The organism is Brumicola pallidula DSM 14239 = ACAM 615, assembly GCF_000428905.1.
GTDB lineage: Bacteria > Pseudomonadota > Gammaproteobacteria > Enterobacterales > Alteromonadaceae > Glaciecola > Glaciecola pallidula.
Genome location: NZ_KE386816.1, coordinates 29,385 through 87,055 on the forward strand (window position 1 = coordinate 29,385; position 57,671 = coordinate 87,055).

Below are 57,671 nucleotides of genomic sequence, written 5' to 3' on the forward strand. Positions count from 1 at the left end.
TCGGTCTCTGCAATTTCAATTTCTACAATTTCAATGTCTGCAACGTCGGTTTCTGCAATTTCCGTTATCATAACCGCACTTTCAACCGCAGTGCTTGTATTAATATTATCGCTTGCAGCAAGTTCAATCTCTTTGTTTAGCTCTTCTAAAATCGGTGATGGTAAAGCTGGAATGGCATCTTTTGATGCTTCGGTAATGTTGCTAGAAACCTGCTTGCTTAACTGACTAGATGAGTCAACTGTTTCTTCAATGGGTCTAAATTCTGACGTATCGACATTTAATGCAGTTGATTCTTCAGATGCATCTCCCTCTGCTACAGCTTCAACTAATACAGCTTCGACTAATACAGCTTCAACTAATACATTGTCTTCTGCAACCATAGCTTCAACCGCTACTTCAACCCCGGCGAATAGGGTTTCTTGTATATCAGAGTTAATTGGTTCTGCGTTTTCAATGATGCTATTCATATCGTCGTTAGTTGCTCTATCTAATTCTTCTACACTGACAATATCTGCCACAGCATAATCTCGAGGAGGCGGTGTTGGCTCGCTTACTGTAACTGGCGATGACAACTCGTCTTTGACTGAGTTAGTTATCGCTAAGCCGGCGAGCACAAGCTCAGCAATGGATTTTTGTGAATGGTCTACCGTCTTAGTAGGTATTTGTGTAACAACTAAATTATTGATGTTATTTGATGGCTGCGTCCCTGTGTATGATGCTAATTGAATGTTAGTGTCCCTAGAATTTAATAGGGCGGCCAACGCTTGCTCGACTTGAGCTGGCGTTTTTGATTTTGGGTTAATTTGATTGGCGATCGCAGAGGCAGATAGAGACGCAATAACGACACATGCCACTAAGCTTGGTATTAGTTTAGTTAATGGTGTGTTCGGATAATTTACCGCTTTCATTGAATTTTTCACTATGTTGACCTGCCTTTAATGCTGACTTTCGCTAAATTGCTGCTTTGCGCTATCATGACTGACTGCCGGTATTAATTTTTATTGCTTTCGCGCCTTGCAGTAAGTTGTTCTAGTCACTTTGCAACCGGCAATGCTATGCAATCGGAAGTGACGTTTTTTTTCTTCAGAGTAGATAAGTTACATCGGCAGGATACTCGCTGTACTAAAGGTTTGTAGTCTGCTAGATAATAGCTAGGTATGGTAAGTAATAACCTAATAAGGCATATTGATGGATTTTAAGGACCTTTAATTTCGATTTTAAGCTACTTTTATGATCATTTTAAATGACGTTAAAAGACACAAAAAAGGCGAGCGTGTAGCAAAGTAACTCCGTTTCTTTGCTACACGCTCGCCTAAACACTGTGGCGTTTTTCTATTTGAACGTAATTAAACTTCCATGTAGTCAAGTATACCTTCTGCCGCTTTGCGACCTTCATCTATCGCTGTCACGACAAGATCTGAACCTCGCACCATGTCACCACCTGAAAATATTTTAGGGTTAGATGTTTGGAATGCAAAGCGACCTTTTGCGGGCGCTCTTACTCTACCTCTCTCATCCAGCATAATACCGTACTCACCAAACCAAGGGGCAGGACTCGGCTGAAAACCAAAAGCAATAATGACTGCATCAGCTTCCAAAATATGCTCTGAGCCAGGTATTTCGACTGGGCGACGACGCCCTGCGGAATCTGGGTCGCCCATCTCGGTTCTAACTACACGAACGCCAATAGTATTGCCTTTCTCATCCACGGCAATATCTAGTGGTTGCAGGTTAAACTGAAATTGGACACCTTCTTCTTTGGCATTCACCACCTCACGTCTTGAACCAGGCATACTTTCTTCATCTCGACGATAAGCACACGTCACCGATTCAGCATTTTGTCGAATGGAGCTCCTGACGCAATCCATCGTGGTGTCACCACCGCCAAGTACCACCACTTTTTTACCTTTCATATCAATAAAGTCAGCGGCAGATTTTTCTATGCCCATTACTCGGTTAATATTAGCAATAAGAAAGGGCAGTGCTTCATAAACGCCAGGGGCAGTCTCATTATCAAATCCTCCTTTCATTGACTTATACGTACCCATCCCTAAGAAAACGGCATCGTAACTATCAATTAAGTCTTGGAATTGGAGATCTTTTCCAACTTCGGTGTTTAAAACGAATTCAATACCCATATCTAAAAATATCTGATGACGTAGTTTAATCACTTCTTTTTCTAGTTTAAAGGATGGAATACCAAAAGTGAGTAATCCACCGATCTCCTGATACTTATCAAACACAACAGGTTTAACCCCATTTCGCACTAGAACATCTGCACAAGCCAGACCGGCGGGTCCTGCACCAACGATAGCCACTTTTTTATCAGTCCAAACAACATCAGACATGTCAGGGCGCCAACCCATCTTAAATGCGGTGTCGGTAATATATTTTTCAATACTGCCAATTGTTACTGCACCAAAATCGTCGTTTAGGGTGCAAGCCCCTTCGCACAAGCGGTCTTGCGGACAAACACGACCACATACTTCAGGCAGGCTGTTGGTTTTATGTGAAAGCTCTGCAGCTTCAATGATCTTGCCTTCATTAGCTAGCGCCAGCCACTGTGGAATGAAGTTATGAACTGGACATTTCCATTCGCAATAAGGATTGCCGCAGTCCAAACAGCGGTCAGCTTGTCCTTCTGTTTGTGATTTAGATAAAGGTTGGTAGATTTCGCCAAAATCCTCTTTTCTAATCATAATCGGTTTTTTTGCGGGATCGATGCGTTCAACGTCTACAAATTGATATACATTTTTAGCCATAATATTTCTCCCTTCCTATTGTGCTTGTACGCGCAGTTCTGCGGTTGAACGGCTGATATGACCAAGCAAATTTTTGACGTCGCTGGTTTTCGGCTTAATGAGCCTAAAGTTTTTACTTTCCTCAGCATAATTAGTCAGAAGGTGTAGTGAGTGTTCACTACCTGTTTCTTCATAATGACGATTGATAAGTCCACGTAAATGTTCAGATAAAATAACTTTATCATCGACGCTCATAATATCAACGAGGTCCTCATTTACTCTATTATCCATGTCATTAAACTCATCATACAAATAAGCAAAACCACCGGTCATACCAGCACCGAAGTTAATCCCGATGCCACCAAGACAAGCCACAATACCACCTGTCATATACTCGCAACCGTTGTCACCCATACCTTCTATAACCGCCACTGCGCCTGAATTACGCACAGCAAAACGTTCACCAGCACGACCCGCAGCGTAAAGCTTTCCGCCGGTTGCGCCATATAAACAGGTATTGCCCATAATTGTGCTGTTGTGAGTATCAAATGTTACATTACGCGGTGGGTGAATGACCAACTTTCCGCCTGCCATGCCTTTACCTACGTAATCGTTAGCATCGCCAATTAAGCGCATGTTCAAGCCGCCTGCGTTCCAAACACCAAAGCTTTGGCCAACCGTGCCGGTCAATGTAAGTTGAATAGGACTATCTATCATACCTTGGTTACCATGTTTGCTGGCAATGTAGCCCGATAAGGTTGCGCCAATACTGCGGTCTGTATTCCGAACCTTGTAAGCTGACTGCGCGCCTTTTAAACTTTCAACAGCATGCTTGTTTTCTTCTAAGATCCGTTTGTTTAATACGCCTTTATCAATAGGCTCATTGGTCGCTCCAGCGCTAAACAAACGTGTGTGTTTGCCTGCTTCTGGTTTAACCAATAAGGGTGATAAATCAAGCCGTTGTTGTTTTGCAGTTTGTCCTTCCAATAAGGTCAATAACTCCGTTCTACCGACCAAATCTTCAAAGTTAGTAACACCGATACTGGCCATAATTTCGCGTACTTCTTCGGCGAGAAACTTAAAGTAGTTCATGACCATTTCAGGTAAACCGATGAAGTAATTGTCACGCAAAAATCTGTCTTGGGTTGCAACACCTGTTGCACAATTATTCAAGTGACAAATACGTAAGTATTTGCAGCCTAGAGCAACCATAGGACCAGTGCCAAAGGCAAAGCTTTCAGCACCTAAAATACCAGCTTTAACTACATCCAAGCCTGTTTTTAAACCACCATCAGTTTGTAATCGAACTTTGTGGCGTAATCCGTTTTCAACCAGTGCTTGCTGTGTCTCGGCTAAACCCAATTCAAAGGGGCTGCCTGCATATTTAACTGATGTTAATGGACTGGCTCCGGTGCCGCCATCATATCCAGAAATTGTAATTAAGTCGGCATAAGCTTTAGCCACACCGGTAGCAATTGTACCGACACCAGGTTCAGAGACCAATTTTACTGAGATCAGCGCTTTTGGGTTAACCTGTTTAAGATCAAATATAAGCTGCGCTAAATCCTCAATTGAATAAATATCGTGATGCGGTGGCGGCGAAATTAGCGTGACGCCGGGTACGGAAAAGCGTAAATCAGCAATGTATTTATTAACTTTATCGCCTGGTAACTGCCCACCTTCACCGGGTTTAGCACCTTGAGCTACTTTAATTTGAATAACGCTTGCATTCATCAGGTAGTGTGGTGTTACGCCAAAGCGACCTGAGGCAACTTGTTTGATTTTACTGTTTTTCTCAGTATTAAAACGCGCTGGATCCTCACCACCTTCGCCTGAATTTGACTGTCCGCCCAAACGATTCATTGCTATTGCTAGCGCTTCATGTGCCTCTGGACTAAGCGAACCCATTGACATGGCGGCTGTATCAAAGCGCGGATATAGCTTTTCTGCGGGCTCGACTTGATCAATATGAATGGCTTCTTTAAAGCTCTTTATTTCCATTAGGTCGCGCAAGTGCGAAGGAGCTCTGTCATTCACTAAACTGCTATACATTTTATAATCGGCGTAGTTTCCGCTAACAACCGCCTTTTGAAGTGAAGTCACTACATCAGGATTATAAGCATGGTATTCGCCACCGTGTACATATTTCAACAAACCACCGTGGGAAATTGTTTTGCGTTTTAGCCAGGCAATTCTTGAAAGATTTGTAAGGTCTTGCTCAAAGTCGATAAACGAAGCACCTTGAATACGGCTCGGTACGCCTTTAAAGCAAAGTGCGACGACTTCACTATTAATGCCTACAGCTTCAAATAATTTAGAACTTCTGTAACTCGCAATCGTACTAATGCCCATTTTAGACATTATCTTATACAAACCTTTATTAATTCCTTTGCGGTAATTCAACAAAGCCTGCATAGGGCTAATATCTAATTCTTTCTTTTCAACCATTTGCTCAATAGTTTCATATGCTAAAAAAGGATAAATGGCGGTCGCGCCAAGGCCAATTAGTACCGCAAAATGATGAGGGTCTCTGGTTGAGCCTGTCTCTACAACGATATTTGCATCGCAACGAAGGGCTTTATCAATTAATCTACGTTGAACTGCGCCAACGGCCATGGCTGCAGGTATAGGTAATGTGTCTGGGCTAATATCTCGGTCTGTAAGCACCACAAAAACAGCGCCTCGTTCTCGAACCGCTTCTTCTACCTCATCGCAAATGCGGGTAATTGCTGCGGCAAGACCTTCTTCAAGGCGATAGTTAAGTTGAATTTTTTCGTTGTAATAATGCTTTGCATCGAGTTCGCGCAACTGTTTTAAGTCTGTATACATAAGTATAGGAGACTCAAACAGCACTCGGTTTGCATAGCCACTGGTTTCGTTAAATACGTTTTGTTCACGACCTATGCAGGTAGCTAACGACATAACGTGGTTTTCACGCAACGAATCAATCGGCGGGTTGGTAACTTGCGCAAATTGCTGTCTAAAGTAATCATAAAGGGTACGGCTATTAGACGACATAACCGCCATAGGGGTGTCGTCACCCATCGAGCCTACCGCCTCTTGACCATCCTTTGCCAGTACTTTGATTATTTGCTGCATTTCTTCGTAACTGTAGCCGTGCAGCTTATGGTAGGTCGCCATCTTGCTGTCATCAAATGCGCGTATCCCAATTTTACTGTGGTCAGCACTCTCAACCGGAACAAGATGTTTGATATGGCTGTCTAGCCATTCTTTATATGGATGGCGAGACTGTAAGTCCTCATCAATTTCATTGGTACGCCAAATTTTACCTGTATAGGTATCTACCGCCAGCATCTCACCGGGGCCTACACGGCCTTTTTCAATCACATCTTCTTGCTTATAATCCCAAATGCCAATTTCAGAAGCGAGAGTAATAAGACCATCTTTTGTAATGACATATCTAGCGGGGCGTAATCCGTTTCTATCTAGGTTGCACGCGACATGGCGACCATTGGTTAATACGATACCCGCTGGGCCATCCCATGGCTCCATATGCATGGAGTTAAACTCATAAAATGAACGTAATTCTTCACCCATGGTTTTGTTGTTTTGATAAGCAGGTGGCACCAATAAACGCATCGCGCGAAATAGATCCATCCCGCCGGCTAAGAATAGTTCGAGCATGTTATCAAGCGAACTTGAGTCAGAACCGTCGGTATTTACAAACGGTGCTGCTTGCATTAAATCCGGTATTAGTGGTGTCGCAAACTTACCTTCACGAGCAGCGGCCCAATCGCGGTTGGCCTTGATTGTGTTAATTTCACCGTTGTGTGCTAAGTATCTAAAAGGTTGTGCAAGCGGCCATTTAGGTAATGTGTTAGTTGAAAACCGCTGGTGGAATACGCAAATACTTGATTGTAGGTTTTCGTCGGCGAGATCAAGATAAAAGGCAGGTAGGTCCTTTGGCATGACTAAGCCTTTATATATCGTTACCAACGCAGATAAACAGGCAACATAAAAGTCAGGATCATCTTCTAAACGCTTCTCTGCGCGGCGTCTTGCCATGTATAAACGACGCTCAAGATCATCTGTTCGCCAGCCGTTTGGGCAGTTAACAAAGACTTGTTCAATTTGTGGAACGCCGGTCAACGCTAAGTCGCCAAGGACAGTCTTATCAACAGGAACGACTCGCCAGCCTAAAATTGGCAGCATTTCTCGTTCCATTTCTTCATTAAGAATTTGGCGAGACTGCTCGGCTAATGTTGGGTTTTGACTCAAGAAAATCATACCCACGCCGTAGTCTTTGGTTAATTTCCAACCTTTGTCTTGGGCAATTTTTTGATAAAAAGCGTCGGGTTTCTGTAATAAGAGTCCGCAACCATCTCCTGTTTTACCGTCGGCGGCTACGCCTCCACGGTGCTGCATGCGGTCTAAGCCTTCAATTGCCGTTTTGACTAACTGGTGACTTGCTTCACCTGTTGTATGTGCAATTAGTCCAAAACCACAATTGTCTTTAGAATCATTTTGATGATACAAACTCATGTTTTCTCCTTCCACGGCAAATTTTACCGAGGCACGTTGTCCTTGAACAAGCGTGATACTTGTTAAAAAAACGACACTGTCGCTGTATTTCATTTTATTGTTATTATTATTTGAGTTTTTTTGCTGTCGGCTTTGACCGAAATGTTGGGCCGTTTTGATACTCAGTTATTTAGAATCTTTATGCATTCAAAAGCGGGTTAGACAAAATACCTATTCTTAACAAAGAAATCAATTATAAATACAAATAATATCAATATTTATTTAGTGAATGTACCTTTACATCAAGCTTAATACGGGTGATGAGGACTTACTAAATTTGATTTAAACCAGATATTTACGGTTTTTAAAAAAATAAAATTAAATTTTAACCTATAAATTGTGGCATGAATGTTGACTATCGTGTTGGTTGAAGTCGATTTTTTTGAATGAAAATGTAAAATTAGCTACATAAGTATTAAACCAAATTGTATTAACAAGGTTTGAATTTATTTCTTTATTGTCACTTATTTTACATTTTTGTTAGCATGCGCGTTACTTCTTGTCTAAGACGATCTCTTTTTATGTATTTAAAACCACCAAACGATTCTTGGGCGATCAAATTTGCAAAATTTGTTGACCGCTTCGGCACCCTAAAAATCAGTATTTTGTTTGTCATATTTACACTTCTGTTTACATTGATTGGATCCTATATAGTAAGGACTAGCTTGGGTAGTCAAATTGAAACTGTGGACTTCATTAGTCCTCTGGTACTAACCCTGTTGAGTGCCCCTTGGTTGTTATACTTTTTCAGTAAATTAATTAAACAGCTTGAGCATAGTCGAATTAATTTAGAGGAAGCGGTGAGTCAGTTAGAGCGCTTACGCAAACACGATGTCATTTTAAATCGTGAATTACAGAATAATATTCGTCAATTGAATCATGAAATAGAACAACGTAGAAACGCGCAGTTAGAGCGCGAGCTGGTTTTTGAAGAGCTAGAGCGAGAAATAAAAGAAAAATCTGAACAGGAAATCCAGGCAAGAAGGTTATCGACTCTTACTCGTTCTATTATTGATGCGTCTCCTGACTTAATATATTACCGTAACGAAGAAGGACGTTTTGCAGGTTGTAACCGGGTTGCTGAGGAAGTTACCGGTAAGACAGAAGCTGAACTATTAGGCCTAACGCCGCATCAAGTCTACGATGAACAACTTGCTAGGCAAGTCGCAGCGAGTGACCATGAAGTATTAGAGACAAATGCTAGCTTGACCGAAGAGTTGTGGTTACAGTATGCAGATGGCCGTAGGCGCTATTTCGAAATGCGTAAAGTGCCGTTTTTTGATCAAGATGGACATCGCTTGGGTTTGTTAGCGTTTGGTCGTGATATGACCGATCGCAAACAAGCGGAAAGCGCGATAGCTCAAGCGAGCAAAGACAAAACTAAGTTCATTGCCACTATTAGCCATGAATTGCGCACACCATTAAATGGCATTGTTGGTTTGAGCCGAATGCTGCGGGATACGCAATTAACTAAAGAGCAATTTGATTGGGTAAGCACTATCTATGCGAGTTCGATTACTTTGGGTAATATTTTCAACGATATTGTTGACCTCGATAAGCTTGATAGGGACAAAGTTGAAATCGATTTAAAAACAGTCAACATGCGCGAGTTTACCAACGAAATTAGTAGTATTGTTAGCCTGCTAGCACAAGAAAAAAGTCTAAGATTTAAATCTGAAATTATAGAACCGATTCCTATTGCCATTGAAGCTGATGGAACAAGGTTGCGGCAAGTGCTTTGGAACCTTTTGTTTAACGCGATCAAATTCACTCAAAAAGGAGAGGTGAATCTTACGGTAGAAGCGGTTGATCAAGGTGCAGGTAATGCAAAAGTTACCTTCAGAATTACGGATACTGGAGTGGGTATTCCTCAGGGGGAGTTGGATAAAATATTTGCGATGTATTATCAAGTTGATCACCCTGATCATAAATCGGCTACTGGAACTGGTATTGGGCTTGCGATTTGTAAGCAGATGGTCGACAAGATGGGCGGTGAAATTCTTTTGCACAGTGTCGTGGGTCAGGGTACGTGCTTTGAAATCGTCTTACCAGTGGCAATTAGCCAAAAACAAGCCAAATTGATTGAATTACAAGTCAGCAACTTAAATATTTTGTTAGTTGAAGATATAGAATTAAATGTGTTGGTGGCTAAAGCGTTATTAGAAAAATTAGGACAACGAGTTGATGTTGCGATGACCGGCACCGCAGCAATTGAGATGGCCCGAAAAACTGAATATGACTTAATCTTACTTGATATCCAACTTCCGGATATGACCGGCTTTGACGTCGCAAAAGTACTCCATGAAGAAGAATTAGTGTTACAAACTCCAATCGTAGCATTGACCGCAAACGTGATTAAAAAACGTGAAGAGTATCTGCAAAATGGGATGGACGACATCATTACAAAACCGATCAAAAAGAGTCGGGTGATAGAAGTCTTCAACGAATTGTTTGGTGAAGAACAAAAGCATGATGAAATGCGCCAGACAAGTGAAGTCGTGAGTATTCGTAAAGTAGATAAGATCTTAGATGTCGATATGCTGCAGATGCTGATTGAAACTATTGGTGAAGACATGGTGCGCACAAGCTTAGGCATGTTCAAAGAGAAAATACCCGAGTATATGGAATTATTGAATGTCTCCCTCGCCGCAAATGAAAAAGCTGAAGTGTGCTCTCAAGCTCACAAAATTAAAGGGGCGGCGGGGTCTGTGGGTTTATTACGTGTGCTCCAAATAGCCAACAGAATTCAAGAAGGTGACCATCCGGCTTGGTGGGAAAACGTTCATGATTGGGTTGCAGAGCTAGAAATGGCGATCGATAAGGACGTTGAGCACTTGTTAGAGTGGGTAAATGCTAACAAGATAGACGACTAAACACGAGTTGATACTCATATTGATAGGCATCGAGAATAGAAATGACGACAAGTTACTCGATACCAGCTGGCGCCAACAAAGTTGAGCTGGAAGTAAAACGTAGTAAGTTTATTGCTTATGCTATTAACGCCATTGATAGGCAGCAAGCGGATGCTTTTGTGAAGCATTTAAAGAGTACTAATCCTCAAGCTAATCATGTTTGTTGGGCTTATATTGCAGGCTCTCCTGACACCACAGAGCGCTCAATGAGTGACGATGGGGAGCCTAGCGGGACCGCTGGAATGCCTATGTTAAAAGTACTTCAATATAGCGGGCTAGGTGATATAGCGGTTGCTGTCGTCAGACAATTTGGTGGCACTAAGCTAGGAACAGGAGGCTTACAACGGGCTTATTCTGATGCTGTTGTTCAAGTATTAGAAAATTTACCGCTATCACTAAAAGTGAGTCGTATTAGATTCAAAATTGAATATGACTATCGCTTTCAAGGAGCAATCGCTCGACTATTGCAACGCTATGCTGTGCAGGATATTGAGGCTACTTATCGTAGCAATGTTATGCATAATTTCGCGGTTGCTGCCAGTGATGCACCTGCATTGCAAGACGAGTTGATTGATATCACCTCTGACAATATTGTTATTCTTGGACTTGATCAATAGACCCTCATGATTTATTGAATAAGCAAATTTTTCGAGTGAAATTAGCAGCGAGTGCGATAAATTAAATTAAGAATAAGGTAGCGGTACCCAAAAAGGCAAATATACCGACAACGTCGGTGATGGTAGTCAATATAACGCTGCCAGCGAGCGCAGGATCAATATTTAATCTCTTCATAATAATCGGTAAAGTGGCACCAGCCAAGCCGGCTGCAATCATGTTCATTAACATTGCGAATGCAATTACAACACCAAGCATAAAGTCCTGTTTCCACAATGCAATAACTGAGGCGATAAGAGTTGCCCATATGATGCCATTTAAGAAACCAATTGCTAGTTCCTTTTTGACCAGCCAGACCGCATTACTTTGACTGACATGGCCTAAAGCCATACCACGAATAACTAGGGTAAGAGTTTGATTACCAGCGACACCGCCCATACTCGGTACGATTGTATTCAAAATTGCTAATACCGCGAGTTGGCTCAGTGTTGCTTCAAATAAATCGCTCACTGCAGCAGCCATTAACGCTGTTACTAAGTTAACGCCAAGCCAAATGGAGCGGCGCTTTGTACTTTGTCCAACAGGAGCAAAGGTATCTTCCTCGTCATCTAAACCCGCCATACTCATCATGGAGTGTTCGGCGTCCTCACGAATAATATCCACAACATCATCAATTGTGATACGCCCGACCAGCGTTTTATTCGCATCTATTACCGGTGCTGAAAGCCAATCATAACGTTCAAACATACCCGCAACTTCACTGTCACTCATGTTGACGGGAATCGTTTTTGCGTCCTCATTCATGATTTCATTTACGCTGATATTAAGAGACGAAGTAAGTAGTTTGGTGACCGGGACGGTGCCGAGTAAATTATCATGACGATTAACAACATATAAGGTATCGGTGTTTTCAGGCAGTTCACCTTTTAAGCGCAAATAGCGGAGTACCACGTCAATGGTGACATCTGGACGCAAAGTGATGGTATCGGTGTTCATCATGAAACCGGCAGTGTCTTCACCATAGGATAGGGCTTTTTCCGCGCGCAAACGGTCCTGTGCGTCCATCGATTTTAAAATGCTTTGAAGGACTGTATCAGGGAGCGAGCTTAGGGTTTCAGCTAGGTCATCGGTATCCATGTCTTCGAGTGCGTCAACGACACTCGAAGGTACCATTTTAGAAATAATGCCGTTACGAACATCTTCCGACAATTCTTCAAGCACATCACCATGAAAGTCTGCATCAATAAGCTGCCAAAGTTCATTACGAGTCTTGCTTGGACTGGACTCTAATAGAAGAGCAACGTCTCCTGGTTGTAGGTCATGCAGTAACTTTCGAACCTGCACAAAAGTCCCGTCGCTAAGCGATTCGCTTATCGACGATAATTGACTTTGTACATTTTTTAATTCAAAAGTTTCAGCCATAAGACCCTATTATTATTGTCGCCAAACTTGAATTGAAAACCGAAATGAAGATAAAGCGGCAGCGACTTGTGAGCTTTTTGTTAGTTATGCTTAATAGTATAACATCAACGTTGCAAATATTAGCTAATTTAGGCGCACTGTTAGTATAGATAAACCAACAGAAAAGCTAAATAGAGCGCACTAGAGCTTAATACTCGCGGTAATTATTCGTCTTCGTTAAACTTATTTACGATCAAGTTTTCAATAGCTTGCATTGCATTCTCTGCATCACTGCCGTCGCAACGCAAAAGAACTTGTTTGCCCTGACTGCTCTCAAGCATCATCAGCGCTAAGACACTGTTAGCAAATGCTTCTTTATCACCTTGATGCATCGTTATAGTGGCTTCAAATTGATTGGCTAAAGTCGCTAACTGAGTCGCTGCACGTGCATGCAAGCCTAACTTGTTAACAATAGTGAGTTGTTTTTCTATTATCATATTTTGGGTCTTTCTTGAGTATTAAGCACATTGTCTTCGTGCTTAACTAACTTCAATTCTCGATGCCTAATTTGCACATCGCCATGGCTTGCACGAAAGCTATTTGCAAGCGCCTCAGAGACAAATACAGAACGGTGTTGTCCGCCTGTGCAGCCAATCGCTACGGTGACATAGCTGCGGTTATTCCTTTCTAAATGTGGCAACCAAGTAGACAGCAAATTTTGGATTTGCCAAATAAACTTGGTGACGAGCGGTTGTGCTCCTAAAAATAATTGTACGGGTCCATCGAGTCCATTCAGTGGCTTTAAGTCAGGTTCCCAATGTGGATTAGGTAAGAAACGAGCATCAAACACATAATCTGCATCTCTTGGAATACCGTATTTAAAACCAAATGACTCAAAAACCATTACTAGGTTGGTACTTTTTTTACCTAATACTCGCTCTCTGATCAGTTCAGACAGCTCATGCAGTGACAGATTATCAGTATTGATATGTAAATCTGCTTTTTCTGATACCGGAACCAGTATTTCTCGTTCAGCCTCAATTGATTCGGCAAGAGACTTGTTTAGCTTGAATAGAGGATGAAGGCGTCTTGTTTCGCTATAGCGTTTTATCAAGACATCGTCGCTGGCATCCAAATAAAGAATGGTAACGTCCCATATGCTGGGCAAGAAATCGACTATTTCACTGAGTTCATTTGCCATTTTAGGCATGTTTCTGACGTCAATACTAACCGCCACTTTTTCGCTTTCATCAGCAAGGGCATGAGTCAGTGTAGGCAGTAAATTTACGGGTATGTTATCAACGCAATAATAACCTAGGTCTTCTAGGGCTCTTAATGCAATTGATTTGCCCGAGCCAGAGCGACCACTGATAATCAAGAGTTTCACGTATACATGTCCTTTCGGGGTTGATAACAGTTGTCAAGCGCCAGACAAGGCAGTTGCAGTTTGCTTATGCTAGCGCTAAAATAATTTGGTCTTTGTTTGCTGCATTCCTAATTGCCTTCACAATATTTTTATCACTGAGTTTTTTCGCGATAGAAGAAAGTGTTTGAAGGTGTTCTTGAGTTTGTTCATGGGGCACTAATAATGCAAAAAAGATATCGACAGGCTTGTCATCTATTGCATCAAATTGGATAGGTTCCTCGCTCGTTACAATAATAGCAACTATATCTTCGATACCTTTAATTCTGCCATGTGGAATGGCAATTCCATTACCGATGCCGGTACTGCCCATTTTTTCGCGAGCTAGCATGCTTGAAAGGACATCATTTAAATCTAGTTGCGGATTTCCCTTCACTGCAATTTCGCTAATGACTTCAAAAATTCTTTTTTTGCTATGGCAGTCAACCGCACATTCAGTGCGGTCGAGTGAAATAATATCAGATATAATCATAATACTCAGGCGACTAATGTCGTTTCGATTTTTCCTTATGCTTAATGACTTGGCGATCTAACTTATCGATCAATCCATCAATAGCGGCGTACATATCAGTATGTTCGGAATTAGCGTGAACAACCTCACCCTTCAGGTGCAGTGTTGCTTCTGCTTTTTGATTTATTTTTTCTATATTTAACACCACATGTACATTACTAATATGCTCAAAGTGCCTTTCTAATTTTTCAAATTTAGTGTCGACGTATGCTCTTAGTGAATCGGTAATATCAATGTGATGACCAGTTAGATTTATTTGCATAATTTTACGTCCTTTTGTGTAGTCTACAGTAGACTTTTTCTTTGGTTCGACGGGGGAATCGAGAGTGATTCTCGATATTTCGCAATTGTTCGTCGAGCAACTTGAATGCCTTGTTCGGCTAATAACTGCGCAATCTTGCTATCACTAAGTGGTTTACTAACAACCTCGGCTGCAACAAGTTTCTTAATAAATGCTCTAATTGCAGTAGAGGAACATTCACCGCCAGATTCGGTTGAAACATGGCTAGAGAAAAAGTACTTCAGCTCAAAAATGCCTCTAGGTGTATGCATATACTTCTGAGTGGTCACTCGTGAAATAGTTGATTCATGCATGTCTACCATTTCAGCAACGTCGTTTAAAACCATGGGTTTCATCATTTCAGGCCCATGCTCAAAAAAGCCCATTTGTTGCTGAACGATACAATGAGACACTTTTAAAAGCGTTTCGTTTCGACTTTGTAAGCTTTTTATAAACCACTTAGCTTCTTGTAAATGAGACTTAATATATTGTGAATCGTTCGTATTTTTTGTGCTTTTACTGAGTGCTTCATACTCTTTATTAACTATCAACGGTGGCAGTGAGTCGCCGTTTAGTTCAACAGTCCAGCGACCATTCTTTTTTGCGACCGTAACATCAGGAATAATATATTCCGCATCTTTTACCGCAATTGCACTGCCGGGACGTGCGTTAAGCGTTTGTAATAGACGCATCGCTTCACGTAATTGGTCCTCTTTGAGCCGTGTTTTACGCATTAACGTTCGGTAATCTTTGCTACTTAACAAATCGCTGTACTCAGATAGCAAAAGACGAGCTTCGGCTAGCCAAGGTGTCGCAGGGTCAAATTGTGCCAGCTGGATCATTAGGCATTCTTGTGGATTGCGAGAGCCGGAACCAATGGGGTCAAACATTTGAATTCGTTTAACGACACATTCAACTTCGTCTAATTCGATTTCTTCATTTTGTAGACTATCTAAAATTTCTTCACAGCTAACTGTCAGATAACCTGACTCGTTAATTGAATCAATAATAGCAATGGCAATAGAACGATCAATATCTGAAAAAGGAGTTAGTTCCATCTGCCATATCAGATGGTCTTGGATATTTTCGGTAGTTTCACCTTGAAATATATACTCGTCCTCCGCAGCACCATTTGATATGTTAGCCGGTGCAGATGAAGCACTCAAATACTCTTCCCACGAACTGTCGAGGGGTAAGTCATCTGGAATTTGATTGTTTTCCAGTGCGTCGTGGCTATCAACGTTGTCTGAGTTTTCAGCACTCAGCGACTTTTTGTCAGTATAGTCTTGAGGTTCTGATTCGTGGTCCGGGTTGCTGGTGTTATGCTCAGTTTCGTCAATTTCTAATAGCGGATTAGAATCCAACGCTTCTTGAATTTCTAGTTGAAGGTCCAGAGTAGACAGCTGTAATAACTTAATCGCCTGCTGCAGCTGAGGCGTCATTGTTAGTTGTTGACTAAATTTTAACTGCAATGAGGGTTTCATTGATGTCCTACACTGATTTCTAGCTGCGCAAAAAGCCTGTTACTAAACATGATACACCTATAATACAAATTGGTCGCCGAGATATACATCTCTTACTTTTTGGTTACTTAGTACCTCATCAGCCGTTCCTGATGCAATCAGTTCACCGTGACTCACAATATATGCTTTTTCACAGACGTCTAGTGTTTCTCTAACATTATGATCTGTGATCAACACACCAATATTGCGTTCTTTCAACTGCTTAATTATCTTCTTTATATCATTAACAGAAATTGGGTCAACACCGGCGAAAGGTTCATCGAGCAAAATAAACTTTGGATTTGCCGCTAAAGCGCGCGCAATTTCAACGCGGCGGCGCTCTCCACCGGACAAACTCATTCCTAAATTATTTCTTATATGATTAACATTAAACTCATTCATAAGATCATCAGCTTCTTGTTCTTGCTGATCTTTTGTCAATTCTTTGCGGGTCTGTAAAATAGCTATTAAGTTTTCGTACACGGTTAGTTTACGAAAAATAGATGCTTCTTGCGGTAAATAACCAATACCGTGGCGTGCCCGTTCATGCATAGGTTGAATTGACATGTCCAGTTGGTCAATGAAAATTTCACCTTTATCAAGTGGTACCAAACCGACAATCATATAGAAAGTGGTTGTTTTACCTGCTCCATTAGGACCTAACAACCCCACAATTTGACCTGTCGATACTTCTAAGCTTACATCCCTGACAACTTGTCTGGCTTTGTATGACTTAGCCAGATGTTTGGCAACTAGCGTACTCACTTTTTGGTTTCCTTTTGTTTTTCAATCGCTTCTTTTGTTTTTTTCAAGGCCGTGCCATCAAATACCGTAACCACTTGTTGTCGACTATCTGTGTCTTTTTGCGCTTGCCACTGTTCCTTTAAAATATCATAAATAATCGAGTCAGTTTTGATACTAAATGCATTTTGATATAGCTCTGCGTTGCCTTTCAACGAAATGGTTTTAGTGGCTTTTTCGTATCGGATATTATTCGCTTTGGCAACAACCATAGTGCCGTCGGCAAGTTGTTGGGTATAGCTTGCTGGATTGCCTGTGGCTTCAAATATTTCTTTATCTTTACCAAGCGCAGCTGATACTTTTAATCTGTCCGCTTTGATTTCCAAAGTACCCTGAGTAATCTTTACATTGCCCTCGTGCACAGCGACTTTTTCTTTGCCATCGCCAAAACTCTTATCTGATGACAGCATAGTTGGTTTGTCAAAATCTGCTTTCTTGACAACTTCTTGCGCGTTTAACGAGTTCGCCCCTGCTACAAAAAGCAGACTAGCGAGCAGGTAAGTATTTAGTTTGAACATGGTTTTTTAACTCATATTTTTGGGTTTCTAAATTTGCTTCGAATCCAATGCCGTTAATGATAACGTTTGCACCAGAAATAATTAAGGGTTGATCGGAAGCAATTTTCTTGGTCAACAGATCGATTTCAATGAAATCAGTCGATATTGTTTGAATATAGTCTTCGGCTTGTAAGTTACGAATTTGTACATTATTAACTAATTCAATTGTATTATTATCGTAAAAAGTACCTTCATCGGCACTGAGTTGCCAGCGTGAGCCATCTCCTTGCAGGTAAATTGTGTACTCGGGTTGCGTAAAATTAACAAACCCGAGTATATCAAAATGTTCCATTTTTTCTGCACTGACCCGATAGGCCAAATTACCATTTTTGTCAAAAAATTTACTACGAAGGTTTTTGGCCTCGTAATTGGGTAGTAAGGCAGCGTCTTTATCACTAACGATAATTTTTTTATCGTCAGCTAGCCACGTAGGTAGATATAATCCGAATGCGGCACTGAATATTAAGACAATACTGATAACGAGTCTATTCATATACTTGCTCCATGAATATCAAAAAGATTACCCTTCGCCTGCAGAATAATATCACAGACCTCACGCACAGCGCCGCGCCCGCCTGGCAATGTTGTGCAAAATATTGCTTTTTGTTTAACCAAAGGATGAGCATCAGCAACAGCAATACCAATCGCGCTTGCGCTAAACATGCCTAAATCAGGCATGTCGTCACCAATACTTGCAATTGTCGCACTGGTATAACCAAACTCAGTAATCAATTCATTTATAGCGACTAGTTTGTCTTCTCTATTTTGCATAATATGGTTAACGTTCAGCGCCGTCATTCGTTGCTGGACAATACTTGATTCACGTCCAGTAATAACGGCTACTTTAACGCCAATGCTAGCTAATGATTTGATACCGTAGCCGTCTTTGGTATTAAATGATTTAAGTTCTTCGCCTTGATTACCCATTAATATAGTGCCATCAGAAAAAACACCATCAACATCGCATACAAGCAACTCAATTGTCTTAAAACACTCGAATAAATCTGCATCAATTGGGCCGTATAAGGTTTCGATTTTTGACATTAAACGACACCCGCTTTAAGTAATGTATGCATTTTAATTGCGCCAACTGGTTTTTTTGCATCATTGACGATAAACATCGCACTAATTTTGTGTCTTTGCATTAGATTTAGTGCATCTACCGCCAGTTTACCTTGGATCATGGTAATACTATTTGGGGTCATGACCTGTTCAACTGTCGATTTGTGAATATCGATGCGTCTGTCCAACGCTCTGCGCAAGTCGCCGTCAGTAAAAACGCCGAGTAAATTGTTATCACTATCAATCACCCCGGTCATACCCAAACCTTTGTCAGATATTTCTAACAAAGCTTGCATCACAGTTGCTGAATGACTGACGAGAGGGAGTTCCTGTTCAACAGCCATTATTTCGTCAACGGTGAGCAGTAACTTTCTACCCAATGAACCACCGGGGTGAGACAATGCAAAATCGTTGGCGGTAAACCCCTTCGCTTCAAGTAATGCAACTGCCAATGCATCGCCTAATACCAGCGTTGCAGTGGTGCTTGTGGTTGGCGCAAGACCCAGTGAACAGGCTTCTTTTTCGACATTTATATCCAAAGCAACATCGGAGAACTTGGCTAATGTGCTCTTTGGGTTGTTAGTAATCGCAATAACGGGTACTCCCAGTCGTTTAACAACGGGCAAAAGGCCGATTAACTCATGTGTCTCGCCTGAGTTTGATATGCCAATGAGCACGTCACCTTTGGCTAACATCCCCAAGTCACCGTGGTTGGCTTCACCGGGATGCATAAAAAAAGCGGGCGTGCCTGTACTCGCAAGAGTTGACGCAATTTTGTTACCAATGTGACCAGATTTTCCCATCCCGCATACGACTACCTTGCCCTTGCAGTTAAGCATTAATTCGCAGGCTTGGTTAAAACTATCATTCAGACTGATTTGCAGCTGTTGTAAAGCTTCAATTTCATTTTGAAAGACGGTTTGTGCGGTTTCTAAAAAATTAATCCGTTTGCTCATGCTATGACAACAACCTTGTGTTTTATTCATACTCATAGTCAGCATAGACTACCTTACATGAATTTTGCCTGAATCGTATATGTGGAATTTCACTTAAATAACCAATATTGATAGAAAAGAAACGCCATCACTAAAATACCACCTTCATACCGATTAATTCGCCGAGTGCCGCGCAAATTAAAACAGAACAGGAATAGCAATATGGTTACCCCTAACATGGCGTAGGAGTCACGAGCTGACACGTTCATGTCTAATACGCTTGGAATAATCAAGCCTGGCATGGCGAGTACAGCTAAAATATTGAAAATATTCGAACCAATGATATTTCCTATTACCAAATCATCTTCACCCTTGCGAACACCTGCAATGCTTGCCGCAAGCTCTGGTAAGCTTGTTCCTAATGCGATAATTGTTAAACCGATGACGAGGTCACTGACACCAAAGAAACGTGCCATGTAAACCGCACTTTCTACTAAGAAGTGAGCGCTTAATGGAAGCATAACTAAGCCGACTACCACCCACATTACTGCCTTTATTGTCGGTATATTACTGGGGATTTCATCGGTAGTTTCAGTATTTAGGGGATCGTTCTTTTCTACTTTGAGTGATAACCACGCCATAATTGCGAGCACCAACACGAATAAAGTGATTAATATGACACCTTCAGTTTGGCTAAGATAATTGTCTGAAAGAAAGTAAACACCAATAAGCGTTACTAACAGTAGAACAGGTAATTCGCGTTTCAAAGTAGTAGATGAAACCAATAGGGGCTTGATAAGGGTTGTTATACCGAGGACAAGCGCAATATTCGTAATATTTGACCCTATTGCATTGCCTACTGCTGTGTTTGGATTGCCATTTAAGGATGCCGTTGCGGAAACAACAATTTCAGGAGCACTTGAACCCATAGCGACTATAGTTAGCCCTATCATCATAGGGGACACTCCATAGTTTTTCGCGAGTGCTGAAGCACCATAAACAAATTTGTCCGCGCTCCAACTCAGCACGACTAAACCTATTAAAAATATAATGATTTGTGTAATCACGTAGTTTTAAATCTCTTCTAAATGGTTTTCTATTGTCGCAAAAAGCCCACCGGTTTGACACTAAAAAAGCGAGAAATATCATTCAAATATACTTTTTTAATGCTTTCGCACAGTAGTCAATTCCTATTTTATATTTTTTGTTACAGATTTATGCCTTTTTAGCCCTTCAATAGTGCAAATCAGTAACACTATAGGTTATTTAATACGTTATAATCCGCGATACGGTACGCTTGTTTTATATAGATTTGTATAAAAGTACAAAAAATAGAATAAAAACAAAAAAAATCCGGTCTTGTTCAGCTTGCAGTCATTAAATATTGGTAATGTAATGAACTTTTAGAGGAACATGTCCGTCTTTAGGAAGAGAAAATTAACTTATCGTTAAGTAAACGCGATGATTAAAATATTGATTAACGCAGCATTGTTGTAAACCAAAACCGGGAATGCAAATCTGGTAATTTAAAGCTGGTAATACAAAATAACGCGCTAAACCAAGTTAAAAAAATAGGTATTAATAGAATTTAGTATGAATACGTTATTAAAAGTGAAAATCATTCAAATAGGGATCAAAAAAATCGAATGTCAGAGATTTTAGTTGATATTAACAAAATGCACTTCCAACGAGGCGGTCGGGTCATCTATGACAGCATATCGATGCAAGTCAAAAAGGGCGGCATTACTGCGGTCATGGGACCGAGCGGCATCGGCAAAACGACGCTGCTAAAATTGATTGGCGGTCAACTCTACCCGGACAGTGGTGAAGTGTTATTTCAAGGCGAAAATATTCATACAATGAGTCGCAAGCGTTTGTATGATGTTCGCCGCAAAATGAGTATGCTTTTTCAAAGCGGGGCGCTGTTTACAAATATCTCAGTATTTGACAATGTTGCTTTTCCGTTAAGAGAACACACAAACCTGTCCGAGGAAGTGGTTCAAACAATCGTGTTATTGAAACTAGAAGCGGTTGGTCTGCGTGGTGCTGCTTATTTAATGCCAAACGAGTTGTCGGGTGGCATGGCAAGAAGGGCTGCGTTAGCAAGAGCAATTGCGCTGGACCCTGACATGATTATGTATGACGAGCCTTTCGCTGGGCAAGATCCGATATCAATGGGCGTACTGCTTAAGTTAATTAAACAGCTTAACTCAGCCTTAGGTTTGACAAGTATCGTTGTTACTCATGATGTAAAAGAAGTACTTACTATCGCAGACTACGCCTATATCCTTGCGGATAAGCGGATCATTGGCGCGGGTACACCGGAAGAAATTAGAAACTCTTCATCTGAGTTAGTGCAGCAATTTTTGCAAGGTAACGCCGATGGCCCTGTGCCATTTCACTTTCCTGCATCGTCTATTCAAGACGCCTTTATGGGGGGTAAATAGTGAATTGGTTGATTAATTTGGGCGCTAACACGCTATCTAGGCTAAGTGCCATTGGTAATGCATCTTTGATGTTATGGGGAGGTTTGTTTGCTGTTCCAAGGTTAAAGAATATTCCGCTCATTATTCAGCAAATTTATATTGTAGGTGTGCAGAGTTTGCTCATTATCATTGTGTCAGGTTTGTTTATTGGCATGGTCATGGCATTGCAAGGATACACTATTCTGGTCAATTACGGGGCGGAGGGAAGCCTAGGTCCCATGGTTGCTTTGTCTCTACTAAGAGAATTAGGGCCTGTTGTCACCGCATTACTGTTCGCCGGTCGAGCTGGGTCAGCATTGACAGCAGAAATTGGTTTGATGAAAGCGACTGAGCAGTTAAGTAGTCTTGAAATGATGGCTGTTGACCCATTGCGACGCATCATAGCGCCACGATTTTGGGCTGGTGTAATATCAATGCCTCTGTTGGCTTTGATATTTAGTGCAGTCGGCATTTTAGGTGGTCATTTGGTTGGTGTTGACTGGTTAGGAGTTGATTCAGGTAGCTATTGGTCGATCATGCAGTCAACGGTAGAATGGGACAAAGATGTCGTTAATGGTGTTATTAAAAGTATTGTATTTGCTTTAGTTGTGGTTTGGATTGCACTTTACAAAGGATACGATGCGATACCAACATCAGAAGGTATTAGTAAGGCAACGACGGAAACTGTTGTGTTCTCTTCGTTGGCGATTTTAGGTATAGATTTCGTGCTTACAGCACTGATGTTTGGAATTAATTAGGAAATAAAATGACTAGCAAAAAAACAGAATTAATGGTCGGTATATTTGTTGCTTTAGCAATAGCAGCAACCTTATTACTGGCTTTGCAAGTTGCTAATCAAGGTATGAGCGGCAGTGGTGAGATTTACAAAGTTAGCGCTAAGTTTGACAATATTGGTGGATTAAAAGCAAGATCATCCGTAAAAGTAGGGGGGGTCATTGTTGGTAGAGTATCACGTATATATTTGGATGAGAGAGAGCTTATCCCTGTTGTTGAAATGGAAATATCGTCAAATTATGCTAGAACATTTCCGGAGACCAGTTCTGTATCAATACTCACAGCTGGTTTGCTAGGTGAACAATATATTGGTTTAACACCAGGGTTTGTATTTCCGGGTGAAGACCCCATTTATATTGGTGATCAGGAAGGTGAAACAAAATTTATTGTTGATACAAAGTCAGCATTAGTGTTAGAAGACCTAATTGGTCAATTTTTGTTTGGTAAAGATTCAAAATGATAATTAAGACAGCAACGGCAGAAAAGGAGAATAGTGTGAATAAGCATTTTGATAGCCTAAATAAATGGTTTCTATCAATTTTAACAGCCATGATTTTTATGGTGCCTGCGACAATGATAAATGCATCAGAACAAAGCGATCCGTACGTCATGATTAATGAAGTTGCTTCATTAACCTTTGACCGTATGAAGCGTGAGAAAGAACAAATAAATCAGAATCCTGAGCTGTTACGCACGGTTATGGAAGAAGAATTATTACCGTATATCGATTACCGCTTTTCAGCATTCAAAGTGTTAGGCAAATATGCGAGTAAAGTACCCAGAGAAAAATTACTTGAATTTGTGTCGGTTTTTAGAGAATACTTAATTACCAGCTATGCTGTTGCACTGGGTTATTACGACGACCAACTTGTTGAATTTGCTCCGGCACTAGAGTTTGATGGGCGTTCAGATGTAACCGTGCGTGCTGTTATTAAAGATGGCGAGCGTCCTGATATTAAAGTCGCATTTAAAGTTCGTAAAGACCGTCAATCTGATCAATGGCAAGTATATGATATGGTTGCCGAGGGCATTAGTTTATTATCTAGCAAACGCACTGAATTTGAATCTATTTTGCGTCAGGATGGCATTGATAAAGTAATTGAATTAATGAGAAAAAACATTGCTGAGCCTATTAAACTTAACGAAAAATTAAATAAATAAGGTTGTACCATAAATGCAAGCTGAACTTGAGCTGCGAGACAAAGTACTAACGTTAGTGGTGAAAGGAGACCTTGATCAACTGACGCTAAAGAAAGACTATTGGGTTTCGATCGATGCCAATGCTAAAAAGCAACTTCAGGATGCAGCCACCTTAATGGTTTGCCTCAATGATGTTGATAGAGCAGATAGTGCGGGTCTGGCTTGGTTAATTAATCTTAAACGTGATTTAAAACAGCACAATGTTAATGTTAGTATTCATGACTCACCTACAAAATTAATTGAGTTGGCAAAACTAAGTAATGCTGACAGCTTTCTAGCCTAGATCAGAATAGAGAAACGAATGACAAATGAAGAAATTGCGAGTTTATTAAAGTCTGAGCTGACTTTAGTGGATGTTAAAGTTAAGAGTGAAGGTTCACACTTTCAGATTATTGCTGTCGATAACCGCTTCGAAGCAATGCCAAGAGTAAAAAAACAGCAGCTAATTTATGGGCCACTATCTGCCAAAATTGCAGATGGCACGATGCACGCTATCACAATCAAGACATTTACTGTTGACCAATGGCAACGAGAGAAACTGTTTCATTCCTAAAACGAATTGAAGCCATAATAATAAAAAAATATATATAAAAGAGAGTACCCGTGGACAAGTTGGTAATCACTAAAAGCCCGCCATTATCTGGCTCAGTTACAATTTCAGGTGCGAAAAATGCCGCACTACCATTACTTATTTCGAGTTTGTTGGCTGATTCAACTTGTTCATTTCAGAATGTGCCTGCACTAAGAGACATCAGCACCACATTGCTGTTGTTGAAAGACTTTGGTGCAAGTATTAATCAAGTCGATAAAAATCATGTCGAAATTGATGCAAGTAGCTTAAATAGCGTCACTGCGTCTTATGACTTAGTGCGCACGATGCGTGCTTCAATCTTAGTTTTAGGACCGCTGCTTGCCAAACATGGTAAAGCAAACGTTTCATTGCCGGGCGGTTGTGCCATTGGTGCCCGTCCGGTTAACTTGCACTTGGCTGGCCTTGAGAAAATGGGCGCCAAGATAGAAGTGGACGAAGGTTATATCCGAGCAGAGGTAGATGGACGCTTGAAAGGGGCTCGTATATTCATGGATATTGTGAGCGTTGGTGCAACCGAGAACTTGATGATGGCGGCTACACTAGCTGACGGCGATACTATCCTCGAAAATGCGGCTAGAGAGCCTGAAATTGTTGATTTAGCCAACTGTTTGAATAGCATGGGTGCAAAAGTCAGTGGTGCCGGTACTGACAGCGTCAAAATTACTGGCGTGAAAAATCTGCAAGGGTGTGACTATAGTGTGCTCCCTGATCGCATCGAAACCGGTACATTTCTGGTCGCTGCAGCAGTATCTGGTGGAAGCGTGCGTTGTGAAAACGCGGAGCCATCCACATTAGACGCTGTCATCAGTAAGCTGGAACAAGCGGGTGCGAAAATTACTATTGGGGAAGACTGGATTGAATTGGATATGCAGGGAAAATTACCCAAAGCGGTCAATTTGAAAACGGCACCACATCCTGGTTTTCCTACAGACATGCAAGCTCAATTCATGACCTTGAATGCGGTTGCTCAAGGTTCAGGTGTTATTACAGAAACAATTTTTGAAAATCGTTTTATGCACGTACCAGAATTACAGCGTATGGGCGCTGAAATAGAACTAGAAGGCAACAGTGCGTTGTCTAAGGGCAATTCGAAACTAAAAGGTGCGCAGGTGATGGCAACTGATCTTAGAGCTTCGGCAAGCTTAGTTATCGCTGGTTTAGTGGCTGAGGGTGATACAATTGTAAATCGAATCTATCACTTAGATAGAGGCTACGAAGCCATTGAACATAAGTTAGGTGGTTTGGGCGCGAACATCAAGCGTGTGAAAGAATAACGATCTAATTACTACACCAACGCAGTATCGCGCCTGTTTAGGTTTAAACTTTAGTTCCTACGTTGATATTATTTAAGAAGATGCTGAAGAGCCAACAATTACGTTTAGTGTAATGAGTTCTTCATTGCGTTCAATCCTTAAGGTAATTTCGGTTCCAGGAACTGTCTGGCTGACCATATTCAAAGCTTGGCCCGTATCATTTTGCTCAATTTCAAAACCATTGATAGAAAGTAAAATATCATTCAATTTTAACCCGGCATCATCAGCCGGACCACCACGAGTAATAGCCGTCACAATCATGCCTTTGCGCTCTATTAGTGCGTTTCCTGTGAACCCCAATTGTCCGCGCACAACAGTGCCCGATACTATGATCTCTTCCATCACTTTTTTCGCTAACTCATACGGAACAGCAAAGTTAATACCATCGACGGTGGTTAATCCGCTGCCAGAGGGTCCTCGTGTTTTAAAGTTTGCATTCGTGATACCAACTAAATATCCATTGCTATCGATCAGTGCTCCACCTGAATTGCCTGGATGTAAAACAGCATCGGTTTGAATAAAGTCAAAATAGTTGGCAAGGTTGTTACGGCTAATTCGGCTCACAATTCCTTGCGTAATAGTTTGACCTAAGTCGAGTGGATTACCGATAGCCATAACCACGTCACCGACTCTAAGACCTGTTTTAGGGACTTGAGGCATTACATGTAAATCGTCAGCGTCGACTTTTAAGACGGCTAAGTCGGTTTCTGCGTCAAAACCGACAATTTGTGCTTCAAGTGTGCGACTGTCTTGTAAGCGAATAAATATAGTATCGGTGTCTTTAATTACGTGGTAACAGGTCATTATGTAACCACCTTCGTTCATGATAACGCCGGAGCCCAAATTAGCGCGCTCTGTCGTTCTGCCCCTGAATATACTATTGGGATTCGGATTATCAATACTTACCCCATAAATATACACAACAGCGGGTGCACTTCTACTCAATGCATCATAATAGCTAAGGCGTTTAGGGGGGCTGTCTTCTTTCTGTAGCCAGTGGACATTGAGACCACTACCTTGACGAAATTCAGGAATAAATATAAGTAGAATAGCTGCAACGGTTAAGCCAAGTATGATTGGTTTCAGAAGAGCGGTAAAAAAACGTTGCAGTAATCGCATATCAAATAAGTTCGGTGCTAGTAGTTAATTGATAAGAATACCAAATTAATCCAGAGTGTTACAGCATCGTGAAATAAACATTCCATGCACCACTCAAAAAGCGGCGCATGGAAGGATAGACCGTGTTGCCCAGTTACTGTCGAATAACGACGTAGATAGTAGATGTACCGCGTTTTACATTCAATGCCATTACATTTCCTTCACTCTCTTCGACTAAGCGACGAAGGTCGGCAACATTAGTGACACGTTGTCTGTTTAATCCAACAATGACGTCATCCGATTTAAGACCAATTCGTGCAGCTGGCGCGCGAGCTTGCACCTCAGTAACGACGACACCATCGTTACCTTCACTGTCTTTTCCATTATCCATCTCACTGCCTTCAAACGCAGGGTGTATATCTTTCGCTGCCGCGACAGGCATCACTGCATCGCCCAGCACAACCTTTATGTCTTGTTTTTTGCCTTCACGTACAATGGTCAACGTTACTTTAGCGCCTGCTCCCATAGTGGCTACTTTAGCGCGTAACTCGTCAAAGCTACTGAGTTCATTGCCATCAAAGCTCATAATGATGTCGCCGGACAGCAATCCGGCTTTAGCCGCAGCTGAATCAGGGATCACTTCTCTAATAAAAGCGCCTTTGTTGCTTGGGGAGCGCATGGCCTCGGCAAGCTTAGCATCCACGTTAATGCCTTGAATACCAAGTAAACCACGCCTTACTTCACCAAACTCAACAATTTGATCAATTAAGCCTTTCATCATATTACTTGGTATAGCGAAACCAATGCCAACGTTGCCACCATTTGGTCCAAATATTGCGGTGTTAATACCAATTAACTCGCCGTTTAAGTTAATCAATGCGCCGCCTGAATTACCCCGATTGATCGCGGCATCAGTTTGTATGAAATTTTCAAACCCACCTATGTTTAAACCAGACCTAGCTAACGCACTTACAATACCAGAAGTAACCGTTTGACCAAGTCCAAATGGATTGCCTATAGCGACCACAAAATCACCAACCCGTGATTTATCAGAATCAGCTAAGGTTATTTGTGACAAATCATCGGCAGTTATTTGTAGTAATGCGACATCGCTTTGCTCATCAGCACCTATTTTCTTCGCTGTGAATTCACGACCGTCAGTCAATTTAACAATGATTTCATCTGCGTTTTCTACAACGTGATTGTTGGTGACCACGTACCCTTTCTCTGCGTCAATTATAACGCCAGAGCCCATGCCGCGGAAAGGTTGCTCATTAACTTGCTCATCAGGCGCGCCAAAAAATCGTTTAAACATTTCTGGAACTTGCTGGCGCGTTACCTGAGTACCTTCTACTGAGATACTAACAACGGCTGGCGACGTTCGCTCAATCATAGAAGCCAATGAAGGCACTTCATCTTTTTTTGTTGAGAAGAAGGGAAGTGCAGCGTTAGCGCTGGACAAGGTTACAAAAATAATAGAGCCTGCAGTTAGACAGATCGCTACTTTACGAAGAAATACTTTCATTAATCTTGATACTCCAAATATATCTATAAACTTGAATACTTATCAAAGACTAGTGAAAAACAACATAAGTTCACTGGCCTTCCGATTTATTCTCTTTTGGTGCCTTAGCTGCAACACCAACAAACACCCCTGAACCACTGTTTGCAAAGTCACGTGGTTGAGTATCTGGTTGTGCTAATGCAAGGTCATTTTTGTTTGCCTTCAAACTATTACGTAAAAATACGCTAGCATGTTCACCAAAAAACGAATCTTTAGAATCAGCCGCAGTCATCGTCGCTTGTGCCAGTGATTCTTCATATTCATTTAAGTGAGTTGCCAACGCAGCTGTTTTATTTTGAATGTCAGTTAACGCTTGTCTTGAAATGTCCAAGTGTTGTCGAGCTTGTATTGCTAATAAAGCCTTAAGTTCCGCTTCTGTGTGGTTAACTTTATTCTCTGAATTTGATCGCATATTTTTAACGGCAATAAAACCTATAATAGCGCCAAGGATTGACCCGATAACGATGCCAGTAATTAATGTGCCTATTTCCATGATGTCTCCAAAGTGAGGATTTATTAGTTCAAATGATCGGCTATTCATCGATTCCATGCAAGCGCTTATTCGTAAAAAATGGTGATAAGCTTATCGGAGCGATTTTCAAGTTAGTCTCAGGGCTGTATACTGCTAAAAAAAACCAATACACCCTCTTTTTACGTAAACAAAAGCAACGTATCCTCCTTATAATAAACTTAATGTAGGCTGCTGAGTTTGTTTTCAACCCATACGAAATAATTTTTTGGAACTTTAATGACCCCTTGGGAAAAATATCAAGATGATTTGTCGCTCATTGATTTTCAATACGATGCGGCACAGGAAAATGCAGTCAAAGAGTTGCAACGTTTATATGACGAACTAACGAACCCCAAACGCAAACCCTCTTGGCGTGTAAAAATTAAGCAAGCCTTCGGTAAAGGAATGTTGAAGCCCAGTATACAGGGTATATATTTTTGGGGCGGCGTTGGGCGCGGTAAAACCTACTTGGTTGATACATTTTATGAATGCTTACCGTTTGAGAATAAAATGCGCGTGCACTTTCATCGTTTTATGCACCGAGTGCACGAAGAATTAACGCTATTAAACGGTAAAGAAGATCCGTTAAAAATTATTGCAAAGAAGCTATCAGTCGAAGCAAAAGTTATATGTTTTGATGAGTTTTTCGTATCCGATATTACCGATGCCATGATCCTAGGCACGCTGATGGAAGAACTATTTGGTCATGGTATTGTATTGGTGGCTACCTCTAATATTATTCCTGATAAGCTTTACCATAACGGACTACAACGCGCTCGATTTTTACCTGCTATCGAATTAATTAATCAAAACACACGGGTAATCAATGTTGATAGTGGTGTGGACTATCGCCTTAGAACGCTTGAAAAAGCCGAAATATATCATTACCCCTTAGATGACGACGCAACTACTAATTTACAAACATACTTCACTCAACTTGCACCAGAGGAAGGTAGTTTTGATGTGAATATTAATGTTGCAGGTAGACACATTCCAGCAATGCGAAATTCGGACGGAGTGGTTATGTTTACGTTTCGTGCTATATGTGACGGACCCAGAAGCCAATCTGATTACATAGAGATAAGCCGATGTTATCACTCTGTTTTGATAGCCAATGTTGAACAGATGAGTGGTAATACAGACGACATTGCTCGGCGTTTTATTGCCATGGTTGATGAGTTCTACGAGCGTAAGGTGAAGTTAATTATGTCGGCGCAAGTGCCCTTGGAGAACTTGTATTCTGAAGGTCGCTTAAATTTTGAATTTCAACGTTGTTTGAGTCGATTGCAAGAAATGCAATCGCGGGAATATTTGGCTTCACAGCATATCGCCTGATTTAACATAAGCCATTTAAACAATAATTTGAGCTGATTATAAAGTAGCAAAGCAATTAATCGAAAGAACGATACAACGCTGACAGAGCAAGCGAAAAACAGTACAATCTTGTGTATTGAATCAAAATGATGCGCCGATGTGGCGATGCGAATATACAAAATCCATAAAAAAGAGAACTAAAAATGGGTAGAAAGTTTGAAGTAAGAAAAGTCTCAATGGCCAAGACCGCGGGTGCAAAAACCAAGGTTTATTCGCGCTATGGCAAAGAAATTTACGTTGTCGCTAAAAGTGGCGGTCCTGATCCTGATGCCAACTTGCAACTTCGTCGACTTATCGAAAAGGCAAAAAAAGACCAAGTGCCAAGCCACGTTATCGAAAAGGCTATTGAAAAAGCCGCTGGTGGTGCTGGTGAAGATTTTGTACCCATGCGCTACGAAGGGTTTGGCCCTGGTGGTTGTATGGTAATCGTAGATTGCCTTTCTGACAACGCCAACAGAACCATTACTGATGTACGTAATTGCTTCACTAAAACCAACTGTAAAATTGGTGCGCAGAATTCGTCAGCGTTTATGTTTGATCATTATGCCGTATTTGGCTTTAAAGGTGACGATGACGAAGTTGTACTAGAACCGTTAATGGAAGCAGACGTTGACGTATCTGACGTTGAAGTTGAAGACGGTATTGTGACTGTTTTTGTTCCGCACACTGAATTTTTTAAATGCAAAACCGCATTGAGTGACGCATTTCCTGATTTGGAAATTGATGTTGAAGAAATTACGTGGGTGCCACAAGACAGCAAAGATATTCGCGAAGAAGATATGCCGATGTACGAAAAGTTCATGGATATGTTGAATGACTGTGACGACGTGCAAAACGTATATCACAACGCCAACGTTTAGTTTATACTCCCGCCCGAGTTGGCCAGACAATCGCCGCTCTATTCATATTTATATGTTTTAGAGGGGAGGAAAGTCCGGGCTCCATAGGGCAGGGTGCCAGATAACGTCTGGGCGGCGCAAGCCGACGACAAGTGCAGCAGAGAGGAGACCGCCAAGTGTTTACACTTGGTAAGGGTGAAAGGGTGCGGTAAGAGCGCACCGCATCGCTGGCAACAGTGGATGGCAAGGTAAACTCCACCCGGAGCAAGACCAAATAGGTTCCCTTATGGCGCGGCCCGCGTTGGGAACGGGTAGGTTGCTTGAGCCAATGAGCGATTGTTGGCCTAGAGGAATGATTGTCCAAGACAGAACCCGGCTTACCGGCTGACTCATTTTTTCTACTAACCGCTTGTATATCAAGCGGTTGGCTAGAAGAAAATTCAAATTGGCACAGCTGTGACAAAATCTGTGACAAAATGCATATTAAATCCCAGTAAAAACATTACACATTGGTGCTGTAATGAAAGCTGTCAAAACACTCAATTACGTATTTATACGCAATCAAAACTACTACTTCAGATTCAACTTTCCCACGTAAATTTTTAAGTGCTGATATCCGAATATCGCTCAACACTCAGAACTTGACGTATGCTCTTCAATGTATTGAAATTTCTGCGCCGTTAACTAACCAGTTAAGGCATTAGCAATGGCTGCGAAGAATTTAAATCGACCTAGTCTGAAACATCGGATCTTATGGATTAAGGAAAGCATAAGAAAACAACCAACACTGCATAATGTCGATCTAGCCCCGAGCGGATCAGAGAAAAGCGTAAGTAATCATATGCACATGATGGATGTATTAAGTGATCTGACTATGAAAGATCTGCCTGATGAGATACTTAAGTAACTACCTAAAGTCATGCTTACCGAAGATTACGACTTAATGCAAAAAAAGGTATCTGCCTTGGTATTACCAGAGCAATACTCTTATCGAATCAATTTGCCTCCAGCGCGATAGTCAAATAGTCTTTATCGCCATTTAATTTAGACGTTAATCCTTGGGTCAACGCTTCATGCTGTCTGCAGGCAACTGCTGTTGACACGAAAGGATAAAGACACTGCAAAAACCATCGACGTCGCAATACAGTTCGACTCTCTCATTCATGTCTGGTCCTTTTTGGATTTGCTCAAATTTGGTCTAAAGATCGGATCTTAGAACAAGCACTTAGTTCAACTTTCTCAAATTGAATTCAACGTAAATAACTAAATTTAAACAGATTAATTGGACATTTACTAACATTGTCAATACAGTTTAATTTGCTAATAACATTTATGAAGGTAAGTTAAATTAAATTAAAAGGAATGTCATGAAAAAAGTAGTACTCGCACTTCTAATAAGTTCGTCTCCAATTATTGTTGGAAATGCACTAGCTCAAACCTCTGTCCCAGAAGCATCGAGCGGCGAAGACTCATCGCAAGAGGTCAAAGCCTTGCCAGAAACTATTATTGTAACCGGCTCTCGTTTACGTCAGGCAGAACTAATTTCCGCCGCACCTGTTACAATTTTAAATCGAACTGATATTGATGCCACTGGTGCTCAAAGTATCGGCGAATTGCTCCGTGAATTACCCGTTGCCAGTCCATCTACTAGCGAATCCGGCGGTCGCGGAAATGATGGTTCGGCTACTGTTGCCTTGCGAGGTCTAAGTGCAGTTAACACTTTGGTTCTGCTCAATGGGCGTCGTATTCTCTCTAGTAATGCAGGTGGTACGGTCGACCTAAACGGCATACCATTTGAGGCTGTTAAGCGTGTTGAAGTCCTTCAAAATGGGGCTTCCGCCATTTATGGTACTGACGCTGTGGCTGGCGTCGTTAACATTATTATGCGCAGAGACTTTGACGGTTTAATGTTTAAAGCCGGTACAGGCGTCAGTAGCCGAGGCGATCTTCCCATGATTGACCTTAGCGCTACGTTTGGACAGTATAATGGTCGAAGCGGCTTCGTCTTCAACGCAAGTTTCAGGAAGAGTGATGGCAACCGAATAGCCGACCGCCCTGTTAGTTTAGACCCTGATTGGCGTAACGTTGGCGGTAGAAACTTTCGAGATTCAGCTCCTCTCAGCACCGCATTCCTAGGACTTGACCCGACTGATCCTAGTCGCGCCTTGATTATCAGAGACGGTGTTTCTCGAGCCGATTCTTTGGATGACTTTCGTGACTACAGCTTTCCAGCTACAGGCACACCTATCTCAGTCGGAAATGATGGCGTAAATTACTTTGAATTTGAATCAAGCGCTTCTGAAATCTCTACATTGAACCTGTGGTTTTCCGCTCATCATCAAATTACAGATGACATTAAAGGGTTCGTTGAAACTTCATTTAATAACCGAAAATCATTAGGATATTTTGCGCCTGATTACTTCATTTTTAGTAATAATGTTATTGTTAGTGAGAACAATGACTTCAATACTTTTGGTGTAGACCTCGCATCGGCACGCACACTTCTTGAAGTTGAACGAAATGGGACGCCGCGCAAGAAAGACGTCGATTCGAGATTATACCGTATAGTTGCAGGACTAGAGGGTGAACTGGGTAGCGACTGGAATTGGGAAGTTTCAGGGAACTATCAAACATTGGATCTCAACAACGATGGCGGGCGCACCCTTGAGCGTTCTCGTCTTCAACGTGCTGCCGGTGATTCAGACATTTGCCGTGCAACAGCAGGATGCCTACCAATTGACCTTTTTGGGGCAACAGGAAGCGTCACGGATGGAATGATCAATTCGATAACAGCTGATCGTTTTACAAGAATTAATTCAAGCTTACTGTCCCTCGTAGGTAATATATCAGGTAGATTGTTAACGTTACCGGCGGGTGATTTGAATGTTTCAGTCGGTTCAGAGTATCGTGAAGAAGACTTCTCTGAAGTCAGAGACAACGCACCGGACAAACGCATACCGTCACCGCCATTTGAACCTACGACACGTAAAGTGAGTGAAATATACGCCGAAGTTGGTATACCGATTTTAAGAGGTGTACCTTTGATATACAGCCTAGATATTGATGCTGCTGTTCGTTATTCAGATTATAATGACTTCGGAACAACGACCAATCCGCAAGCTCAAATCAAATGGCGTCCATATTCTGATTTGCTATTTCGCGGGTCATGGAGCAGCGCATTTCGAGCACCTAACTTTACAGAAGCGAATACAACACAACAGCGCAGTTTTCGCCCTGTTAACGACCCTTGTGCAACCGCGAATTTCGCCAACTTTCCTGGTTGTAACAATCGCATTTCTGAAGTGAACACCAGTACGCCGATAGTGACAGGCGGGAATCCTGACCTTAAACCGGAAACAGCCATAAGTATAACTGCAGGCTTTGTGCTTACGCCTGAGTCTATTCCAAACTTTACGTTTACAACGGATTTTTATCAAATTGAGAAATCTGATATTATTGGGGTTGCTGACCCAGAATATATCGTTGAACAAAATGCCAGTGGGTTAAGCTATGCTGCGGCAGTCCTTCGAAGCCCAGTTAATAACTCAATTACTGATATTATTTCTGTTAGAGAAAACTTACTGACTTTGGAATTAAGAGGTGTTGATGTGGGCTTAGAGTACACAGTTCCTGAACAGTCTTGGGGTAAATTAAACCTACGGACGGACATTACATATCTCGATAGCTATAAGCAATCGCCGGCGCCTGATGTTGCGCCAGAAGAACGCACTGGCACTTATACAACAGCTATCGGTACACTTGCAAAATGGCGTTCATCTGGCCGAGCTACTTGGTCCCTTGAACAATGGATGGTAAGTTACGGATATCGTTATGTAGATGGTGTTGTTAACGAGGCGTCACTTCTAGTCAATGGTGAACATCTGAACGCTGACAGCTATGTTCAACATGACATTTTGGCAAGTTACTACCTGCCTGATTCCGATATGAAGCTGACCGTAGGTATTGAAAATGTCACTGACGAAATGCCTCCATTTTTAGAAGGTAATTATTTCAATGGTTTTGATAATCTGTCCTTCAGTTCCCGCGGTCGTTTCTTCTTTGGCCGCATTCAGGTAAACTTTTAGATAAGCTTATAAAGACTGTTGTGGTTGAATTAGCAGGACGCTTCAATAAAGGATAAATTCCAACTATTGAAGCGTCAAAACGTCTAAACGTACAAATAAAAATTACCTAAATGATGTTAAGCAAAAAGCAGTGTCGCTGATAACTGAGCAAGGTTATACTGTTGTTGGCGCCACTGCTTCATTAAACATTACCGACAAACCATAAACAAATCTCTCTAGCAGAGAAACTGATTCAGAGCGATGAATGCTGCTATTCAATTCTTGCAGTTAAGCTACTTCTTGGCATACTTGCAAAACATACCGGGCTTATCGGCCGACTCACTTATTTTAGATAAACCCAAATTTGCAGTGCGTATATCATTTCTGCTGTCTATACTATCGCGTTCAAAATAGTAGTTAGCTCTATACTCAAGGCGTGTTTACTGCGTGATATTAAATGATCTCTGGGATCTGCCTGATATGCGAAATTTGTAACACAAACCTGCCTGGATTTTTGTCAGCCAACATAAAGCCCATTTGTGCAATGTCTGAAAAATTTAATGCTGGTGCGCCGCGCACAAGCCGTCCTCTAAATTGAGGCGTAAAGTCTTTAATATTGAACTGTATGCTTTGAATCTGGTCTTTTTCGGTAGGAAAGTTAGCTACATAAGCGACGCCGTCTGCATTGTGGTTGGTGCGTAATCTAAATTGATAGCTACGTCCATCACCGAGCATTTTTATTTCGAAGGTCTCACTACTGTTCCAATTTAAGGGTTCATATATTCTGCGAGTTGATGCAAAGCCACCATTGTTTTGCAATGATAAATCGCCGGAGAAAATCAGCATGTCTTTTTCAATGCCTAAACCTGCTCTTGAGCGACCACCCATAACAGTATCGTTAACGATAACCCAATTTTGAGCTTCTTTAGGATTAGTAAAATCTATACGCTTTTCCATAGTGTTGTTTTGAATACCCCATGAGCACAAAGCAATTAAACTAATACCCAGTGTCAAAATTGATTTAGTTATTAAACGCATTTCATTTACCTTGATTTAGCACCAATAAGTTGACATTGATATGCAAATAACGAGTGAAATGATCAATAAAGAAAATATGTTTCGTGAAACAGGTATTTCGTTTTTAGCTGACAATTGTTCAATGTTGTCGTATATGATAGCGTTTAATCCGTTAACTTAGTGCTGTTTGCAAAAAATTCGCTAGCTAGTATTAATACAATAATAGACCAATTCGCCACAATTTCTATAACAGAAAGCGACGCAATCGCTTGATTTAAAGTCAGGACAGCATATGTATTTTGAAGATTATCAACCGGGTCAAACGTCAGAGTTTGGCGCTTATCAGGTAACTGAAACTGAAATAAAAGACTTTGCCAGTAAATATGATCCCCAGTTCTTTCATTTAGACAATGAGGCGGCAAAAAAATCGCTGTTCGGTGGTTTATGTGCCAGTGGATGGCACACTGGAGCGATGTTCATGCGTATGTTAGTTGATAATCTGGGGGAGGAACATGGCTCACTCGGTTCACCTGGTATCGATAATCTCAAGTGGTTAAAACCGGTATATCCTGGATATATTCTCAGTGTCAGAGCATGTGTTAAGCAATGTAGATTGTCAGAGAGTAAACCAGGCGTTGGTTTAATTTGCGTAAGTTATGAGATTGTAAATCAACATGACATCACCGTGATGACAGTAGAGTCAAATGCCTTCGTGAAGTGCAGAAAAAACTAAGCAAATTGTAAATTTATTTAATATAGGACGCTATTAATGTCAGTTTCGTGTGACCAACCAGGTCTAATGTCGATAGAGGTTGCTAAAGCCCAAATTTCACAATTAGTAAATAGTGTAACCCAAACAGAGCAGATTCAACTCGAACGAGCTTTAGGTAGAGTATTAGCAGAAGATATTTACTCTACAATTGATGTGCCCGGTTATGACAATTCTGCAATGGATGGATATGCTTTTAGATTGCAAGACCTAATTGAGTTATCCACATTAACGATGGTTGGAAAAAGCTTTGCCGGCAGTCCATATCTCAAACACCTTAGCAAGGGCGAATGCGTGCGCATCATGACGGGGGCCGCAGTGCCTGATGGCTCTGATACCATAATGATGCAAGAAAACGCAATTGCCAAAGGTGACCAAGTCTCGTTTACTAAGATCCCCAAAAAAGGAAATGACCTTAGATTGGCGGGTGAAAATATTAAGAAAAATAGCTTAGTATCTACTATCGGTAAAAAGTTAACCGCGTCTGATATTGGCCTATTGTCTTCGTTAGGTTGTGATTTGGTCCGAGTTTATAGGAAGCTTAAAGTCGCGGTATTTTCCACCGGCGACGAATTAATGCGAGCTGGCGATGATTACCAAGCACATAAGATATATGACGGTAATCGTCCTGCTATTATTGCACTACTGACAAAAATGCATTGTGAAATAATCGATTTCGGGATAGTGGCGGATGACAAAGATGAATTACGAAAAATTGTTCTACAGGCCGATGCTCAAGCCGATTGCGTGATCACGTCCGGGGGCGTTTCGGTCGGAGAAGCTGACTTTGTTAAAGAGATATTAGCTGAACTTGGACAAATAGATTTTTGGAAAATTGCGATCAAACCTGGGAAACCGCTCGCCTTTGGTCGTTTGCCAAACAGCATATTTTTTGGATTACCTGGCAATCCAGTATCAGCTTTCGTCATATTTAATCAAATAGCAACTGACGCATTGAAACAAATGGCGGGTGAAACAGTCACTTTCGCTCATATATTACCTGCAGTTAGTGTTGGGGAACTCAAAAAGCAGCCTGGCAGGGCAGATTATCAAAGAGGAAAATGTTACATCAATCAATCTGGTCAATTGGCAGTAGAGTCTTCAGGGGCCCAAGGTTCTGGTGTATTTTCAAGCTTCGCAAACAGCAATTGCTATATCGTCCTAGAAACAGACCGAGGCCATGTTCAAGCGGGTGAGACGGTGCAAATTCAACTTTTTGACTTTACTCTACTCTAATGCAAAAAATGCAAAAAATGCAAATAAGGTAAGAAAACTTACCTTATAGTTAACCTGATGAAAACCACACAGCTCTTATTGGTCCTGATGTTGATACTAGTCAACATCACGATTGTACATTCAACTTTACACAAATAAATATTAACTTTACCCGTCTAGTACTCTCCGTTCACGCCGGCACTTCTTTACTAACCTTCGCAATAGACCAATAAGGTCAAGTTACACGGTTCCTAAAGCCCAGAAATCAACTTAATTGTGTTTGACATTCACTCTCTGTGTGCCGTCCAAAAATCACTGCTAAACATCATATTTCGCATCAATAGGAAATTTTTTGCAAGCTTGTTTCTGCTATCCCGTTGACTATATTAATAATTTTTTCTTATACTCGAACTCGGTTATTAACAAAATATTAACGTTTAGTATTTTGGATGTGTAACTTGATTATGATGGGCACCATTCACTTAGGGAACACAACATATGAAAAAATCAACACCAATACTATCCGCTGCAACTGCGATTTTTAGTGCTTCCGCCCTTTTTAGCGCTACCGCCTTGTTAAGCGCTAACGCAATAGCTCATGAAAAAGGCGATATGCTCGTTCGCATTGGTTTAACCACGGTTGCACCAGACGAATCGAGCTCCAATATTTTTGTTGGCGGTGGTGACTTGGGATTTGCTTTAAACGTTGATAACAATACGCAGGTGGGGCTTAATTTTGCTTATTTTGTTACCGATAAATGGAACATAGAAGTGCTTGCGGCAACGCCTTTTACGCACGACGTTAATGTCAACACCAACCCATTAGGTTTAGGACAACTTGCTGAGGTAACGCATTTACCTCCTACCGTTACCGCCAACTATTTTTTTGCCGATAGCGGCGCTGTGTTTCAACCCTATGTTGGTGTTGGTCTAAATTACACGATCTTTTTTGACGAAAAATTTACTAACGCTAATAAAACACTTGGTTTTAGCGATTTAGATTTAGACGCCTCCTTTGGTATTTCTGCGCAAGTCGGTTTTGATTACATGATTGACAAGGAATGGTTTGTTAATGCCTCTGTTCGTTACATTGACATTAGTACCGACGCTACCTTTACTCTAGATAATGCTACTTTAGGTGCAAATAATGCCTCGGGTAATGTGACTGTAGATATTGACCCTTGGGTTTACAGCGTATCTGTAGGCTATAAATTTTAGACAATTGTTGATAATAAATTAAGCGGGGAAATCGTTCGCTAGATATTACTTTGAGTGCTTATTTTATGAATAATACAAATAATTTAGGCTTCTTACCTACATGAATAATGACTATCTACTAAATAAAAGGAAGCGTTTTTTCTCAAACGAGACGCCTTTTTTAGAATGTTAAAATTAATTGATTAACAATTAAGGGTTTTTTTTAACAATTGAGGTTTTTTTTTAACAGTTTGTGTTTTACTCTACGAAGGCATATAAAAATAAAAAATAAAGGTTCACGTTTTGACTCCTTTGGTTAACAACAACAACTCAACAATGTGAGGTCTACATGATTCCATCGTGTTTTGAATACCACAAAGCGACTAGCATCGCTGATGCCATCGCGAAACTACAGGACAATGAGGATGCTAAGCTACTTGCCGGTGGGCACAGCTTGCTTCCTATGATGAAGTTACGTTTTTCTGAAGCACCCTATCTAGTCGACATCAACGGTATAGAAGGCCTAAAGGGCATTAGTATCGATGGTGACACCATTACTATCGGTGCAATGACCACAGAAAGTGAACTGATTAGATCGGATATTTTACAACAGTATTGTCCACTGCTAGTAGAGGCTGCAAAGCTCGTAGCTGACCCTCAAGTTCGAAATAAAGGCACTATTGGTGGCGATGTCGCGCACGGAGATCCCGGAAATGACCATCCGGCCGTTATGCTAGCATTAGATGCGCAACTGGTTATCCATGGCCCCGATGGCGAACGAATGATCCCAGCAAATGGATTTTTCTTGGGAACCTACTGGACTGCTCTTGAAGAGTACGAGATTTTGGTTGCTATTAAAGTGCCGGCATTAACGTCGGGTACTGGGCATGGTTATCATAAGCTAAAACGTAAAACCGGTGACTATGCAGTCGCAGGCTCAGCCGTAGTGGTTGAAATGAACGGCGATGTCGTGCGTGATATTCGGATTGGATTAACTAATGTTGCTCCTATGGCAATTCGTGCGGAAGCCGCTGAAGATCTAATTCGAGGTAAACGAGTTGACGACGTTTTGTTAAAGGCCGTCGAAAAAGCAATTGTTGCGGCATGTGATCCTGCCGTCGATTTGCGCGGTGATGAAGAGTACAAGTCTCATATGGCAGCTATTATGGCTCGCCGATCAATTATCCAAGCTATCGAAAACGCAAAGGAGTAACCATGGCTAAGCAAGCAGTTTCATTTACACTCAACGGCAAAACCGTTGACGTACTCGTTGAGCCACGTGAGCTATTGATCCATACGCTACGAGAAAATTTAAACCAAACAGGCGCGCACATTGGTTGTGAAACGTCACACTGTGGCGTATGCACAGTAGATATTGACGGTGAGTCGGTTAAATCGTGCACCCTATTGACTGTTCAAACCGCCGGTTCCGACGTTAAAAGCGTGGAAGGTATGGCAACTGCTGATGGACTTCATGTTATTCAGCAAGCATTTGTTGATGAGCATGGTTTGCAGTGCGGCTTTTGTACGCCTGGCATGCTGATGCGTGCCTATCGGTTCTTGCAAGAGAACCCAGATCCTAACGATGAAGAAATTCGTTGGGGTATGTCTGGTAATTTATGTCGTTGTACTGGCTATCAGAACATCATCAATGCGGTAAGAACAGCCGCCAAAAACTTACAACAAGCGTGAGGTACTGAGTAATGGATACAGTAGCAGATAAGCAAAAACGCGAAGACTCGTTAAACGGTGTTGGTTGTTCGCGCAAACGCAAAGAAGATGCTCGTTTTATTCAGGGTAAAGGCAATTATACTGATGACATTAAAATGCCTGGTATGTTGTTCGCAGATATGGTCAGAAGTCCGTATGCTCATGCCCGCATCATAAGCATAAATACAGAAAAAGCATTAGCGTTACCCGGCGTACACGCTGTTTTAACCGCAGCAGATCTAAAGCCCCTTAATCTTCACTGGATGCCAACTTTGGCGGGTGATGTGCAAGCTGTTTTAGCCGACGAAAAAGTTCACTTCCAATATCAAGAAGTCGCTTTAGTTGTTGCCGATGACCGCTACATCGCTGCCGATGCAATCGATCTAGTTGAAGTAGAATATGAAGAATTACCAGTGTTAGTTGACCCACACAAGGCAATGACCGCTGAAGCTCCGATTTTACGCGAAGATCTGGTTGGCAAAATGGAAGGCGCGCACAGCACGCGCAAACATGATAACCACATCTTTAACTGGCAAGCCGGTGAGAAAGATGCAACTGACCGTGTTTTTGATGCCGCAGAAGTTACCGTATCACAGGATATGGTCTATCACCGAGTACATCCATGTCCATTAGAGACCTGTGGGTGTGTTGCGTCGATGGATAAAATAAACGGCAAGCTAACGGTTTATTTAACGTCACAAGCGCCACATGTTGTTCGCACCGTGGTGTCTATGCTTTCTGGTCTTCCTGAAAGCAGCGTACGTATCGTTTCCCCTGATATTGGTGGCGGCTTTGGTAATAAGGTCGGTATCTATCCTGGTTATGTGGCTTCTATCGTCGCTTCTATCGTCTTGGGCGTCCCGGTTAAATGGGTCGAAGACCGTATGGAAAACATTTCGACTACGGCATTTGCCCGTGACTATCATATGCGTGGCGAACTCGCTGCAGACAGCAACGGTATTATCAAGGCATTGCGAGTCAACGTTTTAGCCGATCATGGTGCATTTGATTCGTGTGCGGATCCATCTAAATTTCCTGCCGGGTTCATGCATATATGCACGGGTTCTTACGATATTCCCGTTGCGCATTTGAATGTCGATGGCGTGTATACGAACAAAGCCCCGGGTGGTGTTTCTTATCGATGCTCATTCCGTGTGACTGAAGCGGTTTACGTTATTGAGCGCACCATGGACGTTCTGGCGCAGAAACTTGGTATTGATAAAGCAGAGATCCGTCGCCGTAACTTTGTTAAAAAAGAACAATTTCCGTATACAACTTGCTTAGGTTTCGAGTTGGATTCGGGCGACTACCATACTGCGCTAGAAAAAGTGCTCGATGCAGTCGATTATAAAGGCCTGCGGCGAGAACAAGAAGAAAAACGGGCGAACGGCGAGTTAATGGGTATTGGCTTAGTCACGTTTACTGAAGTGGTTGGTGCTGGGCCTTCTAAATCTTGCGATATTCTGGGCGTTGGCATGTTCGATAGTGCTGAAATTAGGGTTCATCCTACAGGTTCAGTTATGGCGCGCATGGGCACTATTACCCAAGGACAAGGCCATCAAACAACCTATGCACAAATCATTGCTTCTGAATTGGGTATTACATCTGATGAAATTGCAATTGAGGAAGGTGATACCGATACTTCACCCTATGGACTGGGAACCTATGGTTCTCGTTCTACGCCTGTAGGTGGCGCTGCAACCGCGGTAGCTGCTCGTAAAATCAAAGCGAAAGCAAAGAAAATAGCGGCTCATCTATTAGAGGTAAGTGAAGACGACCTTGAGTGGGAAGTTGATCGCTTTAAAGTGAAAGGTGTTCCTGGTCAAGAAAAAACCATGAAAGACATCGCCTGGGCGGCGTATAACAATGTACCAGAAGGTATGGAGCCTGGTCTTGAAGCGGTTGATTACTATGACCCACCAAACTTCACCTTTCCATTTGGTGCCTATCTCTGTGTTGTTGACATCGACAAAGACACCGGCGTAACTGACATACGTCGATTCTATGCCCTAGACGATTGCGGTACACGCATAAACCCGATGATTATTGATGGCCAAATTCATGGTGGTCTTACTGAAGGATATGCTGTCGCAATGGGACAAGAAATGCCATACGACGAGGAAGGTAACCTGCTAGGTAATACCTTAATGGATTATTTTTTACCAACTTTCGTTGAAACACCCAAATGGGAAACAGACTATACGGTTACACCTTCACCACACCATCCAATTGGTGCCAAAGGTGTAGCTGAGTCACCGCATGTTGGCAGTATTCCAACCTTTACTTCCGCTATGGTCGACGCCTTTGCACATTTAGACGTCACTCACATGGATATGCCTCACAATGCCTATCGCGTTTGGAAGCAAATTAAAGCACTTGGATTACTAGACAATTAGCTAATTCGTTAGCTCATCTCAAACCAGTCCTGATAGCTATCAGGACTGGTTTGTTATTTTATTCATATTGGAATTATTAAAAAATGAAAGTCGATTTAAACAAAGAGTTTTCACTACCTGGTACTGGCGTTCAAGCCTGGACTTTCTTGCAAGATATTAGAGGTGTTGCCAGCTGCATGCCGGGCGCTGAAATTACAGAAGACCTAGGTGATGGAAATTACAAAGGTAAAGTTAAGGCCAAGATTGGACCGGCAACGATGGCCTTTAATGGCGATATTATTATCCAAAATATTGATGCCGAAAAACGTGAACTTCATATGATTGGAAAAGGACAGGACACTAAAGGTTCATCATCTGCCACCATGGATTTGCGAGCATGGGTAGAAGATACTGAGGATGGTAAAAGTGTTCTGCAAGGTGTTGCAACAGTAACTGTAAATGGCAAAGCAGCTAGTCTAGGAGGTCGAATGATGACCCAAGTTGCGGATCAAATGCTAAATCAATTTGGAAAAAGCTTTGCCAATAATGTTGCCAGTATGGGGGAAGGTGAAGAAGCTGAAATGGCACGGGATAAAATTGCAGAGCAACCTGCGGAATTAAATGGACTCGCATTCGCTTGGTCTGTTTTTGTGGGTTGGTTTGGTAGTCTTTTTAGTTCGAAAAAATAGAGTGATTAAATACTGATGACTAAAGTTAACCGCATCGCTGAGTTTCAGGGGAAATTGTCAGAGCTTGGCTACATAGCCGAACGTAATTTATCAGCAAGCCTCTTATTATTTTCAGATATGAAGCGTCCTTTGTTGCTGGAAGGCGATGCGGGTGTAGGTAAAACTGAAATAGCGAGGGTGATCTCTCAGCTTTATGATTGTCCTCTCATTCGCTTGCAATGTTATGAAGGTCTAGATGTTAACTCGGCGGTTTACGAGTGGAATTATCAGCACCAGCTACTCTCAATTAAAATGCTCGAAGAGCGACAGCAGAATAACCCAAATGGATCGATGGAGAGTGAGCTTTTTAGTGAAAAATACTTATTACAGCGTCCATTGCTAGCGGCTATTATGCAAGAAAAGTCACCGGTTTTACTTATCGATGAAATTGATAGAGCAGATGAAGAATTTGAAGCTTATTTATTGGAACTACTTTCAGAATTTCAAGTTAGTATCCCTGAAATAGGCACTATAAAAGCCAAATCTATCCCTTTTGTCGTATTAACATCTAATGGTACAAGAGAGTTGAGCGACGCGCTTCGGCGCCGGTGCTTCTATCATTATGTCGACTACCCTAGTTTCGATAAAGAACTTCAAATTGTAAATAAACGCGTACCTGAAATTGGTCCTCAACTTGCTCGGCAGGTGGTTGCTTTCATTCAGGATTTACGCAAGATTGATTTACAGAAAGTCCCCGGAGTTGCGGAAACACTCGATTGGGCTGCCGCACTGTTGAACTTAGGTATTACTAGCTTAGATGAAGATATGGAGGTCATTCAAGACAGTTTAGTTTGTCTGTTAAAAACACGAGAAGATTCGATGCGCTTAGAACCCTTTGAAATAGAGCGACTGATCGCTCGCGCAGTCTAATCTAGAGCTTATTGATGACACAACTAAACAAAGTATATTGTGATGAGTTCTCTGAACATTTAACTCGCCGGGTTGTCGAGTTTATTCGCCATGCGCGTAACAATAATTTTCGTGTTGGTATTGCTGAGCAAGTAGATGCGCTCAAAGTTGCTGAGTATTGTTATATAAGTGACAAATATGCCTTTAAATTAGGCCTAAAAGCACTAATTTGCTCAAATGAAGATGATTGGAAAAAATTCGATGAGGTTTTTAATGCCTATTGGTTGTCATCAAATACCAAACAATTCGTTCAAGCAAATCAATCTCCTGCCGCAAAGAAAAAGTCACCTGAGCAGCAAAAGCAACAATCTGAAGGAGATAGAAAGCAAACGCCTAAACCATCATCAGCCGATACAGCCGCAGAGCAAGACGGCGACGATGTGCCAGAAGCAAGTGGCACCAAAGAAGGTGCAAGCTCACGAGCAAATCTTGCCAAGGAAGATTTTCATTCAATAAAAGATCCTGATGAAATGCGTAAAATGGAGCGTTTAATAGAACGCTTAGCGAAACAAATGAAAAAACGAATTTCCCGACGGTACCAATATCAGGCAAACAAAGGAAAAATCGACCTTCGCAGAACCATACGCAAGAGCTTACGCTACGGGGGCACGCCTCTTGAACTCTGCAAGAAACGTCTGAAGCCACAAACGCCGAAACTTATTATTATTGTCGACGTAAGTCGCTCAATGTCCATGTATAGTTTTTTGTTTTTACGTTTTGCAAGAGGACTCATTAATGTATTTAAAGATGTCCAAGCCTATGCTTACAACACGCAGCTTTTGCCAATTACCAATGCGTTAAAACAAACGGATTTAATGCGAGTTAGAAATAGTTTAGCGATGATGTCGGATGATTGGTCTGGGGGCACTAAAATTGGCGAAAGCCTGCATAAGTTTAATCAACAATATGGGCAGAGTGTTAATAAACGTTCCTTAGTTATGATTGTTAGCGACGGCCTTGACGCTGGTCCGAGCGAAGAGCTTAGCAGCGAGATGCAAATACTAAAACGACGTTGCAGAAAAATTGTCTGGCTGAATCCGTTACTAGGCCATCATGGATATGAACCAATCGCTGCTGGTATGGCTGCGGCGTTGCCTTTTATTGATTTATTCGCTCCGGCTAACAACCTAGAATCACTGGCTGCACTTGAAGGTGCGTTGACTAAAACTTGGTAGCACGCTAAGGAAAAACAGTATGATTAATTCAGCTGAACTGGAACTAAAAGCAGAACAACTCACTCGACAAGGAAAGCACTTTACTTTAGCCACGGTAGTTCGCTGCGAATCACCGACGTCGGCAAAACCGGGGGCAAAAGCATTAGTTACTTTTGAAGGCGAAATTTTTGGTTGGATAGGGGGCGGTTGCGCGCAGCCCGCTGTCATTAAAACCGTACGAGAATGTATTAAAACAGGACAACCACAGCTTATTAGAGTCACCCCAACGCATCAAACCGCGTTGGAAGATGGCATCGTCAAATTCAATATGGCGTGCCACTCAGGTGGGACCTTAGATATATTTATAGAGCCAATTACTGTCAAACCATTATTGTTAATTATAGGGGCCTCACCGGTTTCCCACGCTTTATCAAAAATAGCCTCAATGTCTGGGTTTGAGGTTACTGTTGCGGTAGAAGGCACACCCAATGAGCTTTTCTCCAGTGAAATCAGTGTGCTTGATAACTTTGAAATATCGGATGGACATTTTAATCGTATGCCATATGTTGTGGTGTCGACTCAAGGCAAACGCGATGAAGCGGGTCTAAACGCGGCATTAAAAATCGCTTCACCCTATACTGCATTGGTTGCCAGTTCAAAAAAAGCCTTGAAGCTATTAGAGAAGACTGCGGGGATGAATTTCACGCCAGAGGTAATCAACAATGTTCGGTATCCAGCAGGCCTTAAAATCGGAGCCAATACGCCAGAAGAGATCGCCGTTGCGCTGCTAGCTGAGCTTATACAGTTCAAAAATACTAAAAGTGAGAGTATGTATACTGCGCCTAAACTGCAAAGCGAGAGTGCTACTACTAATTCTGAGTCAGAGTCAGCGACCAAGCCGCCTGAATCGAGCAGTTGCTGCTCATCTAAATGACGAATATGATGCCTTCAAAACGATTATCTTGTGTATTATTGGCTGCCGGGCTTTCTTCCAGAATGGGAGAGCAAAATAAACTGCTAATCAATATCGAAGGACAACCACTGGTTCGCAGAACGGCACAGTTATTGGTTGACTACGGGCTGGATGAAATTGTTGTGGTTGTTGGACATGAAGCTACGTTAGTTGCAAGTGAGTTAAGTGATTTGCCCGTGACCTTAGTAGAAAACCACGACTATCATGAAGGTCAAATGACTTCTGTGTATACTGGGCTAAAAGCATTAACTAAAAATACAGACGGCATTATTATTTGCCTATCGGATTTAGTATTACTTGAAAAGTCAGATTTACATGCAATGCATTTGGCATTCGATGAATGTACAACATCGATATTGGTTCCACAATATTTAGGTGAAAGGGGTAATCCGATTATTTTAGATCATTCTCACCGTCAAGCTATCCTTGACGGTGAGAAAAACCTAGGGTGTCGTAAGTTAATACAAAAGCAACCTCAAGAAGTCACTGTATTTGAAGCTCAAAACGACCACGTCACGTTTGATTTAGATACGCCAGAAGCACTTCAGAATGTTAGGCAACGATTGCAGCACAGAGATTCTGATACAAAACAACCGTGTGATCGTATTGCATGACCCTAACACATAAATAAGTATGTATTTAAAGAGAAATAATTATGGCTCGTAGTATTTTCGACATCATGAATGATCTGCAACAGAAGCAAGAACCGTTTGCTGTGGCAACCGTTGTAGATACCTATGGTTCGGTTTCAGCAAAAACATCCTCCAAAGCGATTATTGATGCTCAGGGTCGAGTAGTCACTGGCTGGATAGGAGGTGGCTGTGCTGAATCAAGTACTTGCGAAAAGGCCATGGAATGTATTGAAACGAATCAAACAGCGATGATGGAAATTGATTTAGATGATGAAATGTTAGGTGCAGGAATGCCTTGTGGAGGCGGTATGAAAGTATATGTAGAGCCTGTGTTACCGGAGCCTACTATTTGGGTTATGGGACATGGTAAAGTTGCTGAAGTCATTTGTGCTATGGGCGATATACTAAGCTATCGAGTCATCGTTAACGACCTTGGTGCTACGTGGGATAAGTTTCCGGCTGCTAAGCATATCATTACCGATGATCTAGATTATAGTCAGCTAACACCTAAGCCAAACGACTATGTAATAATAGCGACACAACATAAAGGTGACCACGAGTCTATCAAACAAGCATTGAGCTGCGATGCGGGTTACATAGCGCTTATAGCGAGCCGTAAACGCGCAAGACTGGTATTGGACTATTTACGCGAAGAACACGTCAGTGAAGATGAGATCAGTCGCGTCGTTGCGCCCTCAGGTTTAGACTTAGGTCCGCAAACACCAGAAGAAATTGCGCTGTGTATTTTGAGTGAAATTACATTATTGCGTCGCGGTGGCACTGGTATAAGAAACAGAGATAAATTGCTGGTGGAAGATGCAGGTGGTGCAGTCGCGACAATATATCAAGCACACAAGCTGGCTGCGGGTGAATAAAAAATGAGTTCTGTGGCGCTATCTAATATTGAGACTGACAAACAAACTAACGCAGCTGCGCGGATTAATCCTGAACGTGTTAAAGCGCTTTTCCCGATTTTTAGAAATAATGAACTAACGCGAAACTTAAGTTATTTAGATAACGCAGCCACCTCGCAAAAACCAGAGATGGTAATGCAGGCAATGGATGATGCTATGCGGCTATTTCACAGCCCTGTTAATCGCGGCTTTTATCCTTTGGCTGAACAAACAACGACGCGGTATGAACAAGCACGAGAACGACTCAAAAGTTTTATAGGCGCTGCAACTCATAGGTCAGTGATTTTTACCGCCTCAGCAACGGACAGCATTAACCAAGTGGCACAAGGCTTTTTGCTGCCACGCCTAAAACCAGGACAAAATGTGTGGGTGACACGCATGGAGCATCACTCAAACTATTTACCTTGGCAACACGTGTGTGAAAAATCGGGGGCGAGTCTGCGTATAATTGAGCTCAACAGTACTGGCGAATTAGACCTAGACCGACACCCTGATATATTTTCTGATACGACAGCCATGATTGCACTGACCCAAACATCTAATGTATTGGGTACGACCAATGATGTAAAAGCTATCTGCGAGCAAGCCAAGCAAAAACATATCCCGACTCTCATTGATGCTGCTCAGGCGGTGGTCAGCAATACGATTAATGTGCAACAGCTGGGCTGTGACTTTTTGGTCTTCTCTGCACATAAAATGTTTGCACCAACTGGCATAGGCATTCTGTATATAGCGCCAGATAGACTCGATCAAGTGCAACCGTTAAGACTAGGAGGAGGCATGGTCGACTTTTGCGCCGACAGTATCGCTGACACCACTTGGAGTGAAGCGCCACATCGTTTTGAAGCAGGTTCACCTAATCTTGTGGGTGCCATTGGTTTTGCAGCTGCTTGCGACTTTGTCGAGTCATTGGGTCAAGCAAATATTAAGATGCATATTGGAGAACTGGCAAGTAGTCTATATCAACAACTATCGCATTATCCAAATCTGCACTTAGTTTCACCTGCCAAGCATCTGTCTTCAGGCATTGTTAGCTTTTATCATGATGTGATCCATGCTCATGACCTCGCCCAAATTATGGGCGACTCTGGTGTTGCAGTTCGCGCTGGTCACCATTGTGCTCAACCACTACTAAGACATCTAGGAGTCAGTTCAACATTGCGTATCAGTATTTCTGTGTATAACACTAACGATGATATTAGCGCTGTGGTGAATGCACTAGAGCACGCTGAGAAGGTTTTTGCCTAATGTCAGACTCGCAGTTATACAAAGCACAGTTGCTGGATCACTTTAAGAAACCTCGAAATAAAGTAGTCGGAGAGTTAAGCACAATGCAAGTTGTTAAAAGAGGCTCTAATCCGCGCTGTGGTGATGACATTGAAGTAGGTTTCAGTCTGAATAATAATATTATCCAAGCGATTCAATTTAGAGGTCGGGGATGTTCCGTGTGTATCGCATCGGCCTCAATGATGACTGAATCCATTAAAGGACAGTCGACTGAGTATGCAAAAAAAATAGCAGCTCAAATGCAAGGATGGATAGCCGGAGAAGACGTCAATATCCCGCAGATGCTCTTACCGCTTGAGGCTGTGCGCAACCATCCTGCGCGGAAAAAGTGCGTGATGCTGGCTTGGCATGCTCTAGTCGAAGGTATGGATGAATGCAATGTCTAATGCATCTACATGCAGAGCGGTAAGTTATGAATGCGCTCACTGCAAGCTGATCAGCCATGGAAAACCAACCGAAACCGTTGTAATCCATGGCCAAGAGTTGTCAATGTGCTGCCTTGGATGCGTCTATGCGGCGGAAATGCTTGTTGGCTTATATTACTCAGACTTATATACCAGAACACCATAGCGTATTAATGTCGATTTACAGTTTGTTAGTAAAGCTATGGTCAAACAAGCCATCCCCCTGATCACCATGTACCTGGACATTAAACGACACAACAATTCGGTCTTTTTTACCAATATAGGGCATTGCCATATGTTTAAGGTGTGAGGGGAAAATGCATAAAACGCCTTCTTCAGGCGGCGAGTCAAAACTATTGTCTTGCAGGTATAGATTGCCCGAATCCATATAGCCTCCGCCAATTACATCCATTTGGTGGCCATAAAATCGGGTCACACCATTCATCTCACCCAACTCTTTATTAGCGACACGACTCTCTTCATCATCAACTTGTACGTAATAAACGCCAGACCAAGCACAATTGCCATGATTATGCGTTTCGTGAAAACCATGACCATTTTGGATTTGAAACCAAGCGCCAACAACATTCATTTGTAGCTTTGTAGAGCGGCTGAACTGCCAAAGTTTAGCGTTCACTTGAGTCGACATCTGAAATAGTTGGTCAGAAATAAATGTAAATAATGCGTTCAGTTCTGGATGACTATAGCGCATTAATAAATCGTCACTACTCGAATAAACAGGCGCTTTTAGCTTGTCATTATTATTTCGATGTGCAGTGAAAAGTGTTACCAGCGCCTTATTAACTTGAACGTTATCAGCGAACTTGGTTCGCAAAAATGGAGTTGGCCATAATAGATGAAGGTCTGGGTTGTGCGAAGTATCGGTCATAACAATATCAATTTAGTGTTCAATTAGGTATAGGATACTCAGCCATATTGCCAATGTCTAGTGATGCGAAGCGCTGATGCAATGGAGTATTATAATGGTCGGTATTTCAGCGCTCTACTGAGTTAACTATTCATAATTATCTAGACTAATAGACTCCCATGAAAGTAAATAATTTCCACTATTTGAGTAAACACTCTATGGTCTAGTGACTTACATATATTTAGGTTAATGCGTTGAATAATTTTAATAATAAAGTGGTTTTAATAACCGGTGCTGGTAATGGCATTGGCCGCGCAACGGCCCTAGCATTTGCACAACAAGGTGCCAGTGTGGTGGTGGCTGATATTAATCAAATTGATGGTGAAGAAACGGCGTCTCAAATCACTCAAGCCGGCGGCATTGCCACATTTCTTTCTTGTGATGTAACAATAGAGCAAGATGTTAAAGAACTGGTTGATGGTACTTTAGCAATCTACGGAAAATTAGATATCGCTTTTAATAATGCGGGTATCGAAATCGAACAAAGCAAATTGGCCGATGGCGACGAAGCGGTTTACGACAAAATAATGGACGTTAACGTCAAAGGTGTTTGGCGCTGCATGAAATATCAAATTCCTGCGATGCTGCTACAGCCTACCTCGGTCATTGTAAATACCGCGTCTATTGCTGGTTTAGGTGCAGCACCAAAAATGAGTATTTACTGTGCCAGTAAACATGCTGTGCTTGGGCTAACAAAATCAGCCGCTGTCGAATATGCTAAAAAAGGCCTGCGTGTTAATGCTGTTTGTCCGGCCGTTATTGATACCGATATGTATAAACGGGCAACACAGAACGATCCGCAAAAACAACAGTACGTAAACAACCTTCATCCCATTGGACGTATTGGTCAACCTGAAGAAGTAGCTGGGGCCGTGTTATATTTATGTTCAGACTTAGCCGGTTTTACCACCGGGGTGGCTCTGCCCGTAGATGGTGGATCAACCGCTATTTAAAGCTGTATTGTGTTTTATGCTTAGTTGAGCGTAATTTTACTAGGATTTACTCTTATTATGGATTGGTGAATTTGGTCATAATGTGGCGATAAAATACAATAACTCGTGATTTTTTTATTTTATTATCGAGGCCTAAACTTAACTATATGATTTAATTGTAAATATTATTGGCTTTATTATTGCTAACAGTTAAGAAGAATGAACAATTAACAACACTGTTTTTAGGAGAATCAAATGGACGACAAAATTAAAGCAAAATTAACTAATTTGAATACGTGGAAGCGAGGCTTATTCATGCTTCTTTTTGGCATATTTTCAGGTGTGGCAAAATTTATCGTATCTTTGGTGGCAATTTTTCAATTTCTGACACTTCTGTTTAAAGGAGAGGTAAATCAAGCAGTGATACCTTTTGGTCAAAATTTGAGTACCTATATATATCAAATTACCTTATTTTTAACCTTCAAAACTAACGAAATGCCATTTCCTTTTATTGCTTTCCCAGATGGAACACCGGCATCAATGGCCAACGAGCTTAACAAGGAAAACGTTGCCAATGCTGAAACTAGGATGAAAAGTGATGAAGAAACTGTTGATCCAACAGATGAAGATATCAAGAAATAAAGTAGCAGATAAAGAGAGATAAAGAAAATTAGTATGAGTACTGAATAAATTAAATTGATTGCCATTGCTTACAGTCAGGTCGCAAAAATGTAGACTAATGGCTTACTTAGTTTTGAATTGGAAAGATAAATATGTTTAACGTAAACGAATATTTTGAGCGCAAGGTAGCATCAATTGCCTTTAATACTGCTGTTCAGTCTGCAACGGTTGGGGTTATGGCTCCGGGTGAGTATGAGTTTGATACTAGCGAGTTTGAAACTATGACGGTTGTTAGCGGGGCATTAACGGTGTTACTACCAGAACAACAAGAGTGGAAAACGTTTACAGCTTCAGAAGTGTTTACGATTGAAGCCAATAAGAAGTTTAAGGTCACAACCACTGTCGATACCGCTTATCTTTGTACTTATGGTAAGTGATTGTTAGAGTTAAACTTTTTGCCCTTGCTCAGCCAGAAAATAGTAACGCAACAGTTCTCTGAGTCTAATCGTAATTGCAAAAAAAGCTAAGCTGGGGATTGATAGGTAGCTTATGCGAGCTTCCTTATGAGAGCTACCTTATGAGAGCTACCTTATGAGAGCTACCTTATGAGAGCTACCTTATGAGAGCTACCTTATGAGAGCTACCTTATGAGAGCTACCTATCAATATCTATTCATCGGTCACAGCCCTAGCTTAGGTGATGAACAGGCTCCATTCCGTAAACGGGTGTTGCAATGCCTTCCATACGCGCTTTTATTTGCAGTGAAAGGTATTGAGAGTAGTGCCGGGACTGATGTAAGTTGCGCCCGTGAAACCAGAGTGCTTCTTGGTGCGTGGGTTTCCACATATTACGTAGTTCACCTTCCCATGGCCCGGGATCTTTGCTCGTATCAGACCCCATACCCCAGCATTTCCCAACTTTATCAGCAACTTCTTGAGAAATGATTTTAGCCGCCCAACCGTTCATCGAACCATAGCCCGTAGCATAAACAATTAAATCAGCTTCTAGTTCGGTCCCGTCCGTTAACAATACCGATTTAGCTTTAGATTCATCTAAAACGCGCGGCAGCCAAAATTTTGCGCTTCACTTAACCCAGTTGTATGCAAGGTTGATTGAGGACGCCTACTTCCTAAGACGCTATCGACACAGTTTAATTTTCAGATGTGATCAGTCACGTGAGTTAGTCCAAGTGAACGGACAATTATTATTCGCTGTGGATGAGCAAGGCGATATTCTAGCGGCTAATTCTGCGGCTCGAGCTCTTCTATCAACGCTCACGGTGCTTAATCAACCTAGCGTTTCTTTACCCTTATCGTTGGAATGCGAGTGGCGCGATATCTTGTCGATTACCTACAATACTAAAGACGGTACACGCGCATTCAGAGTATCCGGTACCCAACAAATTCTATTTGGAATGCTCATTGATTCAACGTCGAATCTATCGAGTAAACCCAAATCAGTGGTCCTCCGAGCACAGAGCATACAGGATGAATCGGTGCCCGCGCTTGATTGCTGAGTCACTGATTGAGAGCGAGTTATTCGGGTACGCACCCGGCACGTTGACCGGTGGTCGAGCAAAAGGAGCCAAAGGACTCATTCAGCAAGCCAGCGGCGGAACCCTATTTTTAGATTAAATTGGTGATATGCCCTTACACCTCCAAACTCGTTTACTTCGTGTATTAGCCGAAGGGCAGGTGCTTCCTGTCGGCGCAGTTAAGCCCATTAGAGTGGATATGCGAGTCCTTGCGGCCACCCATTGCACCATCGCGCAACTGATCGCTGATGGCCGCTTCCGAGAAGACCTTTTCAATCGGCTAAATGGCGCTACCTTAAAACTACGTGCACTTAAAGCACGAGCCGATAAGAACTATCTCATCCACACTTTACTCGCTTATGGATGGCCGGGTAATATTCGCCAGTTAGCTAATATCCTGACTTTTGCAGACGCGATCTGTGAAGCAAATGAAATAACAGTACATCACTTGCCGGAAGAATGCGTAACGCATCGATGGCAGAGTCCTTCATTATTGACGCCCATGCAAACGCCTATACCCGAACATACGCCGGTAACTGCGACCGAGGGTGATGTTCAATTGCCTGAAAAACAAGCACTAGTTGAGATGTTACAGCATCGCCGCTGGAATATATCGTCAGTAGCAAAACAGTTAAGCGTATCTCGCCCAACTGTTTATCGCCGTCTGAAAAAATATCAGATTACTCTGCCTAAAGACATGTTGAATTAGCCGCTGATCAGATCCTACCATCTGTTGCTGTGGTCTATTATTTTAGTTTGTATTGAGCAGGCAGGCCTTTTGAATCAGACTTACCAATAAACTCACGTATATCATTATTCGCGTTTTCTAAATCGGCGCGACGCAAATACATCATATGACCACTTCTATAGGCTTTGAAGTCAATGCGATCACTCATTTGAGTACTAGGGTCTATGTGCCACATATTGTACTTAGCGTCAAAGTAATTGGTCGCGCCATCAAAGTAGCCTGATTGAATCAGTACATTTAGGTATGGGTTTTGTGCCATGGCTTGACGCAATTGCTTACCAGTATTGTTGTCACTTCTATCCCAAGGGTGCACAGGACCAAACATATTGTATTTTAAATCGGTAACAAAGTTTAATTCTTCACGCAAATAATAGTTAATTGCGGGTGTGAATGAATGCAACCAAGAAGTCAGTTCGGCGTTGTAATCAGGGCGGTCGCCTGAGCGTTTTCCATCTATACCTAAATAGCGTGAATCGAGACGGCCAATGGTGCGATTTTGTTCACGCAGTAACTCTTTCCAAAAAAAGCCCGTGCTTGGTGCCAGATTATTATCAAGCACTGCCTGCATAGAGAGGCCTGAGAAATAAGCAATCCGTTCAGCCATTTTATCTCGTGCATCACCAGTTAACATGGCCCCTTTTGCTAGCGCGGGCAGGTATTGATCAAGTGCAAAAGCTTCAACTTCTGGTAGCATTTCTTCTAGATCTTTACTTTGCAACTCTTCAGGTAAGACACCGTGATACCAAGCTGCTGCCGCAAAATAAGGTAATTGATTTGCCTGCTTTACGGGACCGTCGCGATCAAGTCCAATATCAGTAGGAGAGACTAAAATAACCCCATTTAAATACATCCACTGATTGTTTTGTAATTCGAGCGCAAGGCCTGAAACACGCGTTGTGCCATAACTTTCGCCAATTAAGTACTTAGGCGACTGCCAGCGGTTTTTACGCGAGGTGAAGGTATTCATCCACTCCGCTAAGTACTTTATATCGGAATTTACACCAAAAAAGCGCTCTTTTTGTTTATCGCGTGAGGGCATTTCACCGTCTTCATTTGGTAAAACGCGAGAATAGCCGGTATTAACAGGATTAATGAATACAATGTCGGCTACGTCTAAAATAGAGTGTGGATTGTCTTGTACGCCATAAGGTTGAATGGGATAACCTTCGTCACTTAAATTAAGGACCTTTGGACCGGTGTAAGCAATATGCATCCAAACCGATGCAGAACCTGGACCGCCGTTAAACGAATAAACAATCGGTCGCGCTTCACGTTTATCAACATCTTGGCGTTCGTAATAAGTATAGAATAATGAGGCAATAGGCGAACCTTCCTCATCCCAAACTGGTTGAGTACCGACGCTAGCGGTGTAAGAAATTTTCTCATCATTAATTTTTACACTATGTTTGGTAACAACTTCGGTATCAACCGGTATCATTCTTTTATGCGATTGAGGCGGAGCTTCTTGTGCATTAACAGGCGCCAATATTAGTAAGCAGCCAAATACAGATAAAGAAGTAATTAAAGCGGATCTCTTGCGCATTTTATATGTCTCTAATTTGATAATGTACTCGAAGATTAACAAATAGTGAGTTTAGAAAGCAAAGGCTTATTCAACTATTATGTTTTTTTGATTTTAGATAAAGCTAAATTTATCGAGCAACGATTTCAACTTATGATTTTTAATTTGAAAACCCTCTTAATAAGGCAAAGGGTGAAGATTTATATTACCCTTGAGTTTACGCATTGTACCAAAGTCAGTAAATATAATTAACAATTCCTCTTCTTTGTTAATTCAAATATGAATCAACCAGCAGCTCAAAATAGTGTCAATTTCGTTATTTGCAAATCGCAGGTTAACAGACCTTGCACTGGGCCCGGCTGCTGTCAGGAAGCACTCAACGAGATATGTTGAGCATCTTAGAATAGAGCAAAGTATGCACACTAAAAAAGCAACTATTTATAAAAAAGCAACTATTTATAAAAAAGCCACCATTTATAAAAAAGCCACTATTTATAAAAAAGATAGTGGCTTTGATTTAATGAAACTCGATAATTAAGCGCGATAACTACAAGGGTTTACCGTTTTCATCTAGCTCTACAATATTCTCAAACATCGGTTTAAGGCTTTCCATAACTTTAGCTTTATCGCCCACCACTACCGTAATCATCTCATCAAGTTTCAGATGTTTAGCTGCCAGTGAATTCAGCTCCGCTTTACCAATATCCGCTAAAATAGCGTTTTGCTCATCTACAAATGTCTTATCAAGACCGTAAGTCATAATCTCTGATAAGAAACTTAGTTTTTGATTAGGCGTTTCGTAAGCCCTTGCATCACGCTGCCCAATAGCACTTTTCATGAATGCGAGTTCTTGGTCTGTCATGCCTGTTTCTCTAAATGCGTTTATTTCATTCCTAAATTGTAAAATAGAATCCGCTGTCGTATCTGCACGAACACCGGCCTGAGCTCTATATACTCCTCTGAAATCATTACCGCTAAAGAACGAACGTGCGCCATAGGTGTACC

57 protein-coding genes, 1 other RNA gene and 1 pseudogene (1 of these 59 only partly in view) are annotated in these 57,671 nt (G+C 41.8%); 36 read left to right on the plus strand and 23 right to left on the minus strand.

Annotated elements, in window-relative coordinates; genetic code table 11:
* The 3 genes from G399_RS22200 to gltB form a co-directional block, all read right to left on the minus strand.
* On the minus strand, window positions 1-920 hold a 920-nt coding region (locus G399_RS22200), incomplete at its 3' end, for a hypothetical protein (protein ID WP_161627089.1).
* Between the two features lie 426 nt (window positions 921-1,346).
* Complete coding sequence (locus G399_RS0116310) at window positions 1,347-2,762, minus strand: FAD-dependent oxidoreductase (RefSeq protein ID WP_006009488.1); 1,416 nt, start codon at window positions 2,760-2,762, stop codon at window positions 1,347-1,349.
* A gap of 15 nt (window positions 2,763-2,777) precedes the next feature.
* The gene (gene gltB, locus G399_RS0116315) at window positions 2,778-7,244 is read right to left on the minus strand and encodes a glutamate synthase large subunit (RefSeq protein WP_006009490.1); all 4,467 of its coding nucleotides are present in this window, start codon (window positions 7,242-7,244) and stop codon (window positions 2,778-2,780) included.
* Between the two features lie 560 nt (window positions 7,245-7,804).
* Here gltB and arcB point away from each other — a divergent pair.
* On the plus strand, window positions 7,805-10,156 hold the full coding sequence (gene arcB, locus G399_RS0116320; protein ID WP_026843815.1) for an aerobic respiration two-component sensor histidine kinase ArcB: 2,352 nt from the start codon (window positions 7,805-7,807) through the stop codon (window positions 10,154-10,156).
* 41 nt (window positions 10,157-10,197) lie between these two features.
* Window positions 10,198-10,812 carry a YigZ family protein gene (locus G399_RS0116325; RefSeq protein ID WP_006009493.1) on the plus strand — a complete coding sequence of 205 codons (615 nt, stop codon included), beginning with the start codon at window positions 10,198-10,200 and terminating at the stop codon, window positions 10,810-10,812.
* A 61-nt stretch (window positions 10,813-10,873) separates the two neighbouring features.
* On the opposite strand, the gene mgtE is transcribed toward G399_RS0116325, so the two are convergent.
* The 12 genes from mgtE to G399_RS0116385 all read right to left on the minus strand — a co-directional run bounded on the left by mgtE (window position 10,874) and on the right by G399_RS0116385 (window position 20,349).
* Window positions 10,874-12,232, minus strand: coding sequence for a magnesium transporter (gene mgtE / locus G399_RS0116330; protein WP_006009494.1), 1,359 nt, complete (start codon window positions 12,230-12,232; stop codon window positions 10,874-10,876).
* A gap of 203 nt (window positions 12,233-12,435) precedes the next feature.
* Window positions 12,436-12,708 (minus strand): HPr family phosphocarrier protein, encoded by a 273-nt coding sequence (locus G399_RS0116335; protein ID WP_006009496.1) that lies wholly within the window; start codon window positions 12,706-12,708, stop codon window positions 12,436-12,438.
* Window positions 12,705-13,598: an RNase adapter RapZ gene (gene rapZ / locus G399_RS0116340; RefSeq protein WP_006009497.1), complete on the minus strand. Its 894-nt coding sequence runs from the start codon at window positions 13,596-13,598 to the stop codon at window positions 12,705-12,707. Before rapZ ends, G399_RS0116335 begins: the two co-directional genes overlap by 4 nt.
* Before the next feature lie 64 nt (window positions 13,599-13,662).
* Window positions 13,663-14,106: a PTS IIA-like nitrogen regulatory protein PtsN gene (ptsN, locus tag G399_RS0116345; RefSeq protein WP_006009498.1), complete on the minus strand. Its 444-nt coding sequence runs from the start codon at window positions 14,104-14,106 to the stop codon at window positions 13,663-13,665.
* A 13-nt stretch (window positions 14,107-14,119) separates the two neighbouring features.
* Entirely contained in the window at window positions 14,120-14,407 is a 288-nt protein-coding gene (hpf, locus tag G399_RS0116350) for a ribosome hibernation promoting factor (RefSeq protein WP_006009499.1), read from the minus strand.
* Between the two features lie 23 nt (window positions 14,408-14,430).
* Complete coding sequence (locus tag G399_RS0116355; protein ID WP_006009500.1) at window positions 14,431-15,909, minus strand: RNA polymerase factor sigma-54; 1,479 nt, start codon at window positions 15,907-15,909, stop codon at window positions 14,431-14,433.
* 57 nt (window positions 15,910-15,966) lie between these two features.
* Window positions 15,967-16,692, minus strand: coding sequence for an LPS export ABC transporter ATP-binding protein (gene lptB / locus G399_RS0116360; RefSeq protein ID WP_006009502.1), 726 nt, complete (start codon window positions 16,690-16,692; stop codon window positions 15,967-15,969).
* A complete protein-coding gene (lptA, locus tag G399_RS0116365) occupies window positions 16,689-17,246 on the minus strand; it encodes a lipopolysaccharide transport periplasmic protein LptA (protein WP_006009504.1) in 558 nt (185 codons plus the stop codon). The genes lptB and lptA overlap by 4 nt, the downstream gene beginning before the upstream one ends.
* The gene (lptC, locus tag G399_RS0116370; RefSeq protein ID WP_006009505.1) at window positions 17,215-17,778 is read right to left on the minus strand and encodes an LPS export ABC transporter periplasmic protein LptC; all 564 of its coding nucleotides are present in this window, start codon (window positions 17,776-17,778) and stop codon (window positions 17,215-17,217) included. Before lptC ends, lptA begins: the two co-directional genes overlap by 32 nt.
* A complete protein-coding gene (gene kdsC / locus G399_RS0116375) occupies window positions 17,775-18,329 on the minus strand; it encodes a 3-deoxy-manno-octulosonate-8-phosphatase KdsC (RefSeq protein WP_006009506.1) in 555 nt (184 codons plus the stop codon). Before kdsC ends, lptC begins: the two co-directional genes overlap by 4 nt.
* Window positions 18,329-19,339: a KpsF/GutQ family sugar-phosphate isomerase gene (locus G399_RS0116380; RefSeq protein WP_425304085.1), complete on the minus strand. Its 1,011-nt coding sequence runs from the start codon at window positions 19,337-19,339 to the stop codon at window positions 18,329-18,331. Before G399_RS0116380 ends, kdsC begins: the two co-directional genes overlap by 1 nt.
* A gap of 53 nt (window positions 19,340-19,392) precedes the next feature.
* Complete coding sequence (locus G399_RS0116385) at window positions 19,393-20,349, minus strand: calcium/sodium antiporter (protein WP_006009508.1); 957 nt, start codon at window positions 20,347-20,349, stop codon at window positions 19,393-19,395.
* Between the two features lie 579 nt (window positions 20,350-20,928).
* Here G399_RS0116385 and G399_RS0116390 point away from each other — a divergent pair.
* The 7 genes from G399_RS0116390 (at window position 20,929) to murA (ending at window position 25,608) form a co-directional block, all read left to right on the plus strand.
* Window positions 20,929-21,729: an ATP-binding cassette domain-containing protein gene (locus tag G399_RS0116390; RefSeq protein ID WP_006009509.1), complete on the plus strand. Its 801-nt coding sequence runs from the start codon at window positions 20,929-20,931 to the stop codon at window positions 21,727-21,729.
* Complete coding sequence (mlaE, locus tag G399_RS0116395) at window positions 21,729-22,505, plus strand: lipid asymmetry maintenance ABC transporter permease subunit MlaE (RefSeq protein ID WP_006009511.1); 777 nt, start codon at window positions 21,729-21,731, stop codon at window positions 22,503-22,505. Before G399_RS0116390 ends, mlaE begins: the two co-directional genes overlap by 1 nt.
* Window positions 22,506-22,513: 8 nt before the next feature.
* Window positions 22,514-23,002 carry an outer membrane lipid asymmetry maintenance protein MlaD gene (gene mlaD, locus G399_RS0116400; RefSeq protein WP_006009512.1) on the plus strand — a complete coding sequence of 163 codons (489 nt, stop codon included), beginning with the start codon at window positions 22,514-22,516 and terminating at the stop codon, window positions 23,000-23,002.
* 89 nt (window positions 23,003-23,091) lie between these two features.
* A complete protein-coding gene (locus tag G399_RS0116405) occupies window positions 23,092-23,703 on the plus strand; it encodes an MlaC/ttg2D family ABC transporter substrate-binding protein (RefSeq protein ID WP_085949240.1) in 612 nt (203 codons plus the stop codon).
* A 13-nt stretch (window positions 23,704-23,716) separates the two neighbouring features.
* Window positions 23,717-24,025, plus strand: a complete 309-nt coding sequence (locus tag G399_RS0116410) for an STAS domain-containing protein (protein ID WP_006009514.1) — start codon at window positions 23,717-23,719, stop codon at window positions 24,023-24,025.
* Between the two features lie 18 nt (window positions 24,026-24,043).
* Window positions 24,044-24,295, plus strand: a complete 252-nt coding sequence (locus G399_RS0116415) for a BolA family protein (RefSeq protein WP_006009515.1) — start codon at window positions 24,044-24,046, stop codon at window positions 24,293-24,295.
* A 50-nt stretch (window positions 24,296-24,345) separates the two neighbouring features.
* Window positions 24,346-25,608, plus strand: a complete 1,263-nt coding sequence (gene murA, locus G399_RS0116420) for a UDP-N-acetylglucosamine 1-carboxyvinyltransferase (protein WP_006009516.1) — start codon at window positions 24,346-24,348, stop codon at window positions 25,606-25,608.
* Between the two features lie 72 nt (window positions 25,609-25,680).
* On the opposite strand, the gene G399_RS0116425 is transcribed toward murA, so the two are convergent.
* The 3 genes from G399_RS0116425 to G399_RS0116435 all read right to left on the minus strand — a co-directional run bounded on the left by G399_RS0116425 (window position 25,681) and on the right by G399_RS0116435 (window position 28,850).
* The gene (locus tag G399_RS0116425) at window positions 25,681-26,766 is read right to left on the minus strand and encodes a trypsin-like peptidase domain-containing protein (RefSeq protein ID WP_006009518.1); all 1,086 of its coding nucleotides are present in this window, start codon (window positions 26,764-26,766) and stop codon (window positions 25,681-25,683) included.
* 133 nt (window positions 26,767-26,899) lie between these two features.
* Window positions 26,900-28,270: a DegQ family serine endoprotease gene (locus tag G399_RS0116430; protein WP_006009520.1), complete on the minus strand. Its 1,371-nt coding sequence runs from the start codon at window positions 28,268-28,270 to the stop codon at window positions 26,900-26,902.
* 70 nt (window positions 28,271-28,340) lie between these two features.
* Window positions 28,341-28,850 carry a Z-ring associated ZapG family protein gene (locus G399_RS0116435; protein WP_226988920.1) on the minus strand — a complete coding sequence of 170 codons (510 nt, stop codon included), beginning with the start codon at window positions 28,848-28,850 and terminating at the stop codon, window positions 28,341-28,343.
* 207 nt (window positions 28,851-29,057) lie between these two features.
* Here G399_RS0116435 and zapE point away from each other — a divergent pair, with 207 nt between their 5' ends.
* The 5 genes from zapE (at window position 29,058) to G399_RS0116455 (ending at window position 35,118) form a co-directional block, all read left to right on the plus strand.
* Window positions 29,058-30,155: a cell division protein ZapE gene (zapE, locus tag G399_RS0116440; protein ID WP_006009523.1), complete on the plus strand. Its 1,098-nt coding sequence runs from the start codon at window positions 29,058-29,060 to the stop codon at window positions 30,153-30,155.
* 182 nt (window positions 30,156-30,337) lie between these two features.
* Entirely contained in the window at window positions 30,338-31,054 is a 717-nt protein-coding gene (locus tag G399_RS0116445; protein WP_006009524.1) for a YebC/PmpR family DNA-binding transcriptional regulator, read from the plus strand.
* A gap of 14 nt (window positions 31,055-31,068) precedes the next feature.
* Window positions 31,069-31,429, plus strand: an RNA gene (gene rnpB, locus G399_RS21385) — RNase P RNA component class A.
* Between the two features lie 310 nt (window positions 31,430-31,739).
* Window positions 31,740-31,940, plus strand: a complete 201-nt coding sequence (locus G399_RS0116450) for a hypothetical protein (protein ID WP_026843817.1) — start codon at window positions 31,740-31,742, stop codon at window positions 31,938-31,940.
* A gap of 460 nt (window positions 31,941-32,400) precedes the next feature.
* Window positions 32,401-35,118, plus strand: a complete 2,718-nt coding sequence (locus G399_RS0116455) for a TonB-dependent receptor plug domain-containing protein (protein ID WP_006009526.1) — start codon at window positions 32,401-32,403, stop codon at window positions 35,116-35,118.
* Window positions 35,119-35,550: 432 nt separating this feature from the next.
* On the opposite strand, the gene G399_RS0116465 is transcribed toward G399_RS0116455, so the two are convergent.
* Entirely contained in the window at window positions 35,551-36,135 is a 585-nt protein-coding gene (locus G399_RS0116465; RefSeq protein WP_006009528.1) for a CIA30 family protein, read from the minus strand.
* A 271-nt stretch (window positions 36,136-36,406) separates the two neighbouring features.
* Here G399_RS0116465 and G399_RS0116470 point away from each other — a divergent pair, with 271 nt between their 5' ends.
* From G399_RS0116470 to G399_RS23015, 15 genes are all read left to right on the plus strand, one after another.
* Window positions 36,407-36,847, plus strand: a complete 441-nt coding sequence (locus G399_RS0116470; protein WP_006009530.1) for a MaoC family dehydratase — start codon at window positions 36,407-36,409, stop codon at window positions 36,845-36,847.
* Window positions 36,848-36,883: 36 nt separating this feature from the next.
* Entirely contained in the window at window positions 36,884-38,119 is a 1,236-nt protein-coding gene (moeA, locus tag G399_RS0116475; RefSeq protein WP_006009531.1) for a molybdopterin molybdotransferase MoeA, read from the plus strand.
* 477 nt (window positions 38,120-38,596) lie between these two features.
* Window positions 38,597-39,316 (plus strand): OmpW family outer membrane protein, encoded by a 720-nt coding sequence (locus G399_RS0116480; RefSeq protein WP_006009533.1) that lies wholly within the window; start codon window positions 38,597-38,599, stop codon window positions 39,314-39,316.
* Between the two features lie 328 nt (window positions 39,317-39,644).
* Window positions 39,645-40,508, plus strand: coding sequence for an FAD binding domain-containing protein (locus G399_RS0116485; protein ID WP_006009535.1), 864 nt, complete (start codon window positions 39,645-39,647; stop codon window positions 40,506-40,508).
* 2 nt (window positions 40,509-40,510) lie between these two features.
* The gene (locus G399_RS0116490) at window positions 40,511-40,987 is read left to right on the plus strand and encodes a (2Fe-2S)-binding protein (protein ID WP_006009536.1); all 477 of its coding nucleotides are present in this window, start codon (window positions 40,511-40,513) and stop codon (window positions 40,985-40,987) included.
* Between the two features lie 11 nt (window positions 40,988-40,998).
* Window positions 40,999-43,401 (plus strand): aerobic carbon-monoxide dehydrogenase large subunit, encoded by a 2,403-nt coding sequence (locus G399_RS0116495; RefSeq protein ID WP_006009537.1) that lies wholly within the window; start codon window positions 40,999-41,001, stop codon window positions 43,399-43,401.
* 83 nt (window positions 43,402-43,484) lie between these two features.
* Window positions 43,485-44,069 carry an SRPBCC family protein gene (locus tag G399_RS0116500; RefSeq protein ID WP_006009538.1) on the plus strand — a complete coding sequence of 195 codons (585 nt, stop codon included), beginning with the start codon at window positions 43,485-43,487 and terminating at the stop codon, window positions 44,067-44,069.
* A 15-nt stretch (window positions 44,070-44,084) separates the two neighbouring features.
* Window positions 44,085-44,978 carry an AAA family ATPase gene (locus G399_RS0116505; protein ID WP_006009539.1) on the plus strand — a complete coding sequence of 298 codons (894 nt, stop codon included), beginning with the start codon at window positions 44,085-44,087 and terminating at the stop codon, window positions 44,976-44,978.
* A 14-nt stretch (window positions 44,979-44,992) separates the two neighbouring features.
* On the plus strand, window positions 44,993-46,192 hold the full coding sequence (locus G399_RS20940; RefSeq protein WP_006009540.1) for a vWA domain-containing protein: 1,200 nt from the start codon (window positions 44,993-44,995) through the stop codon (window positions 46,190-46,192).
* 19 nt (window positions 46,193-46,211) lie between these two features.
* A complete protein-coding gene (locus G399_RS20945) occupies window positions 46,212-47,105 on the plus strand; it encodes an XdhC family protein (RefSeq protein ID WP_006009541.1) in 894 nt (297 codons plus the stop codon).
* 5 nt (window positions 47,106-47,110) lie between these two features.
* Window positions 47,111-47,758, plus strand: coding sequence for a nucleotidyltransferase family protein (locus tag G399_RS20950; protein ID WP_158409433.1), 648 nt, complete (start codon window positions 47,111-47,113; stop codon window positions 47,756-47,758).
* 41 nt (window positions 47,759-47,799) lie between these two features.
* Window positions 47,800-48,651, plus strand: coding sequence for an XdhC family protein (locus tag G399_RS0116525; RefSeq protein ID WP_006009543.1), 852 nt, complete (start codon window positions 47,800-47,802; stop codon window positions 48,649-48,651).
* Between the two features lie 3 nt (window positions 48,652-48,654).
* Window positions 48,655-49,938 carry an aminotransferase class V-fold PLP-dependent enzyme gene (locus tag G399_RS0116530; RefSeq protein ID WP_006009545.1) on the plus strand — a complete coding sequence of 428 codons (1,284 nt, stop codon included), beginning with the start codon at window positions 48,655-48,657 and terminating at the stop codon, window positions 49,936-49,938.
* Window positions 49,938-50,363 (plus strand): Fe-S cluster assembly sulfur transfer protein SufU, encoded by a 426-nt coding sequence (gene sufU / locus G399_RS0116535; protein ID WP_006009547.1) that lies wholly within the window; start codon window positions 49,938-49,940, stop codon window positions 50,361-50,363. The genes G399_RS0116530 and sufU overlap by 1 nt, the downstream gene beginning before the upstream one ends.
* Window positions 50,356-50,547 (plus strand): heavy metal translocating P-type ATPase metal-binding domain-containing protein, encoded by a 192-nt coding sequence (locus G399_RS23015; protein WP_158409434.1) that lies wholly within the window; start codon window positions 50,356-50,358, stop codon window positions 50,545-50,547. Before sufU ends, G399_RS23015 begins: the two co-directional genes overlap by 8 nt.
* Before the next feature lie 15 nt (window positions 50,548-50,562).
* On the opposite strand, the gene G399_RS0116540 is transcribed toward G399_RS23015, so the two are convergent.
* Window positions 50,563-51,270, minus strand: a complete 708-nt coding sequence (locus G399_RS0116540) for a TIGR02466 family protein (protein ID WP_006009548.1) — start codon at window positions 51,268-51,270, stop codon at window positions 50,563-50,565.
* Between the two features lie 233 nt (window positions 51,271-51,503).
* On the opposite strand from G399_RS0116540, the gene G399_RS0116545 reads away from it, so the two are divergent.
* From G399_RS0116545 to ppnP, 3 genes are all read left to right on the plus strand, one after another.
* On the plus strand, window positions 51,504-52,262 hold the full coding sequence (locus G399_RS0116545; RefSeq protein ID WP_006009549.1) for an SDR family oxidoreductase: 759 nt from the start codon (window positions 51,504-51,506) through the stop codon (window positions 52,260-52,262).
* A gap of 234 nt (window positions 52,263-52,496) precedes the next feature.
* The gene (locus G399_RS0116550; RefSeq protein WP_006009550.1) at window positions 52,497-52,883 is read left to right on the plus strand and encodes a DUF4389 domain-containing protein; all 387 of its coding nucleotides are present in this window, start codon (window positions 52,497-52,499) and stop codon (window positions 52,881-52,883) included.
* A 131-nt stretch (window positions 52,884-53,014) separates the two neighbouring features.
* Window positions 53,015-53,299 carry a pyrimidine/purine nucleoside phosphorylase gene (ppnP, locus tag G399_RS0116555; protein WP_006009551.1) on the plus strand — a complete coding sequence of 95 codons (285 nt, stop codon included), beginning with the start codon at window positions 53,015-53,017 and terminating at the stop codon, window positions 53,297-53,299.
* A gap of 250 nt (window positions 53,300-53,549) precedes the next feature.
* Here ppnP and G399_RS0116560 read toward each other — a convergent pair whose 3' ends face one another.
* Entirely contained in the window at window positions 53,550-53,891 is a 342-nt protein-coding gene (locus G399_RS0116560) for an NAD(P)/FAD-dependent oxidoreductase (RefSeq protein ID WP_026843820.1), read from the minus strand.
* Between the two features lie 160 nt (window positions 53,892-54,051).
* On the opposite strand from G399_RS0116560, the gene G399_RS22390 reads away from it, so the two are divergent.
* The 3 genes and pseudogenes from G399_RS22390 (at window position 54,052) to G399_RS22805 (ending at window position 55,105) form a co-directional block, all read left to right on the plus strand.
* Window positions 54,052-54,378 (plus strand): hypothetical protein, encoded by a 327-nt coding sequence (locus tag G399_RS22390; RefSeq protein ID WP_211229865.1) that lies wholly within the window; start codon window positions 54,052-54,054, stop codon window positions 54,376-54,378.
* Window positions 54,368-54,859 (plus strand): annotated as a pseudogene (locus G399_RS23080) (sigma-54-dependent Fis family transcriptional regulator); the annotation flags it as partial. The gene G399_RS22390 and the pseudogene G399_RS23080, both read left to right, overlap by 11 nt.
* A gap of 39 nt (window positions 54,860-54,898) precedes the next feature.
* Window positions 54,899-55,105, plus strand: a complete 207-nt coding sequence (locus G399_RS22805; protein ID WP_226988922.1) for a helix-turn-helix domain-containing protein — start codon at window positions 54,899-54,901, stop codon at window positions 55,103-55,105.
* A 37-nt stretch (window positions 55,106-55,142) separates the two neighbouring features.
* Here G399_RS22805 and G399_RS0116575 read toward each other — a convergent pair whose 3' ends face one another.
* Entirely contained in the window at window positions 55,143-56,687 is a 1,545-nt protein-coding gene (locus tag G399_RS0116575; RefSeq protein WP_006009553.1) for a S10 family peptidase, read from the minus strand.
* Window positions 56,688-57,081: 394 nt separating this feature from the next.
* On the opposite strand from G399_RS0116575, the gene G399_RS22810 reads away from it, so the two are divergent.
* The gene (locus G399_RS22810) at window positions 57,082-57,204 is read left to right on the plus strand and encodes a hypothetical protein (protein WP_006009554.1); all 123 of its coding nucleotides are present in this window, start codon (window positions 57,082-57,084) and stop codon (window positions 57,202-57,204) included.
* Window positions 57,205-57,213: 9 nt separating this feature from the next.
* Here G399_RS22810 and G399_RS0116585 read toward each other — a convergent pair whose 3' ends face one another.
* Window positions 57,214-57,671: the final stretch of a M16 family metallopeptidase gene (locus G399_RS0116585; protein WP_006009555.1), read on the minus strand. The gene runs 2,434 nt beyond the window's last position; the window shows 458 of its 2,892 coding nt (coding positions 2,435-2,892); the start codon falls outside the window, past its right edge — the gene reads right to left on this strand; its stop codon occupies window positions 57,214-57,216.

What these genes read in the sequence shown, in the direction of transcription:
- G399_RS0116465 (WP_006009528.1), bottom strand. Translation starts at nt 36,135, where the DNA reads ATGCGTTTAATAACTAAATCAATTTTGACACTGGGTATTAGTTTAATT.
- G399_RS0116575 (WP_006009553.1), bottom strand. Translation starts at nt 56,687, where the DNA reads ATGCGCAAGAGATCCGCTTTAATTACTTCTTTATCTGTATTTGGCTGC.
- mlaD (WP_006009512.1), top strand. Translation starts at nt 22,514, where the DNA reads ATGACTAGCAAAAAAACAGAATTAATGGTCGGTATATTTGTTGCTTTA.
- G399_RS22805 (WP_226988922.1), top strand. Translation starts at nt 54,899, where the DNA reads ATGCAAACGCCTATACCCGAACATACGCCGGTAACTGCGACCGAGGGT.
- G399_RS0116490 (WP_006009536.1), top strand. Translation starts at nt 40,511, where the DNA reads ATGGCTAAGCAAGCAGTTTCATTTACACTCAACGGCAAAACCGTTGAC.
- G399_RS0116430 (WP_006009520.1), bottom strand. Translation starts at nt 28,270, where the DNA reads ATGAAAGTATTTCTTCGTAAAGTAGCGATCTGTCTAACTGCAGGCTCT.
- G399_RS0116550 (WP_006009550.1), top strand. Translation starts at nt 52,497, where the DNA reads ATGGACGACAAAATTAAAGCAAAATTAACTAATTTGAATACGTGGAAG.
- G399_RS20950 (WP_158409433.1), top strand. Translation starts at nt 47,111, where the DNA reads ATGATGCCTTCAAAACGATTATCTTGTGTATTATTGGCTGCCGGGCTT.
- G399_RS0116525 (WP_006009543.1), top strand. Translation starts at nt 47,800, where the DNA reads ATGGCTCGTAGTATTTTCGACATCATGAATGATCTGCAACAGAAGCAA.
- G399_RS0116405 (WP_085949240.1), top strand. Translation starts at nt 23,092, where the DNA reads ATGATTTTTATGGTGCCTGCGACAATGATAAATGCATCAGAACAAAGC.
- G399_RS0116485 (WP_006009535.1), top strand. Translation starts at nt 39,645, where the DNA reads ATGATTCCATCGTGTTTTGAATACCACAAAGCGACTAGCATCGCTGAT.
- G399_RS0116505 (WP_006009539.1), top strand. Translation starts at nt 44,085, where the DNA reads ATGACTAAAGTTAACCGCATCGCTGAGTTTCAGGGGAAATTGTCAGAG.
- G399_RS22810 (WP_006009554.1), top strand. Translation starts at nt 57,082, where the DNA reads ATGCACACTAAAAAAGCAACTATTTATAAAAAAGCAACTATTTATAAA.
- G399_RS0116455 (WP_006009526.1), top strand. Translation starts at nt 32,401, where the DNA reads ATGAAAAAAGTAGTACTCGCACTTCTAATAAGTTCGTCTCCAATTATT.
- G399_RS0116335 (WP_006009496.1), bottom strand. Translation starts at nt 12,708, where the DNA reads ATGATAATAGAAAAACAACTCACTATTGTTAACAAGTTAGGCTTGCAT.
- G399_RS0116390 (WP_006009509.1), top strand. Translation starts at nt 20,929, where the DNA reads ATGTCAGAGATTTTAGTTGATATTAACAAAATGCACTTCCAACGAGGC.
- arcB (WP_026843815.1), top strand. Translation starts at nt 7,805, where the DNA reads ATGTATTTAAAACCACCAAACGATTCTTGGGCGATCAAATTTGCAAAA.
- G399_RS0116415 (WP_006009515.1), top strand. Translation starts at nt 24,044, where the DNA reads ATGACAAATGAAGAAATTGCGAGTTTATTAAAGTCTGAGCTGACTTTA.
- G399_RS0116355 (WP_006009500.1), bottom strand. Translation starts at nt 15,909, where the DNA reads ATGAAACCCTCATTGCAGTTAAAATTTAGTCAACAACTAACAATGACG.
- G399_RS0116450 (WP_026843817.1), top strand. Translation starts at nt 31,740, where the DNA reads ATGGCTGCGAAGAATTTAAATCGACCTAGTCTGAAACATCGGATCTTA.
- G399_RS0116310 (WP_006009488.1), bottom strand. Translation starts at nt 2,762, where the DNA reads ATGGCTAAAAATGTATATCAATTTGTAGACGTTGAACGCATCGATCCC.
- G399_RS0116470 (WP_006009530.1), top strand. Translation starts at nt 36,407, where the DNA reads ATGTATTTTGAAGATTATCAACCGGGTCAAACGTCAGAGTTTGGCGCT.
- ptsN (WP_006009498.1), bottom strand. Translation starts at nt 14,106, where the DNA reads ATGATTATATCTGATATTATTTCACTCGACCGCACTGAATGTGCGGTT.
- G399_RS0116380 (WP_425304085.1), bottom strand. Translation starts at nt 19,339, where the DNA reads ATGAGTATGAATAAAACACAAGGTTGTTGTCATAGCATGAGCAAACGG.
- zapE (WP_006009523.1), top strand. Translation starts at nt 29,058, where the DNA reads ATGACCCCTTGGGAAAAATATCAAGATGATTTGTCGCTCATTGATTTT.
- G399_RS0116445 (WP_006009524.1), top strand. Translation starts at nt 30,338, where the DNA reads ATGGGTAGAAAGTTTGAAGTAAGAAAAGTCTCAATGGCCAAGACCGCG.
- G399_RS0116495 (WP_006009537.1), top strand. Translation starts at nt 40,999, where the DNA reads ATGGATACAGTAGCAGATAAGCAAAAACGCGAAGACTCGTTAAACGGT.
- G399_RS0116500 (WP_006009538.1), top strand. Translation starts at nt 43,485, where the DNA reads ATGAAAGTCGATTTAAACAAAGAGTTTTCACTACCTGGTACTGGCGTT.
- kdsC (WP_006009506.1), bottom strand. Translation starts at nt 18,329, where the DNA reads ATGTCAAAAATCGAAACCTTATACGGCCCAATTGATGCAGATTTATTC.
- G399_RS0116530 (WP_006009545.1), top strand. Translation starts at nt 48,655, where the DNA reads ATGAGTTCTGTGGCGCTATCTAATATTGAGACTGACAAACAAACTAAC.
- G399_RS0116325 (WP_006009493.1), top strand. Translation starts at nt 10,198, where the DNA reads ATGACGACAAGTTACTCGATACCAGCTGGCGCCAACAAAGTTGAGCTG.
- hpf (WP_006009499.1), bottom strand. Translation starts at nt 14,407, where the DNA reads ATGCAAATAAATCTAACTGGTCATCACATTGATATTACCGATTCACTA.
- G399_RS0116540 (WP_006009548.1), bottom strand. Translation starts at nt 51,270, where the DNA reads ATGACCGATACTTCGCACAACCCAGACCTTCATCTATTATGGCCAACT.
- moeA (WP_006009531.1), top strand. Translation starts at nt 36,884, where the DNA reads ATGTCAGTTTCGTGTGACCAACCAGGTCTAATGTCGATAGAGGTTGCT.
- mgtE (WP_006009494.1), bottom strand. Translation starts at nt 12,232, where the DNA reads ATGGCTGAAACTTTTGAATTAAAAAATGTACAAAGTCAATTATCGTCG.
- G399_RS23015 (WP_158409434.1), top strand. Translation starts at nt 50,356, where the DNA reads ATGTCTAATGCATCTACATGCAGAGCGGTAAGTTATGAATGCGCTCAC.
- G399_RS0116435 (WP_226988920.1), bottom strand. Translation starts at nt 28,850, where the DNA reads ATGAATAGCCGATCATTTGAACTAATAAATCCTCACTTTGGAGACATC.
- sufU (WP_006009547.1), top strand. Translation starts at nt 49,938, where the DNA reads ATGTCAGACTCGCAGTTATACAAAGCACAGTTGCTGGATCACTTTAAG.
- lptC (WP_006009505.1), bottom strand. Translation starts at nt 17,778, where the DNA reads ATGAATAGACTCGTTATCAGTATTGTCTTAATATTCAGTGCCGCATTC.
- ppnP (WP_006009551.1), top strand. Translation starts at nt 53,015, where the DNA reads ATGTTTAACGTAAACGAATATTTTGAGCGCAAGGTAGCATCAATTGCC.
- lptA (WP_006009504.1), bottom strand. Translation starts at nt 17,246, where the DNA reads ATGTTCAAACTAAATACTTACCTGCTCGCTAGTCTGCTTTTTGTAGCA.
- G399_RS20945 (WP_006009541.1), top strand. Translation starts at nt 46,212, where the DNA reads ATGATTAATTCAGCTGAACTGGAACTAAAAGCAGAACAACTCACTCGA.
- G399_RS0116410 (WP_006009514.1), top strand. Translation starts at nt 23,717, where the DNA reads ATGCAAGCTGAACTTGAGCTGCGAGACAAAGTACTAACGTTAGTGGTG.
- gltB (WP_006009490.1), bottom strand. Translation starts at nt 7,244, where the DNA reads ATGAGTTTGTATCATCAAAATGATTCTAAAGACAATTGTGGTTTTGGA.
- G399_RS20940 (WP_006009540.1), top strand. Translation starts at nt 44,993, where the DNA reads ATGACACAACTAAACAAAGTATATTGTGATGAGTTCTCTGAACATTTA.
- G399_RS0116425 (WP_006009518.1), bottom strand. Translation starts at nt 26,766, where the DNA reads ATGCGATTACTGCAACGTTTTTTTACCGCTCTTCTGAAACCAATCATA.
- G399_RS0116480 (WP_006009533.1), top strand. Translation starts at nt 38,597, where the DNA reads ATGAAAAAATCAACACCAATACTATCCGCTGCAACTGCGATTTTTAGT.